Origin of the sequence: Nocardia sp. NPDC051052 (assembly GCF_044456045.1) — a bacterium.
Lineage (GTDB): Bacteria > Actinomycetota > Actinomycetes > Mycobacteriales > Mycobacteriaceae > Nocardia.
This window is the reverse complement of sequence record NZ_JBITFL010000013.1, coordinates 113,458-170,305: the sequence shown is the minus strand read 5'-3', so window position 1 is coordinate 170,305 and position 56,848 is coordinate 113,458. Positions and strand designations below refer to the sequence as shown.

Below are 56,848 nucleotides of genomic sequence, written 5' to 3'. Positions count from 1 at the left end.
CCGTGCGCGAAGCAGGCCAGATCGGGGTAGCGGAACTGGCCGAACGCACCGGCACCTCGGAGATGACCATCCGCCGCGATCTCGAGACCCTGGCCGGCCAGGGCGTGCTGGAGCGTTATCGCGGCGGCGCGCGCACCCTGCTGCTGCGCGGCGACGAACCACCGTTCGGCATGCGCGCCACCGAGGGACTGGAGATCAAGCGGCGCCTCGCCGCCGAGGTCGCCGGATTGATCGCCGATGGCGAATCGATCGTCCTCGACAGCGGCACCACCTGTCTCGAAGTGGCCCGCGCGCTCGAACACCGCCGCCTGACCGTGCTCGCCCTGTCACTGCACGCGGTGAACGCGCTCACCGGCGCACCGCTGCTCACCCTGTTGGTGCCCGGCGGCAACCCGCGCGCAGGTGAGCTGGCATTGACCGGTCCGCTCACCTTGGCCTCGCTGGCGGCCCTGCGTTTCGACACCGCGATCCTCGGCTGCTGCGGACTCACCGCTACCGACGGAATCACCGCCTACGACCTCGACGACGCCGCCGTCAAACGCGCCGCGATCGCCTCGTCCCGCCGAGTCATCGCCGTCACGGAAGCCACCAAACTCTCCCGCACCGCCCTCGCCTTCGTCGCCCCGGTCGCCGCTTTACACGTCGTCGTCACCGACGAGTCGGCCGCGCCCGACGACACCGCCGCGCTGGCGGCCGCGGGCGTCACCGTGCGACGCGCGTGAACAGGCCGGTGCCTCCTACTCCGCGACGACCTCAGACAACTTCGAGGTCATAGGTGACCTCGGTCCAGAACCCGCCCGGCTCGTACTCGCCGCCGAGGGTGAGGATGTAGTCGCCGCGGCTGAGATCGTCCAGGCCGCACCACAGGCCCCAGGCATTCGCTCGGTAGCGGCCCGGCGGGCCGAACGGTCCGTCTGGGTGCGCATCGATCAGGAACGGGCTGCGGTTGGCGACTTCGCGCAGCGGCAGGGATACGCCGTTGAGCTCCGCGTGCCCGCTCGCCGTGGGTACCACCGGAACGCGCCTGCCGAACAGTGACGACCGCTGGAGGAGATTGAAGGCGGGAAAGAAGACCGGGCGGCCGTGCGGCACGGCGCATTTTCTGCTGACCTTGCCACCGAACGTGCCCGCGAGGAACCAGACATCCGCGGCCTGCCCCTCGGCCGCGAACTTTCCGGTCTCGTCGCTGACCGGATTCCTGGCGGTGGGAATCGCCGAGGCCCACTGCCACCATCGAGCCGCCAGCTCAATGTCCCTACTCCGCATATCTACCCACCTTGATCATCAAGCCTTGAACCAGGTCAGGATAGCCATGCGCGGACGGCGGGGACCACAGGGAACGACCATCCCCAGTCGTCCCCAGTTGGGGCGAGCACGCGCTGCACGCCAGCATCGCCCCACCGCACAACCGCATTTCAGACACGAAGCCGGCACTTCGCGATACGTTTGACTTCAGGCACCTGGGCAGTCGATCGGGAGAACCGAGACGGACACCGAACAGCCTTCCACCGTCGTCGGGGCAGCACGACCGGCTCGCCGCAGGGCGCTCCTTACCGCTGGTAGAAGAGGAGAAACATGTCTGATCCGAACTACACCACCGACGACGCCGGAATCCCGGTGCCCAGCGACGAACACTCGCTGACCGTCGGCGCCGACGGCCCTATTCTGCTCAACGACGCGTATCTGATCGAGAAAATGGCGGCGTTCAACCGCGAACGCGTCCCGGAGCGGCAGCCGCACGCCAAAGGCGGCGGCGCGTTCGGCACCTTCGAGGTCACCAACGATGTGAGCGCCTACACCAGGGCCGCCGTCTTCCAGCCCGGCAAGAAAACCGAGATGCTCGCCCGCTTCTCCACCGTGGCCGGCGAGCGCGGCAGCCCGGACACCTGGCGTGATCCGCGCGGGTTCGCCCTGAAGTTCTATACCGAACAGGGCAACTTCGACATGGTCGGCAACAACACCCCGGTGTTCTTCGTGCGGGATCCGATGAAGTTCCAGGACTTCATCCGCTCGCAGAAGCGCAGGGCCGACAACAATCTGCGCGATCACGATATGCAGTGGGATTTCTGGACGCTGTCGCCGGAATCCGCGCATCAGGTCACCTGGTTGATGGGTGATCGCGGCATTCCGCGCACCTGGCGGCACATGAACGGCTACTCCAGCCACACCTACCTCTGGTACAACGCCGCGGGCGAAAGGTTCTGGGTCAAATACCATTTCAAGTGCGATCAGGGCGTCGAGTTCTTCACCCAGGACGAGGGTGACCAGATGGCCTCGATGGACACCGATTACCACACCAGGGACCTGTGGGAGGCGATCGACGGCGGCAACTTCCCGAGCTGGACGCTGCACATGCAGATCATGCCGTTCGAGCAGGCGAAGACCTACCGGTTCAATCCCTTCGATCTCACCAAGGTGTGGCCGCACGGCGACTATCCACTCATCGAGGTCGGCAGGATGACCTTGAATCGGAACCCCGCCGACTACCACACCGAGATCGAGCAGGCCGCGTTCGAGCCGAGCAGCTCGGTGCCGGGCACCGGCCCGAGCCCGGACAAGATGTTGCTCGGCCGGTGGTTCTCCTACCCCGACGCGCATCGCTACCGAATCGGCGTCAATTACAAAGAGCTGCCGGTCAATTCAGCCCACGCGAGCACGGTGCGGTCGTATTCCAAGGACGGCGCGATGCGCCACCACAACCCCGGCGATCCGGTCTACGTGCCGAATTCCAAGGGCGGCCCGCACGCCGACCCGTCGGTCTCCGGCCCGGTCGTCGGCTGGCATACCGACGGCGAAATGGTCCGCACCGCATACACATTGCGCAAGGACGACGACGACTGGGGCCAGGCGGGCACCATGGTCCGCGAGGTGCTCGACGACGCGGCCCGGGATCGGTTGGTGGACAACATCGTCGGGCATCTGCTCAACGGCGTCACACCGCCGGTGCTGGGCCGGGCGTTCGAGTACTGGCGCAATGTCGACAAGAGCCTGGGCGACCGCGTCGAGGCGGGCGTGCAAGCCAAAAAGGACGAACTCGATCCCAAGGCCGCGAAGCAGGCGAATCCCGCCCGCTCCTCGGCCCAAGACAAAGCCTGACAATTCCGGCAACCGCGGGGGCGCGCGACGGGCGCCCGCGGTTGTCCCGTTTGAGCGCGCTATCGCCGGGTAGCTCGGGCCCATGACTGCGAGAACACATCGCGCCCAGGAGTCGCGTTCGGAGCAGGACACCGCATTGTTCGGGTCGTCGCGAAGCGCGCTCACCACCGCCGGAGTTGTGCTCATCAACTCGGTCGCGGCGATCGCGACGGCGGGCCTCGGCATCATCTCGGCGCTGGTCCTCGTGCTATGAGCCGCTAGGCTCGCACCTTCGCGCCACCGGCGCGCGTTCACCGCGTCGCATGGCCATGTTCACATCGTGTTTACGATGGCCGAATGCTTATTCAGGACGCGCCGGGAAGCCCGCCCCCACCCGCCGAGCACCCGGGTGCCGCGCGGCCGCGGGATCGTCGCGTTCGACCGTCGGCCGTCTGGTGCGGCATCGGCGCCGCGGTACTCGTGCTCGTGGCCGGTGAACTCATGGCCGCGCATATCCACGCGCTCGGCCCGCTGACCAGCCTGTTCCGCGACTACGTCGGCAGGCCGAAGTCGGCGACCACCTCGTGGGCGGGCTTCCTGCTCGCGCTGGTCGGCGTCACCACTCGCGTCCGGGTGACCGCGCTGGCCGCGGCGATCGCCATCGACCTGATCTTCGTGGTGATCCGGGCGGTCGAGGGCAGGCTGTTCACCGTCGGCAACGGTCCGACCATCGTGCTCACCGCGCTCGCGGTGGTCGCCGCCTGGCGTTGGTCCGGCGAGCGACGCCGAACCGCGCTGCGCGCCATCACCTTCGGCGCGCTGCTGATCCTCGCGACCAAGATCGGTGAGATCTGGCTTGACGTCACCGCGTGGGCCCGCCCGACCGTCCTCGATCCGTACGCGGAAGTCGCCGACCACGCGCTCGGCAATCCCTCCTGGTTCATCGGTCACCTGCTCGACGTGGCGGGGCCGGTGCCGCTCGGCGTGGTGCGCTGGGTGTATTTCGAGCTCCCGGTCGCGGCCATCGTCGTCGCCGTCTGGCAGCTGCGCGGCGTGACCAGCGGCCGGTGGCCCCGCCACCATCTGGTGCGCACCTTCCTCACCCTCGGCCTGATCGGCCCGCTCTTCTACGTGGTCTTCCCGGTGGTCGGCCCGATCCTCGCCTTCGGACCGCAGGGACACGGTATGGAGCTCGCCGACGTCTGGCCGAATATCGTTCCGCCGCTGCCGTTCTCCGTCGAACCGATGGCGTTCGACGGCATCACCCCGCGCAACTGCATGCCGTCGCTGCACACCGCCTGGGCGCTGTCGCTGTTCATCCACTCCCGGCGCGGACCGATATGGCTGCGCGTGGGCGGTACGTTCTGGCTGGTCTGCACCCTCATCGCGACGCTTGGCCTCGGCGCACACTACGGCGTCGACCTGGTCGCCGGTGCCGCGCTGTGCCTGACCGTCGAATCCGCGCTGCGCGACCCGGACCGAGGCTGGGACCACTCCCGCATCCGTGTGGTCGCGTTGGGCGTGGTCACCTTCGCGACCACGCTGCTGTCCGTTCGCTACCTCGCTCCGACGATGGCCGACCACCCCTTCGTGTCCGGCCTCGGCCTGCTCGGTCTGCTTGCCGCCCTGGCCATCCTGTTCTACCTGACCTGGTTCGCGCCGACCCGCCCGCGGAAATCCGCGGCGCGGGCAACCGAACGCATCCCCCTCGACGATCGGATTGCTCGCTGACGAGTTCGTTTCGGAGACTGGGCGAACCGAAGGTGCGATGCTCAGATCCTCAGGAGCAACAGAGGATCAACGATGAAGCAGCTCTCCGGCCTCGACGCCGCGTTCTTGTCGCTCGAAACCCACAACTCCACCGGGCATGTCGGCGGATTGTGTGTGCTCGACCCGAGCGAATCACCGACCGTCCTCGACCTCGCTGCGCTGACCCGGCTGCTCAGCGAACGGGCTCCGTTGATCCCGCTGCTGCACCAGCGGCTGACCTATGTACCGCTCGGCCTGGATCAGCCCTATTGGATCGATGACGAGAATTTCGACATCGAGTATCACGTCCGCGAGATCTCGCTGCCGACACCGGGTTCGGACGCGCAGCTGACCGAACAGGTCAGCAGGTTGCACGCGCGGCCGCTCGATCGGCGCAGGCCGCTGTGGGAGGCGTATCTCATCTCCGGGATCGCCGACGGGCGACTCGCGGTGTACACCAAGATGCATCACGCGGCGATCGACGGCGTCTCCGGCGCGGAACTGATGACGATCCTGCTCGACCTGACGCCGGAGGGTCGGCTGTCGACTCTGCCCTCGGCCTTCCCGGCGGAGCCGAAGCCGAGCAGGCGAGCAATGCTCAGCCGTGCGGCGGTGTCGTTGGCAGGCAGGCCTTTACAGGCCGCGCGGATCGCCGGCGACCTCGGCCGTTCGCTGCCGCTGGTCGGCAGTTATGTGACGCCCTATATGGGGGCGATACTCGGCCGCGACCACGACGACGGCGCGGTGATCGCCAGCGCGGTCGGGCTAGCGCCGAAGACACCGTTCAATCGCGAGATCACCCCGCACCGCCGGTTCGCCTTCCGCAGCGTCGATCTCGACGAGGCGAAGACGGTCAAGAACGTCTTCGGCATGTCGGTCAACGATGTCGTGATGGCCATGTCGGCGGGGGCGTTGCGGCAGTGGCTGATCGACCATGACGCGTTGCCCTCGGTGCCGCTCGTCTCGATGATCCCGGTCTCGGTGCGCGACGAGGGCAGCCGGTCGAAGCTGGGCAACAAGGTGTCGGCGATGCTGGCCTCCCTGCCTACCCATCTCGACGATCCCGTCGAGCGGCTCATCGCCGTGCACCGGGCAACGAAGATCGCGAAGGCACAGCAGGCGGCGATCCCGCCCGGGCTCATCGAGAACGTCACCGACTTCGCACCCCCCGCACTGGTCGCCCGCGCGGCCCGGGTCGCCTTCGCGATGGGCCTGCCGCACCGGATCCCACCCTTCAACCTGGTGATCTCCAACGTGCCGGGACCGAACATCGATGTGTACCTCGGCGGCGCGAAACTGGTTGCCAGCTACCCACTTTCGGTCGTCATGGACGGCCAGGGCTTGAACATCACCGTCAGCAGCTCCGGCGGGCGGCTGCACTTCGGCCTGCTGGGTTGTCGCGAGCTGGTCCCCGATATCGATGTCATCGCGGGCTATCTCGTCACCGAACTGGCGGAGTTGCTCCGCGCGGCCGAGCGGGCGAATGACGACACCCGGTAATCAACCACCCGCCAACGGTGTCGCGGCCGCGGCCATCGTCTCGATCGTCGGGTGGTTGACCACCGCGCACGGCAATATCTTCAGACCGGCCTGTTCCCGCGCGAGTTTGATGAGGTCCATGGCGCGGATGCTGGTTCCGCCCAGTTCGTAGAAGTTGCTCTCCACGGTGATATCGGCGTCGTCGAACAACTCGCGGAATATCACGCACAACCATTCCTCGGCGGGTGTGCGCGGCGGTCGAACGGATCGTGCCGCGGCAACCGTCGGATCGGGCAGGGCGGCGCGGTCGGCCTTCCCGTTCGGGGTCAGCGGCACGGCATCGATCAGCGTGTAGGCCGAGGGCACCATGAAGCCGGGCAGGTGACGAACGGCGTGCTCGCGCAACTCGTTCGGCGTCGGTGCCGCGCCGTTCGCCGGTACCACGTAGGCCAGCAGCCGTGCGTCGGTGCCGTGCTCCGGGCGCACGACGGCCACCGCGTGGCTGACGTCCGGGTGCGCGCCGAGCACGGCCTCCACCTCGCCGAGCTCGATCCGGAACCCGCGCAACTTGACCTGGTTGTCCAGCCGACCGTGGAACCGAATGGTGCCGTCCGACCGCCATGCGGCGAGGTCGCCGGTCCGGTACATTCTGGCGCCGTCCCCGTCGAACGGGTTCGCGACGAACCGCTCCGCGGTACGGCCGGGCAGCCGCAGGTAACCGCGGGCCAACCCGACGGCGCCGATGTACATCTCGCCTGCCTCACCGCGCGGCACCGGACGCAGCTCGTCATCGAGGATGTACACCGAGACACCCGGTATCGGACGGCCGATGGTGACCTCCTCCTTGCCGTCGAGCGGTTCGCTCGTCGACGCGCAGACGGTGGCCTCGGTCGGGCCGTACGAATTGATCACCCTGCGCCCCCGCGCCCAGCGGGCGAGTAGGTCGGGTGGGCACGCTTCGCCGGCCAGCACCAGCGTCCGCAGCTCGGGCACGTTCGAGGGGGACAGCGTCGCGGCCGCGGCCGGTGGCAGCACCGCGTGGCTGATCGCGTTGTCCCGCAAGACATTGGTCAACTGTTCGCCGACCAGCGTGCCGCCGGAAGGCACCACCAGGGCCGCCCCGGCCGCGAAGGTCCCGAGGAGTTCGGTGAGGAACGCATCGAAGCTCGGCGACATGAACTGCAGCACCCGGCTGTCCGAATCGACCTGCAAAGACGCGACTTTCACCGAGGCGAGCCCCGACAGTCCGGCGTGGGTGACAGCGACGCCTTTCGGCCGACCGGTGGACCCGGACGTGTAGATCACGTACGCGAGGTTGGCCCTCGACGCCCGGCGGTCGGTGATGTCGGCGCCGTTCAGTGTGTCGAAGGCAATGGAGTCCAACAGGATCCGGGGGATCGGCGGGTCGTCGGGCAGGGTGGCGGCGGCGGTGGATGTGGTGCACAGCAGGGTCGGCGCGGCATCGGACAGCATCGCGTGCACCCGTTGGGCCGGATACCGGACATCGATCGGCAGGAAAGCCGCATCGGCCTTCGCGACGGCGAGCACGCCGACCACCATGTGGACCGAGCGGGGCAGCGCCAGCGCGACCAGGCGTTCCGGACCGGCGCCTCGCTCGATCAGCACTCGGGCGAGCCGATTCGCTCGCTCGTTCGCCTCCGTATAGGTGAGCGTTTCCTCCTCCGACACAATCGCGGTATCGCCGGGGTGCGCCCGAACCGTTCGCTCCCATATTTCGGCGAGGGTGCTGGCACCGTCAGATTTTTCCCGGCTTTCCTTCGCTTCCAGCGTGTCGACGTCATGTGTCATGACAGCCCCTTCCTGGCGAATTTCTGCACGTGGCAACGGTTTTGACAATCAGTATCGAAATCAAGACGGATCACCGCCGAGCTCCGGATCGAGGACCTGGGCCAGGATGCTCATGCGCGATCCGGGCACGCTCGAAGTCAGCAGCAGGTATTCGCCAGGCCGCACACCGTTCGCGCGCTGCCGGTCGACCAGGTTCACCAGCGGGTCCGCGCTGAAGCAATGTCCCCGATCGGCAATGTTGCGCAGGTATAGCTGATCGGGCCGGAATCCCGATCGCCCCTCGCTCATCCGGACGATCGGCATGAACACATTCGCGGGCAGCACCGCGGCGACCTCGTCCGGCCGCACACCGGACCGGCGGGTGATCGTGTCAGCCGTCGTACGGCCGAGCCGCCCGCTGAACGGCCCCGTCGCGTCGAGCGCGGCGAGATCGAGCGCCGACGCGGTGGCGATAATCGCGAGATCGCCGGGCCGTGACGTGACGAGGCAGCTGGCCGCCCCATCGCTGAAAAGCGCGAACTGCTGGAACCGCTGCTCCTCGTCCGTGATCCGGTCGCTCGCGATGACCAGCACGCAGTCATATGTCCGGGACGCCACCAACCGATCAGCGAGGTGCACCGCGGACAGCAGCGTGTTGCACCGCCCCAGCGTCACGCCGATCACGAACGCGTTCCCGAGGTCGAGCGCCTCGAGCACCTTCCGGCAGTAACGGGCATGACAATCGACGCCCGAGGGGAACTCCGCGGCGCACAGCACAACCGCGTCCACGTCCCCACCGGCGCATCCCGTCATCGACAGCGTGCGGCGCGCTGACGCCACCGCGAGTTCCGTGCGATCGCGTCCCGATGCGAAAAACCGGCCCCAGCCCCATATTTCGGCGTCGTCCAGCATCTCGTACCGGACGATCTTCTCCTCGAACCGATACGCCTCGTGGTAGCCGGCCTCGTGCTCGCCGAGCTCATAGGCCGCGCCCGCGAGCGAAACCCGGACGTTCACGACACCTCCAGCGTCGTCCGGAGCCACGCCACGACATCGGCCACCATGTCGGGGGTGATGTCGTGGCCGCCGCGATATTCGCGGTAGGTCAGACTCGCGCCCATGCCCTCGAGCGCGGCACGCGCACTCCTGCCACTGTCGATCTTGACCGTGGTGTCCGAGATGCCATGGCCCACGAATACGGGCAGGCAGGCCAAGTCGGGTCGATTCGGCAGCAGGGCCAACGTCTCAGGAAGGATGCGCCCGTTGAGCACCGCGCAGCCGGTGATCAGGTCGGCTCGCAGCAACGCGACGCTCAACGCCATCATTCCGCCCTGGCTGTGACCGAACAGGAAAAGTGGCCGGTCGGGCTCGTCCCGGTGGCGTTCGTCCAGGTAGGCGATCAGCGCGTCCCGGCTGCGCTGTTCCTCTCCCCTGGCTATCGCGACGCGGCCGCCCGGAAGATCCTCGTAGGCGAACCACCGGTAGACCGAGGGTCCCATCCGGAAACCGGCACGGATCGCCACCAGCGACCAGTCGATGCCGGTCGTCGGCCACAAGTCGAGAAGATGGCCGTGATACTTGCCGAAGCCGTGCAGGAGGACGAGAACGGGCGCGCTGCCGCCCACGTTCCGGTTGTCGGCGGGCTCGGCGACGGCGAGTCCGGTGTCCAGTCGCCGGAGATTGAGCAGCGTCATTCTCGCTGCTCCGTCAGCCCGCGTTCGACGAGATCCACCACGGTGCCCACCGAGTACAGCGCCGCATCGGCGACGGCTCGGTCATCGAAGACGATGCCGAGCTCGTCCTCGATCCGCACCAGCGCCTGCAGCAGGTTCAGCGAGCTGATGCCGAGGCCCGCGCCACCGATGGCCGTCTCGTCGTCGACGAGCGGCGGAGCGGCACGCCGATCGGGCTTGGTCGACAGCAGCGCCGTGACCACGGTGCCGCGAAGCTCGTCCCGGCTCGGCTGCCGCGGTTCCACTACCGCACCGCCTCTTCGTCCAGTTGCGGAAGCTGGGCCAGGGACCTGCGAATGTCGTCGTCGGACAACGGCATGTCCGCCATGGTTCCGTTCAGGTATGCCTCGTAGGAGGCGAGATCGAACAGGCCGTGGCCACTGAGACAGAACAAAATCACCGGGGCGGTGCCCTGCGCGTCCGCCTGTTTCGCCATGTCGATCGCGCAGTGGATGGCGTGCGCCGACTCCGGCGCGGGGAGAATGCCCTCGGTCCTGCTGAAGAGCACTCCGCTGGCGAAAACATCCGACTGGGGATAGGCGACCGCCTCCACGAGGCGATGGTGGTACAGCGCGCTGATGATCTTCGAGCAGGCGTGATAGCGGAGGCCGCCGGCATGGCCGCCCGCAGTCGTGAATCGCGACCCGAGCGTGTACATCTTCTGCAGCGGCGACACGCCGGATCCGTCGGTGTAGTCGTAGCAGTACCGGCCACGCGTGAGCTTCGGGCACCGCTGTGCCTCCACCGCGATGCAGCGCACATCGGACTCTCCGCGCAGCTTCCGACCGATGAACGGCATCGCGATACCGCCGAAATTACTTCCGGCGCCCAGCGAGCCGATCACGATGTCGGGCTGCTCCGCGGGCTCGAGTTGTTCGCGAGCCTCCAGACCGATCACCGTGGAATGCAGGATGGAATACGCCTCCCCGCTGCCAACGCTCAACTGCGTTCCCTCGTGTGCCAGCGCGTCCGCGAAAGCCTCGGTCACCGCGTAGGCGATGTTTCCCGGATGGATCTCGCCCCGGCCGGAAGTATGCCCAGCGCGCTCGGCCGCCGGGCCGGGGCTCGGGACGACCTCGGCGTCGTACAGCCGCATGACCGTCTGCCGGTAGGGCTTTTCGTGGAAGCTCTTCGCGACCATATAGACCTTGCAAGCCAGCCCGAACTCGTGGCAGGCAACCGCGAGCGCCGTGCCCCACTGGCCCGCGCCGGTCCCGGTCACCAGGCGCTCGGCCCCCGCCGCCGCGTAATAGTGCGCCTGGGCCGTTGCCGTGCAGAGCTTGTGGCTGCCGCTCGCGTTTCCGCCCTCGTACTTGTAGTAGATGCGAGCACGTGTGCCGAGGTACTGCTCCAGTGCCCGCGCGCGCCGCATCGGCGTCGGACGCCAGGACAGATACTTCTCGAGGACCGGCGCCGGAATCGGGACCAGCCGCTCGCGAGTCATGCTCTGCCGGACCAGCGCCATCGGAAGCTGCAGTTTCACCGCGTGCGGCTTATCGGAACGTGCGGGCGGCGGTATGTCCGGCGGCAGTTCGAACGGAATATCTGCGAGAATGTTGTACCAGTTTTTTTGCGCATGGCCCGTGCTTGCGGAAGCTCTTGTCATCTGCGCCTTCACAGGATTGATTCTTGCGGAACCTTATATATGCGCGTGCCCGCCCCTGATGTGGCTCGAGTGAAGCACACCGCCTTAGTGAAGCACATCGTGTCGGCACCATTCAAGCCCGTTACGGTAAGGTCGTGCGACTACTCCCAATATCAAGATCACGCATGGGCGCTTCGTTCGATGGTGGCGCTGACAGAGTTGGATGCTTTGTTTGTTTCTATTTCGGTTGTGGTCGATCGTGGTACCACTCCGGGGTCTCGACTAGGCCGGACCGGCAGCGTCGTGCCGGATCCGTCGGCACGGTCGCTGTTGCGTTGTATCTGGTCGAAAGATCCTTGACAGCTTAGGGATTCGATTCGGCCGCCGTGCACTTGCAGATGTCCGGCCTGCGCCAATGACACCTGATCGACACGGCCGCGTCGCATCGCGCACTATGCGGTGTCGGTAGCCGCATACCAGGCGAGAACCCCCTTGTTTTGGGGGCTGAATTTCTCGTTGCATCCTTCCAGATGGTTACATCCCGTGGTAGGCTGATCCCGTCACTCAGAAGGGTGGCCGTGGCGGGATTCAGTAACACTTTCTTTGCATTGGGGATGTCGAGATTTTAGTGAACAATAGTTGATTTCGGCGTGCTTCGCTGAATTATCCCGGTATTCACGCTGAAGCTCTCCGCTTATCAATGCCGCGAATATGGTTCCCGTCGATACCGCCAATACAGGTTGTAGCAGTACATTCGGCGACCGCATTTCATGCGGTCGTAGATCTTTGTTCGGATATTGCTCCGGCGGTGCTCGAAATGGCTATTGCCGACGCCTTGTGAAGGACACGACCGGCAGGAGGTCGATGATGCTCGGCACGCCGAAAGCGGAATCCGTCATCAACCGTATCGTCGCCGCACGGCCCGATCACGCGGGCGCCCTCACCGTGGCCTGCCTCGGCGGAACCCGGACGATGCCGCTCGCCGAATTCCACGACCGCGCCAGAGCCGTCGCGGGTGCGTTGCGGCGCAAGGGCATCCGCGCAGGTGAACGCATCGGGATTCGCGCCGGTAACTGCCTCGAATGGGCGCTGCTCGACCTGGCCGCCCTGATGCTCGGGGTGCAGACCGCGGGCTTCGAGCCAGGCAAGTTCACCGCGGACGCCGACCTGATCGACCGCTACGGTCTCGACCTGCTGTACTGCGACGGCGCGAACGCTGCCGGCACGCTACCGATCACAGAGATCTCCGCGTACGCCGACGAGCCGCCGCCCGAACTCGACCCGGTTGTATACGGGCCCACGGAATGTACGACTGTCAAGTTCACGTCCGGGCCGACCGGAGTTCCCAAGGGGCTGGCGGCCACCGTCGGCAGCATCGACTCCTCCCTCGCGGCCGTCCAGCTGATGTTCGACCACCGCCGCGGCGACAACCTCCTGGCCTTTCTCCCGCTCTCACTGCTCCAGCAACGCTATTGGCTGTATTCGGCACTGCGCTCGGGTCATGACATCACCATCACCAACTACCAGTCGGTGTTCGCGGTGCTGCCGACCGTGCGGCCGACCGTCGTCATGGGCGTGCCCGGGTTTTCCGAGGCCGCCAAGCGGCACATCGAGAGTCGTCTCGGCGATGGGCTCGACACGGCCGCGGCCGCCAGGACCCTGTCGACACCGCCTACGCATACGCCGCGCCCGGCGACAGCGCGCGCATCTTCAAGCCCGGCGGCGTGGTTCGCACCGGCGATCTCGGCCGACTCGTCGAGGACGGGTTTCTTTACATCCTCGGCCGAATCAGACCGAGCTGGTCGCGGTGGTCGCCCCCGGCTCCGGTCTGGTCGGCACCGCGGCGATCGCCGAAGCGCTGGCTCTGGTCAACGCCGGCGGCGTGCCCGACGAGCGCCTCGCCAGGGTCGTCGTCGCCGATGAGCCGTTCACCGTCGACAACGGACTCGTCACCGCGCAGTTCAAGCCGATCCGGAACCGGATCCGGGAGCGATACCGCCACCACCTCGACGACCCGAAGGAGGGCATCCATGCCGACCGACCTAGCCGCGCTGGCCCGCGATCAGCTCGCGAAGGTACTGCGTAACGGGCCGGAACCCGCCGCGCTCGACCCCGACAGCGACCTGGCCGATGACTACGGACTCACCTCGCTCAACAAGGTCTTGTTCTTGACCTCCCTGTGCCAGGCCGCCGAGATCGGCCTGGACCGCTTCACCGAAGACGACCTCGCTGGGATGCGCACCCTCGGCCACGTCATCGACGCCCTCCGATCGCATGCGCGAGCCGATGAGCCAGCGCAGGACCCTTCCGTCGAAAGGAACGCTATGTTCACTGGTCTCAGCGCGTTTCACCTCACGCCCACCGACAATGCCGATATCGACGAGAAGCGTCTCGCCCATCTCGTCACCCGACTGGTCGCGGCGGGCGTGGATCTGATCGGCACCCTCGGCTCGACCGGCAATTACGCGTACCTCGATCGTGCGCAACGCGATCGGGTGGCCAAAGTCGCCGTCGAAGCCGCGGGCGACATTCCTGTCATGATCGGCATCGGCGCCCTGTGCACCAGCGATGTCCTCGCCTTCGCCGAAGACGCCCAGCATGCCGGCGCAGCCGCGGTACTGCTCTCCCCCGTCTCCTACCAGGCGCTCACCGACGAGGAAGTATTCGGGCTCTACGAGGACGTCACCAAGGAACTGTCGGTCCCGCTGTGCGTGTACGAGAATCCGCGCACCACGAAGTTCACCTTCAGCGACGAGCTGCACGGTCGAGTCGCCGCACTGCCGAACGTCGGCGCGGTGAAGACCCCCGGCGTGCCCGCTGAGCTGGCACCCGCCAGAATCGCCGAGCTGCGCAGCAAGCTGCCCAGCGAGGTGGCAATCGGTTTCAGCCTCGACGAGTTCGGTGTCGGCGGCGTGATCGCCGGGGCCGATGTGTGGCTCAGCGTCATCGGCGGCCTGCTGCCCGAGGAATGCATGACGATCACCCGCGCCTTGGCGGTTGGCGACAACGAGCGGGCCATGGCACTGTCAAATCGCATGGAACCGTTTTGGGAGCTGTTCCGCCGCTACGGCAGCATGCGCGTCGTCACCGCCGCCGCCGAACAGCTCGGGCTCATCGGCTCGCCGAGCCTGCCACGACCCCTGCGCGGAATTCCGGAGTCCGCTCGCAAAGAGGTTGCCGCCGCACTCGAAGCGCTCGACGTCCGCGTATGACCGACGCGCGTACTCGTGCCTGCGGAGTTACCCCAGCACCGGCATGAACGGCAACCGGCAACTCCTTACGACGGGTGTGACGGCGCTGGCACCGGCGACCTGGGGAACCACCTATCTGGCGGCAACCGAGTGGTTGCCGCCGGACCGTCCGCTGCTGGCCGCCACCGTGCGGGCGCTACCGGCGGGGCTGATCCTGCTGGCTTTCGCTCCTGCGGTGCCACGCGGGATTTGGCTGTGGCGGACCTTGGTACTCGGAACGCTCAATATCGGCGCGTTCTTCTACTTGTTGTTCGTCGCGACCTTTCACCTGCCGGGCGGCATCATTGCCGTGATCATGTCGATGCAGCCGATGTTCGTATTGATATCGGCGGCAGTAGTTCTCAAGGACAAAATTCGGGTCACGCACGTGGTGGCTTGCGTTCTCGGCTCAGCAGGCGCCATGTTGCTGGTGTTCAAGGGGACGGTGGTACTGGATGCCGTCGGTGTTGTCGCGGCGCTGAGTGGGGCCATCTGCATGGCTGCCGGAATCACGCTGACCAAGCGGTGGGGACGCCCGGACGGCGTTGGGCTGATCACCTTCACCGGCTGGCAGCTCGTGGCAGGCGGACTCGTGTTGCTTCCTTTCCTGCTGTCCGTCGAAGGCCTGCCGGCCAGCGTCACCGGCATCAATATCATCGGGTTCGCCTATTTCATTTCCATGGGCGCGGTCATCAGCTACTCGATCTGGTTCCACGGCATCGCGCGATTGCCCGCGCTGTCGGTCGCCTTCCTTTCCCTGGGTAGTCCGATCGTCGCGACCATCCTCGGATATGTGTTTCTGCATCAGACATTGTCGGTTCTGCAACTCGTCGGCATCCTGGTGATCATCAGCGCCGCGCTTCTCGCGCAACCCCACACGATCAACCCGGGTCGGCGACGCGCCCGCGCTTCCCGTGCCGGCGACGACGCCCTGTCCGAACCGAATCCACCGACAACAGTGGAAGGGCGGCGCCGATAGGGCGACGAAGCCGAATTATCCAGGGGCAGGCGGACTCTCAGAGCGCGGAGAGTTCCGCGACGAGATCGTCCAGGCCGAGCGAGCCTTGCGACAGTGCGGCCATGTGCCATGCCTTCAGGTCGAAGGCTTCGCCGTGCGCGGCGGCCGCGGCGGCCCGGCCGCGCAGCCACGCGCGCTCGCCGAGCTTGTAGCCGATCGCCTGGCCGGGCCAGCCGAGATAGCGGACCAGCTCGCTGTCCAGGTGTTCGGGGGGCAGTCCGCAGTACAGGGCGAAGAACTCTCTGGCGTTGTCCGGTGCCAGCCGTTCGCCGGGCCGGTACGGCGAGTCGGACGGGTAGTCGAGTCCGACGTGCAGGCCGATATCGAGGATCACTCGGAGTACCCGCAGCATTTGCGCGTTGAGGTAGCCGAGCCGGTGGCCAGGATCGGTGAGGTAGCCGAGTTCGTCCATGAGGCGTTCGGCGTACAGCGCCCAGCCCTCCAGATTGGCGCTCACCCCGCCGAGGCTGACCTGATAGACCGATAGTTGGTCGGCCTGATAGATCCACTGCGCGAGCTGGAGGTGGTGGCCGGGGACACCCTCGTGATACCAGGTGGAGATCAAACTCCACACCGGAATTCGGGCCGGGTCGAGCACGGGCAGCCAGGTGCGGCCCGGACGGGTGAAGTCCAGCGAGGGCTCGGTGTAATAGGGCGCGGCCGCACTACCCGGCGGCGCGATCATCGATTCGACCTTCCGCAGCGGCTCGGCGAGATCGAAATGGGTGCCTTGCAGGTCGTTGATGGCTCGGTCCATCAGGTCCTGTAGGTAGCGGCGAGCGTCCTCCGGGCTGTCGAGCGCCGGGCCCTGCTGCTCCAACCACTCCATGGCCTGGATGGGTGTCGAACCCGGCAGCACCTTGTCGGCTTCGGCGCGCATCTGCGCGTCGACCTCGCGGAGCTGCTCCCACGCCCAGCTGTAAGCCTCGTCGAGGTCGAGGTCGGCACCGCTCCAATAGCGGACCCAGCGCAGGTAGCGCTCTCGGCCGACCGTGTCGGGCGTATCGATTGTCTTCGGGCCGTAGCTATCTCGTAGCCATTCGCGCAGTTCCGCCAAGGCCGCTGTGGCGCTGATGGCAGCCGAATCCAGTTCGGCGCGAACCGGTTCCGGAGCCGGGGCGACGAAATCGCCGAACCAGCCGGCGGGATTATCGCCCGCGATCCATTCGTCCAATTGCTGTACGACGGCGTCGACTTGCCGAGGGCCGGCCAGCAGGCCGCGATCGACGCCCTCGGCCAGCGTGGACCGGTACTGGGCGAGCGCGACGGGCACCCGGTTCAGTCGGCGGCCGATCGCCTGCCAGTGTGCCTCGGTATCGGTTGGCAGCAGGGTGAACACGTCGCGGACGAAGTGCAGCGGGGAGTTCAGGTTGCGGAGCGCGCGGAACGGTTCACCGGCGTCGTGCACGGCCAGTTCGGCCGTCAGTCGCTCGCGCAGCAGCCTGGCACAGCGCCGTTCGGGTTCGTCCGGATAGCCGCCGGTGGGCTCGGCGGCGTCCAGCTCCGCGAGGGTGGCGCGAGCCAGTGCGGCCGTCGCTTCGAGACCGGCCGGAGACAGGTCGGGAAGCCGGTCGTCATCGAGGTTGCGTCCGAGTCCGACCGCGATCAGCGGGTCGAGCTCGACCAGGGCGTCGACATACGCGTCCGCGATGCCGCGCGCCGTCCGCACAGGAGTCGAATCGGTTGTGGTCTCATCCATTTCGTCGACTCTGCTGGAAGTCACCGCCGGTGGCAAGGGCAGCCGCGAGAGGCTTACCCGCAGACGGCACCGTAGGACGCCGACCCGACCAGCTTCGAATACTTCGCGAGCACGCCGCGGGTGTAGCGGGGCGGCAGCGGCGCCCAGCCGTCGGCACGGCGGGCGAGCTCCCCCGCGTCGATCAGCAGGTCGAGGGTGCCCTTGCCGACATCGAGCCGGATCTGGTCGCCGTCGCGCACGAACGCGATCGGGCCGCCGTCGACCGCCTCCGGCGCGACGTGCCCCACGCACAGTCCGGTGGTGCCGCCGGAGAACCGTCCGTCGGTGAGCAGCAAGACGTCCTTGCCGAGTCCGGCGCCCTTGATGGCCGCGGTGATCGCGAGCATCTCGCGCATCCCCGGTCCGCCCTTGGGTCCCTCGTAGCGGATCACCACCACGTCGCCCGCCGCGATGGTGCCGTCCTCCAGCGCGTCCATCGCCGCCCGCTCGCGATCGAAAACCCTTGCCGTGCCGGTGAATATGTCGGAGTCGAAGCCCGCCGACTTGACCACCGCGCCGCCGGGGGCGAGGGTGCCCTCCAGAATGGTGATGCCGCCGGTCGGATGGATCGGCGAGGTCATCGCCCGGACCACCTTGCCGTCCGGGTCCGGCGGCGCGATCTGGGCCAGGTTCTCCGCCACCGTCCGGCCCGTCACGGTCAGGCAATCCCCGTGCAGCAGACCGGCATCGAGCAATGCCTTCATCATCACGGGCACGCCGCCGACCCGGTCGACGTCCGTCATCACATGCTGCCCAAAGGGTTTCACGTCGGCGAGGTGCGGCACCGTGCGACCGATGCGCGCGAAATCGGCCAGCTTCAGGTCGACGTTCGCCTCGTGCGCGATGGCGAGCAGGTGCAGCACGGCGTTGGTGGAGCCGCCGAACGCCATCACCACGGCGATGGCGTTCTCGAAGGCTTCTTTGGTCAGAATGTCGGAGGTGGTGATGCCGCGGCGGAGCAGTTTCACCACCGCTTCACCGCTGTGCCTGGCGTAACCGTCGCGGCGACGGTCGGTCGCGGGCGGTGCCGCGCTGCCTGGCAGCGACATGCCCATCGCCTCGGCGGCGCTGGCCATGGTGTTGGCGGTGTACATGCCGCCGCAGGCACCCTCGCCGGGACAGATGGCCCGTTCGATGGCGTCCACGTCCGCGCGGCTCATCAGCCCGCGGGAGCACGCGCCGACCGCCTCGAACGCGTCGATAATCGTCACCTCGCGTTCGCTGCCGTCGGACATCTTCGCGATGCCGGGCAGGATCGAACCGGCATAAAGGAAGACACTTGCCAGGTTCAGCCTGGCGGCCGCCATCAGCATGCCGGGCAGCGACTTGTCGCAGCCCGCGAGCAGTACCGAGCCGTCGAGCCGCTCGGCCTGCATCACCGTCTCGACACTGTCGGCGATCACCTCGCGCGACACCAGCGAGAAGTGCATGCCCTCGTGGCCCATGGAGATGCCGTCGGACACCGAGATGGTGCCGAACTGCATCGGGAACCCGCCGCCGGCGAAAACGCCGTCCTTCGAGGCCCTGGCCAGCCGGTCGAGGGAGAGGTTGCACGGGGTGATCTCGTTCCACGAGGAAGCCACCCCGATCTGCGGCTTCTCCCAGTCGTCGTCGCCCATGCCGACCGCGCGCAGCATCCCGCGGGCGGCGGTTTTCTCCAGGCCGTCGGTGACGTCGCGGCTGCGGGGCTTGATATCGGTGACGTTCGGATCAGTGGGCACGATTGCCCATCATCCTCTTGTCGGATCCGAAACCCGCGGCGCCCACGTCCGTCGGAGGTTCGACCGATCGGTGCCGGATCTCTCGGCACCTGCACCGCGCAGGACAGGTCCGCCTCAGCAGCACTCGCAGTCGGGTCCGGCGACTTCGGATCGACCCGCCGCGATCGGTGTGGCGCAGCACGCGTCGCCCCGCCACGCATCGCGGCCCTCCTTGACCGCGATGACCGCGATGACCAGCGCCGCGATCGGGTCCGCCCAGGACAAGCCGAACAAGCTGTTCAGCAACAGCCCGACCAGCAGAACGGCCGAGAGGTACGTGCACAGCAGGGTCTGCTTCGAATCGGCGACCGCCGTCAGCGAACCGAGTTCACGCCCCGCCCGTCGTTGCGCAAACGACAACACCGGCATAACAGCCAAACTTACTGCGGCCAAGGCAATTCCGATCGGCGAATGCCGCGCCTCGCCGACCCCGAGCAACGAGCTGATCGCGTCGACGGTGACATACAGCGCGAGCGCGAAGAACGAGAACGCGATGATTCGCAGCGTCACCCTTTCGCGCGCCTCGGGATCCTTGCCGGAGAACTGCCACGCCACCGCCGCCGCGGAGGACACCTCGATCACCGAGTCCAGTCCGAAGCCGATCAACGCCGTCGAGGACACCCGGGCGCCTTCGGTCAACGCGATCACCGCTTCGATCACGTTGTAGGCGATCGTCGCCGCGACGAACAATCGGATCCGCCGCGAAAGTACTTGCCGCCGTGCCGAAGCCGGAGCGCCGAGCACAAGGTCCGGGGCCATCAGCAGCACCCGTGCGCGTCGGCGTCAGGACAGCAGGCCGGATCGACCGCCAGCACCAGGCCGACCAGGTCATCGAGCGCGCGACCGATCCGGGCGTCAGCCAGCTCATACCGACTCCGCCTTCCTTCGGGAACCGCGACGACCAGCCCGCAGCCGCGCAGGCAGGCGAGGTGGTTGGACAGGATCTGCCGCGAAACACCGATCCGATCGGCAAGCTCCGACGGATAACTCGGCGCCGTCCGCAACGCCAGCAGGATCTGCGATCGCGTCGAGTCCGACAGCGCGTATCCGAAGCGGGACAGCGCGTCACTGTGTACCAACGTGGCCATACCTGGACGGTACAGATTTTTCTGTATTCATGTCAATCTGTACAACAGCGACCGCGCGAGAAGGATCGGGACGACCGCGGAGTGCGCTACGCTGCCAAACTAGAACGTGTTCCATGGGGAGAGGGGCTTATGCGATGCGGGCAGTGTGGATCGGACTGTTGCGGGCCGCGGTCACCGTCGCGGCCTTCGGGCTGGTGACGACCTGTGCCTGCTGGGCAACGGCAGTGCCGCTGCCGGACCAGGACTCGTTCTACGCCACACCTCCCGGCATCGCGGACCTGCCCAACGGCACCGCGCTCGCGTCCCGGCCGATCGAGGCGCAGTCCTTCCTGCAGCGACTGCCCGCGGACGCGTGGCAGGTGCAGTACAAGACGATCGACAATCACGGCCGGCCCAGTGCCTACGTCGCGACAATTCTTGTGCCGCAGCAGGAATGGACGGGTACCGGCCCGCGGCCCCTGGTGTCGTATCAGGTCGCCGAAGACGGTGTCGGCGCGAAATGCGCGCCCTCCTACGCGCTGCGCGGTGGGCTCGGCGGCGGTCCGAGTAACGCGTTCTCCGAGACCGGCGTGATTCGTCTTGCGCTCCAACAAGGTTGGGCCATGGTGGTGCCGGATTATCAAGGACCCGACTCCGACTTCTCCGGCGCCGACGGTTACGCCCACGGCGTCCTGGATGGTATTCGCGCCGCCAGAGCGTTCGCACCGGCGGCTGTCGAACCCGCCGCGCCGATCGGCCTGTGGGGATACTCCGGTGGTGCGCAGGCCACCGCTGTCGCGGCCCAAATGCACCGCGCCTACGCCCCGGAACTGCCCTTGACCGGTGCGGCACTCGGCGGTGTGGTGGCCGACCTAGGGGCGACATTGTCGGGCTTCAGTGGCGGAATCGCAGGCGGCGCGGTCGTTGTCGGCCTAGCCGGCCTGAACCGGTCCTATCCCGAGGCCGACGTGCTTCAGTACCTCAACGAATCCGGCCGCACGATGCTGGCCGCCGGGCAGACGGATTGCCTGCACGACGCAGCACTCGCGCACCCCTTCCTCCGTGCGGCGGAACTCGAGGCGTGGCCCGGTTCGATCACCAACAACGCCGCACTGAGCAGGTTCGTCGACATGGCAAGCCCCCTCTTCCGCGAAGGGGCGCCCAGCGCACCGGTATTGCTCTACCACGCGATCGCCGACGAATTCGCACCCATCGGCGCCGCGCGAGCACTCGCCGAGAAGTATTGCGCCGCAGGAACTCCGGTGCAACGAACAGAGAATCCGATCGGCGAGCACGGCAGCGAGGCCGCGGCCGGCCTACCCACTGCCCTGACCTACCTCGCCGACCGCTTCGCCGGAAAGCCCGCCCCCAGCACCTGCTGACGATGGCGTGCCTTCGATGAAATGCTCACTCACACAGCGCGTGCGTGAGCAGGGCACCAATGTCCGTGTCAGCCACGGTGCCGGTGTAGGAGAAGGTGACCGCCTGTCCGGATGAGGTGGCGCCGGAGACGGCGGCGAAGCCTTGGACACCACCTACGTGACCGACAAACTTTGTGCCGCAGGGTAGTTGGGTGTATCCGATGCCGAGCCCGTAGGACATGCCGTCACCGCTGCCCATGTCGACACCGTCGAGCATCTGACCCAGTTGGGCCTGCGGCAGCACCTGCCCGGCCAGCAGCGCGGTGAAGAAGCGGTTCAGGTCGGCACCGGTACTGACCAGCGCACCCGAAGTCCAAGGCAGCGACGGTTCCATCAGCGTCTGGTCGGCCAGCACGCCGTCGACCGTGGCGTACCCGGTCAGATGCGGGTCGCGCATACCGGTTTCGCCGGTGGCAGGGAGGTACGTGTCCGACAGGCTCAGCGGAGTGAGGATTCGGTCGCGCAGTTCATCGGCGTACCGGTGCCCGGTCACCGCCTCGATCAACATGCCCGCGACGAGGTAATTGGTGTTGGCGTACGCGAAGCCGGTGCCGGGAGCGAACTGTGCCGGATGCTGTAGGGCGAGGGCGATCTCCTGCGCGGGGGTGTAGGTGCGGCCGACGCGCGCCGCCTCGTGCTCGTTCAACCCCGCGGGTTCGACCGGCTCAGACAGCCCGCTTCGATGTCCCAGTATCTGGCGGACGGTGATAACCCGCCCATCGATGCCGTCGCCGACGAGCAGACCCGGCAGATACCTTTCGATCGGCTGGTCGAGGTCGATCCGCTGCTCGGCCGCCAGTTGCAGCACGATCGCGGCGGTGAAGGTCTTGGTGATGCTGCCGACCCGGACATGTTCGCCGCGATCGGTAAGGATCGGGGTTCGAGCGGCGACATCGGCGAGACCGGCGGTCAGGACCGTCGTAACACCGTTGTCGGTGAGCGTGGCGAGGGCGCCGACAGCACCGGACCGGGTCAACGCGTCGAGATCGCGACTGACCGTGTCCACCCGGGCACCGCCCAACGGCCGGGCGGCGGCCTCGACCGGGTCCGCCGCACAGCTGGCCAACACCACGGCCACCATGCAGATCGAGAGAGCAAAAGCTGGAATACGCATGACCCAACGGTAAAAACCCCAGTACCGCAGCCACATTGGACTGCGGTACTACAGCACATCGGTCTGGAGTACCAGAGTCCGAGCCGAGCCGCTGACCGTCGAAACCCCTCCTAGCGTTCGGGCTGGTCCGCGGTACCAGCCCGCGGACCGGTGCCACGCTCATCTGCGAGGAGCGCGGCGAGGGCTTGGCGGTCGAGTTTTCCGCGAGGGGTGCGCGGGAGGGCGGGCAGGGTGCGGAGCTGGACCGGGATGCTCGGGCTCGGCAGGGTGGCGCGGAGGTGGCGCCAGATTTCGTCGGTGGTGGGGGCGGTTTCGTCGACCACGATGGCCGCGGCGGGGGCTTGGCCCATGCGGGGGTCGGGGATGGCGATGCAGGCGGCCTCGGCGACGCCGGGGATCGCGGTGAGGGCGGCTTCGATGGCGGCGGGCTCTACGTTCAGCCCGGCGCGGATGAGCATTTCGCTGTCGCGGCCGAAGAGTTGGAGCCGGTTGCCGAGTGTTCGGCCCCTGTCCCCCACCGACATCCAGCCCTCGACGGGTCCGTCCGCGATGCCGTGGTCGGTGAGGTAGCCGTCGAAGAGCATGCTGCTGCGGACGAAGACCAGGCCGTCTCGGATGTCCACCTCGACGCCGTCGAACAGTTCGCCTGCCGCGTTCTCGTCGGTGTCGCCGAGCCCTCGGTCGAAGGAGACGAAGCTCAGTTCGGAGGCGCCGTAGAAATGCACGAGCGAGGCGTTCGGCAGCATCGCTTGCAGCGCTTGCCTTCCCGTGCGCGGCCAGCGGGCCGCCGAGGAGAGCACCTCGCGGACAGCGGGAAACGGTCCGGTACCGGACCGGACTATGTCCCAGGCGACGGTCGGCACCGAATACAGGTGGGTCGCACCGGCTTCGAGTGACTCGACGACCGGGCGCAGGTCCACGGTCGCGCCTCGGGTCAGCGCATGCAGTGCGCCGTACAGGAAATGGGTGTGGTCGAGTACGCCGGGGGTCGAGACGCGGTCGCGAGTGCGGATATCGAAGGTGGCATCGGAACGGTCGAGGGTGGTGGCCCAGGATTGCTGGTTGCGTACGAACAGCTTTGGTTCGCCGGTGGTACCGGAGGTGATGCCGACCAGCAGCTCGGTCTCGGGCAGAGCCCGAGCGGGTGAACCGTCCGATTCCAGCACGGCGGCAGTGTGAATCGCCCCGTCGTATCCGATCTTCCGCAGTCGCCGGTGCTGCTGCGGCGAGGCGACGACGGCACCTGGTTTCGCGAGTTCGAGGACGCGGGTCAGTTGCTCCGGCATGAGGTGCCGATGCAGCAGCACGATGCTGACACCGGCATACATGGCCGCCGTGACGACGACCAATGATTCGATGTCCGAAGTCGGCAACACCGCAACGCGATTCATGCCGTCGAGTCCGGCCGCGGTGCGGGTGACGCGCGACCAGAAGTCGCGATAGTCGACGTGCTCGCGAGTGGACAGGACGGCGGTTGTGTCCGGATACTCGGCGACGCGCCGGGCGATGCGCTCGGCCAGCAACTCACTCATCGTCGACTCCTCTCGCGGCGAGGGCGTCACCCATCGCGTCCGCGGTGCGCAACGCGCGCACCAGCACCGGTGTCGCCAGCGCCGTCATCGACCATTGCAGGCCGCGGGCCCGGCGCGCCTCCGCGACATCGTGCACGATGCCGGCCAGCAACGGAACACACCGAATGGCAAGCGCCAGTAGCAAACCGACGCGATCCGGATCGACGCCGAACCTGCGCAACGGCCCGAGCGCGCGGGTCACCGTGTCGAGCAGGTCGGTGACCCGGGTGGTCAACGTGACCAATGCCGCGAGCGCCACCGAGATCAACAGCACGCCGCACACGACAACCGCTCGCGCGGGCGTGGTAATCAGTACCTGGAACACGGCGATGATCAGTAACATCCACACCATCGGACGCAGTTGCGCCACAGCGACTTCGAATGGAATGCGGGCAAGCGCGAACAATCCCGCCACGGCGACAGCCACAATCCCGACCTCGATCGGGCTGCGCACGAACACCGTTGCCGCCACGATCGATACGATCAGCAGCAACAGCTTCGCTCCGGCAGGTGTCCGATGCAGCAGCGAATCGCCGGGGCGGTACAGCCCGATCATTCGACCAGTTCCCGGTAGGCGGGTACGGCGGCGTCCGGGGTTCCGTCGAATGCCACCAGACCGTCATCGATCACGATGACCCGCTCGAAACTGTCCAGCAGCGCCAGCTGATGCGTCACGACGATCACCTGCTGATCCATCGCGTCCAACGCGTCGGCGACGACGCGGGCGTTGCGCAGATCCAGCAGGGTGGTCGGCTCGTCGGCGATGATCACCTCGGGCCTGCGGATGAGGACCGCGCCGATGGCTAGCAATTGTTTCTGCCCGCCGGACAACAGATGCGAGGGATGGTCGCCGTGCTCGTGCAGCCGGAACCGGAGCAGCATCTCCTCGACCCGCGCCGCGACCTCTTGCTTACTCAACCCGGTTCGACGCAGCGAGAAGGCGAGATCCTCTGCGACCGTTGGCATCACGATCTGGGTATCGGGGTCGGTGAACACGAACCCGACCTTGCGCCGCACCTGCCCACCCTTGCGCGCCGCGTCGATGCCGTCCACCGTGACAGTGCCCGAGGTCGGCGCCAGCAAGCCGTTGATCATGCGCGCGAGGGTCGACTTCCCGGACCCGTTGGCCCCGATGATGCCGACGCGCCGCTCGGTGATCCGAAGATCGATGCCGCGCAATACCTTTCGCTCGCCGAAGCGATGGCTGACCGAAGAAAAAACGATATCACTCACGAAATACGCTCCACGAGCACGGCAATACCTTGCCCGCCACCGATGGCACACGCCGCGAGCCCGAGCGCGGGCCCGTCCTCGCGCAGCATCTGACTTGCCAACCGCACCAGCAAGATAGCTCCCGAAGCACCCCATGGATGACCCATCGCGATCGCCCCGCCCTGCGGGCAGATCGTGGATTCGTCCAGGCCCAGCTCATCCGACACCGCCAACACCACGGACGCGAAAGCCTCGGTGATCTCGACGATCCCCAGCTCCGCTACCTCAACACCCGTGCGCCGCAGCAGCTTCCGTATCGCCGGAACCGGCCCGAGCCCGGGGTACGCGGGATCCGATCCGGCCACCGCCGACCCGAGTATCCGCAACGCGGGCAGTCCCGCGGCCAACGACTCGCTCGTCACCGCGACCACCGCGGCCCCGTCGGAGATGCCACACGAATTACCCGCGGTCGCCGTCCCGTCGACACCGAAACTGGGCCGCAGCCGGGCGAGGCGCGCCTCGGTCATGCCGGAACGAATGCGTTCGTCGCGACGGACCTCCCCGATCGGCACGATCTCCGCGGCGAAGTCGGCCGCGGCGGCGAGCGTGTGTGAACGCGCCGCGTAGGCGTCCTGCCGCTCCCGGCTGATCCCGCGCGCCCGCGCCAGATCGTCGGCCGCCACCCCCATGTCGGGGTCCGGAAAGCCGTGCGGCGCAAAGGGAGCGCGCGTGTACCGCACCGGCTCGGCCCCCGCGACCGGCGGCCAGAACCGCCACGGCGCGGTACTCGCCGACTCGACACCGCCCGCCAGAATGAGCTCATCGGCCCCGCTGCGCACCCGCAACGCCGCCTGCATCACCGCGTCCAGCCCGGACCCGCATTGCCGATCGACCGTGACACCGGGAACTTCCACGCCGAAACCGGCCCGCAACGCCGCGATCCGCGCCGGATCCCCACCCGGCCCCAAGCAGTTACCGAGGACGACATCGTCTACTTCGGCGGCGACGCCCGCATCGCGCACCGTCGACAGCACCTCGCGCAGCACCGGCGCGGCCAGGTCGGTGGTCGTCAGCTCCGCGAACCCGTGCCCGGCATTGCCGATCGGCGTTCGACGCGGCGCTACCAGCACGGGGACCGAGTTCATGCCAGCAAGTCTTTCAGCTGACCTCTGGCCACCTTCCCGCTGGCGGTCCGTGGCAGCGTCGGCAGCGGGACCCAGCGCCGCGGCATGGCCTCTTTCCGCAGCAGCCCGCGGGCCTGCGCACGGACCGCGCCGATCCCGACGCCGTCGAGTTGCACTGCGGCCGTGATGATCTCACCGAACACCGCGTGCGGCGAGCCGACCACCGCGACCGCCGCGACACCGTCGAGGGTGCCGAGGACGCGTTCGACGTCCTCGGCGACGACCGTCGTGCCGCCGACATTGATGGCGGATTCACCCCGGCCCCGGACCGTGAGCTCACGGTTCGCCCCGAGCTCGGCGAGGTCACCGACGCCGAACCATTCGGGGGCACCGAGCACGCTGTACGGGGTCCGGACGTACAGCAGCCCATCGCGAATCTCGGCCTCGACCTCGTCCAGCAGGCGAAGCGGCTCGGGCACCCGCCGTGCCGCGACAAGCGAGACCTCCGCGGACCCGTAGTACTCGACGACCTCGAGATCGTCCGCCGCCGCACGGGCGCCGTCGTCCAGGGCAATGCCCGCGACGATCGCTGTCCGCAGCTTCGGCGCCTTACGCACCACGTCGCGCAGCACGGCGGGTACCGCGTGCACGACAGTCGCTCGGGTCGGATCGTCGGTGACGCACGCACCGCGCCACAGTGCGTGCAGCGCACCGAAAAGGTGCATCGTCGCGTGCAAGGGGCCGGTGATGAGCACCCGGTCCGTCGCCTCGACACCGGTGATGGCGGTGAAGGCCGGGAAGCTGTCGAACCAGGAGGCCGCGGTGCGCGCGAGCGGTCGTGGGCGACCGGTGGAGCCCGAGGTCGTCACCAACAGGAACGCCGAAGGTGGAATGCCCGGGCGATCTGGACGCGCCGCGGGATTCTCGACGAGCACCGGCACCCCCCGGCGTGCGGCGGCGCAGACGCAGATCAACGCGTCGGGAACCGACAGCGTCGAGGCATCGTAGACAGGCGCGGCGTCCCGTGCGATCCATTGCTCGATCGCCTGGTCGAGTTGGCCGTAAGTGTAAGCGCGACCGTCGAATTCGATGGCGAGCTGATCACCGGAGCCGCCCAGCTCCGGACTACGCACGAATCAAACCGGGGTACGCGCGGTGCACACCTTTGGCGACCACCGTCGCGACGACAACCTTCGCCAAGTCGCCGGGGATGAACGCGAAGTTGGTGCTGATCGCATGCGCGATGTCCAGATCGGTGCGCAGCAGCAGCCCGAGCGTGCCGAAGAGATAGATGACGACGAGCCCGCCGAGCGCGTTGATCAGCAGACCGAGAACCAGCGAATACTTGGGCAGAATCAGGGCGGTCAGCAGGCCGATGACCAGCGCCGCGGGCACCCACCCGACCAGGTATCCAGCACTCGGCCCGGCCATCGCCGTCAGTCCGGTTCGACCGCCCGACAGCAGCGGCAACCCGATCAACGTCAACGCGAGGAACACCAGCACCGCGGCCGTCCCTTTGCGGGCACCCAGGATCGCCCCGGCCAGAATGACGCCGAGCGTCTGCACCGTGATCGGCACACCACTGAAACCGACCGTGATGGCACCGGGCAGCCCCATCGCCGCGATCAGCGCGGCGAACACCGCGACCTGCGCGATATCCCGCGCGGAAAAGGCGACTCTCGACCCCCGAGAGTTCTCGACACCGTCCACGACGACTTCCTCCAACTACCAGCTTGAACGACGTTCAAGATAGCAGGCACCTGGTCGCCGACCTCAGCCGCGCACAGCGGCCGAGGATCAGTCGTGCGAGTGGGCCCTGGCCTGGATCCGCGCCTGCACCTCGGGCCTGCGCAGCGGCGGCACCGACTTCGGCGGAACCTTCCGATCCGGCAGTTGGTCCAACAGCCGGGTGGTGATCGCCGCGATGTCCGCGACGGCGGCATCGACGGCGGGCTGGGTCGCGGCCGAGATGCTGGACAGCCCGCCCACTTTGCGTACGTACTGCAGCGCGGCGGCCTGGATCTCTTCCGGCGTCGCCGCGGGCTCTAGCCCGCGCAGGGCAGTGATGTTTCGACACATACTGCGAGGCTAATCCCCCGGTACGACAAGCGCCCGAGTCCGGGACAACAGGACTGTGGCCGCCGCGGTCGGAAGATAGCTACACATCGGCGATCTGTCCGGACTTTCACGATTCGCGCGAAAGCGTAATCCGCTGGTGTCCCAATCGAACACGTGTCGTAACCATCCGAATAATAACGACTAAAATTCGAAGTTTGCGTGCGCCCAACAGGTTCCGCGACTTAAGATCAACCTCGTTGAAATGCACTGTCATATACCAACATTCACTCCAGCGTTCTGTTCTCGCGGGCAACTCGGCGCCTGTCGATCTGCTGTGCACAACCATCGAATCTGAACGATCACCTATTCGGACATTCCGTGACACGTAGTCCGAGGTGACCATTTCGAGGTGAGGATCAAATATGACAATCGAAATGCCAGTTTCTACCGAGACCAATGGCAACGGCAATGGCAACGGTAATGGCCGCAAGAGTCTCAGTACCGTAGCCGCTCACCAGTTGGCGACCACCACCAAATCCGAACCCCAGATGCAGGGCATCAGCTCACGCTGGCTGACCCGCATGCTGCCATGGACGCAGGTCAACGGCGGTGTCTACCGGGTGAACCGCCGCCTCACCCATACGCTGGGCAACGGCGAGATCGAGTTCGTCATCGACGGCTCGCACGCCCAGGTCATCCCCGAGGAGCTGCGCGAGCTGCGCGCGCTGCACGACGTCGACGACGAGGAAGTGCTGCAGGCACTCGCGCAACGATTCGAACAGCGCGACCTCGAGCCGGGCACCGTCGTCGCCGAATTCGGCAACCCGATGAACCAGATCATGCTCATCGTGCACGGAAAATTGGCCAAGATAGGTTCCGGTGAATACGGCGAGCAGACCAAGCTCGGCATGCTCGCCGGCGGCAACTTCTTCGGCGACGAATGCATCACCGACGACTCCGCCATTTGGCCGGTCACCGTCAAGGCGGTCACCAAGACCACCATGCTGGTGATGTCCCGGCAGGCGTTCGAGGAAGTGCTCGACAACGCTCCGGCGCTGCGGGAACAACTCTCCCAGGTGGCGGCCGCCGCCGCGCAACCACAGAACAAGCAGGGCGAGGCGGCGATCCAGATCCATTCCGGCCACGAGGGTGAACCCCTCTTGGACGGCACTTTCGTCGACTACGACGCCAGCCCACGCGAATACGAACTCAGCCTGGCGCAGAGCGTCCTTCGGGTGCACACCCGCGTCGCCGACCTGTTCAACGATCCGATGAACCAGACCCAGCAGCAGTTGCGGCTGACCATCGAGGCGCTCTACGAACGTCGCGAGTACGACCTGGTCAACAGCCCCGAGTTCGGACTGCTGAACAACTGTGATCTGAAGCAGCGCATCTACACCGAGTCCGGCCCGCCGACCCCGGACGACATGGACGAACTGCTCAGCATGCGGCGCAGCACCAATCTCTTTCTGGCACACCCGAAAGCGATCGCCGCGTTCGGTCGCGAGTGCAGCAGGCGCGGCCTGTATCCGGATCCCGTCGACGTCGACGGCCACCGGGTGCCCGCGTGGCGCGGGGTACCGATCTTCCCCTGCGCCAAGATCGCGGTCAGCGGCACCCAGACCACGTCCATTCTCGCCATGCGCCTCGGCGAGAAGGATCAGGGCGTCATCGGCCTGCACACGGTCGGGCTCCCCGACGAATACGAGCCGAGTCTCAACGTCCGCTTCAAGGGCATCGATGACCAGTCGATCATCTCCTACCTGGTGAGCTGTTATTACTCGGCGGCGATCCTCGTCCCCGACGCGCTCGGCATCCTCGACAACGTCCTCGTCGCACGCCAGACCGACTGACGAGACGATCAGCGACCTCGATGTCTTCGACGCCGCGGCGGCCCCGAAACACCAAGCAGCCGCGGCGTTCCCAGGTCGTCGGCGGCCGGATTCCGGCGCAGGCGACACCGCGAGGGAAGGTGTACGTGCTGATGGTCGAGAGCACCTCGGCGGCGACGAGCCACCGAGCCAGCGAGATCCTGTCCAGCGCCCGCACGATGTGCGATCCACTGCTGCGCGAGGCGGTTTCGTCATTACCCGAACCGCTGTGCCGGATGGGCGGCTACCACTTCGGCTGGTGGGATGCCGAAGGCACCGCGACACTACAACCGGGCGGGAAGGCGCTGCGGCCCGCGCTGACCATCTGCGCGGCCGTCGCGTGCGGCGCCACCCCGCGGGTCGCGCTCGCCGCGGCGGCCGCGGTGGAGCTGATACACAATTTCACGCTCTTGCACGACGACATCATGGATGTCGATCAGATCAGGCGGGGCAGGCCCGCCGTCTGGACGATCTGGGGTGTGCCCGACGCGATGCTGCTCGGGGACGCGCTGCACAGCCTGGCGGCCCGAGTACTGGTGACCGGCCTACCCGGCCGGACCGCCACCGCGGCGATCGCCAAGCTCGAATCGGCGGTCATCGAGATGTGCCACGGTCAGCACAAGGACTGCCGATCCCGGTCGGCCGGCCCGATCGATGTCGAGGAATACGCGCGGATGGCCATGGGCAAGACCGGCGCGTTGATGGGCTGTGCCTGCGCGCTCGGGGCGGTGTGCGCGCAGGCGGAGCGGCCCACCGTGACGGCGATGGACACGTTCGGGCGTGAACTGGGCATGGCCTTTCAGTTCGTCGATGATCTGATCGGGATCTGGGGGGACCCGAAGGTCAGCGGCAAACCGGCGAGTGACCTTGCCCGCCACACGATGTCGCTGCCGGTGGTGTCGGCTCTCGGCTCCGGCACCGCGGCGGCCGCGGAGCTGGCGACGATGTACCGCCGCGATCCGGACTCGATGGATACCGCTCGGGCCACGGCCCTTGTCGAGTCGGCGGGCGGGCGCGAGAGCACCGAGCGGCTCGCCGACGGCCGGGTGCGCGCGGCCATCGCGGCACTGGCCGATCCCGTCGCAGCCGCGGATCTTGTGGTGCTGGCAGGCATGGTTTCGCGCCGGAATCACTGAGCCGCGAGTGTCGACCGTAAGGAGATGACATGCAGCCCTTCGAACTTCCCGATTTCTACATGCCTTACCCGGCCAGGCTCAATCCGCACGTGGACAGCGCACGGGCGCACACCAGGATCTGGGCCGACGAGATGGGTTTCTTCGAACCGGAACAGGGCCACCATATTTGGGACGAGGCCGATCTCGAAAAGCACGATTACGGCCTACTGTGCGCGTACACCCATCCCGAATGTGACAGCGCGGAACTGTCTCTCATTACCGACTGGTATGTGTGGGTGTTCTATTTCGACGATCACTTCCTCGAATTGTTCAAGCGCACCAGGGACACCGAGGGCGCGCGGATATATCTGGAGCGGCTGCGGGATTTCATGCCGCTGGCCGGCGGGCCGCTGCCGGAGCCGACGAATCCGGTCGAGCGCGGTCTCGCCGATCTGTGGGTCCGGACCGTGCCGTCGATGCCGATGGACTGGCGGCAGCGCTTTGTCGCGACAACCACTGCGCTGCTGGAGGAGTCGCGGTGGGAGCTGGCCAACATCACCGAGGGCCGGATCGCGAATCCGATCGAGTACATCGAGATGCGGCGCAAGGTCGGCGGCGCACCGTGGTCGGCCAACCTGGTCGAACACGCCGTCGGCGCCGCGATACCGGCCGGCCTCGCCGCGACCAGGCCGCTGGAGGTGCTGCGCGACACCTTCGCCGACGCGGTGCACCTGCGCAACGACATCTTCTCCTACGAGCGCGAGGTGCGTCAGGAGGGTGAGAACGCCAACGGAATCCTGGTGGTGGAACAGTTTTTCGGCTACGAGACCCAGCGTGCCGCCGACGTCGTCAACGACCTGCTCACCTCACGTCTGCAGCAGTTCGAGCACACCGCGCTCACCGAGCTGCCGATGTTGTTCGCCGAATACGCGGCAAGCCCGCAGGATCAGGCCGCCGTGGTCGCCTACGCAAAGGGATTGCAGGACTGGCAATCCGGCGGTCACGAATGGCACATGCGCTCCAGCAGATACATGAACAAGGGCGGCGCGACCGCGAGCGATCCGTTGCCACGATTGTTCAAACCCGTCGGCCTCGGCAGTTCCGCGGTGTATCTGTTCGCCCCCAACGCGGCGCTCGGAACGAGCAGGCTGAAGAGTTTCCTGCGGCCCCGCTTCGAGGAGGTCGGTCCGACGGCGTTGCCGGATCTCTATCTGCCCTACCAGCTTCAATTGAGTCCGTTCGTCGACGCCGCCCGGACGAATCTCCTCGCCTGGGGCAAGGAAATGGGCTTCCATGGCCCGGTACCGGAACTGGGCGGCCGCGCGCTGTGGCGGCCGGTCGATCTCGCCGAGTTCGACTTCGCGCTGTGCTCAGCGGGTTTGGATCCCGACGCCACCCTCACCGAATTGGATCTCTCGGCCAATTGGCTGGCCTGGGGCACCTACGTCGACGACTACTACCCCCAGGTATTCGGGCTGCACAAGGACATCGTCGCGGCCAAGCTGCAGGGCAAACGCCTCTCGGCGTTCATGCCGGTGGCGTCCGAGGTGGTTCCGCCCGCGACCAATGCGATGGAGCGTGGCCTCGCCGACCTCTGGCGTCGCACCACCGCCGTCCTCGACGACGAACAGAAGCGCGAATTCCGCCGCGCCGTCGTGGCTTTCCTGGACAGCTGCGAATGGGAGGTGGCCAACGACATCGCCAATCGCATTCCCGATCCGGTCGACTATGTCGAAATGCGCCGCCGCACTTTTGGTTCGGATCTCACCATGGCGTTGTCGCGTTTTTCGCACGGCCATCTGGTTCCGCCGGACGTCTATCGAACCCAGACGATCTTGGACCTGGAGCACACCGCGAGCGACTACGCCACGATGGTGAACGACCTGTTCTCGTATCAGAAAGAGACACAGTACGAAGGGGACTTCCACAACGCGGTCCGCGTCATGCAGAACTTCTTCGACTGCGGGCCCGAGGACGGCGTCGCCATTGTCAACGACCTGCTGACCGCCCGGATGCAACAGTTCGAACGCATCGTCGGCCACGAATTGCCCGCCCTCTACGAGGAATACGAGCTCGGTCAGGAGGTGCGTGATTCGCTGGACCGGCGCGCCGCCGAACTCCAGGACTGGATGGCCGGAATCGTCAACTGGCACATATCGTGTGGCCGCTACAAGGAGGCACAGCTCGAGGAACGCTATCGGAGCGTGCCCGAGGACCTGGTCACCGAGCCGCCGATCGAGGCAGGCCAGGTGCCGCCGTTCGCCCAACCGAGTGGCCTCGGCACCGGAGCGGTCCGCATCGACGGACTGTGCCGCTCGCTGAAGGCGAATATCGCTGCCCCGCAATCGGTGTCGCCATGACAACCGGCCCCGCGATAACGGTATTACTCGCCGCCCCTCGCTCGTTCTGCGCCGGCGTCGAGCGGGCGATCGACACCGTGGAACGATTACTGGCCGCGCCGGATCGTCGGGAGCCGGTCTACGTCCGCAAGCAGATCGTGCACAACACCCACGTGGTCGCCGGCCTGGCCGCACGCGGCGCGGTGTTCGTGGAGGAGCTCGACGAGGTTCCGGCGGGCGCGACGGTCGTCTTCTCCGCGCACGGCGTCTCCCCCGCCGTGCACGCACAGGCCAAAGCGCGCGGGCTGAGGGTGATCGACGCCACCTGCCCGCTGGTCACCAAAGTGCATGCCGAGGCACGGCGTTTCGCGGCACGCGGCGACACCATCGTGCTGGTCGGGCACGCCGGGCACGAGGAGGTCGAGGGCACCGCGGGCGAGGCACCCGAGGTGACCCTGGTGATCGACAGTCCGGCCGAGGCCGCCACGCTCCAGGTCCCCGACGAAAACCGGGTCGCCTATCTGACCCAGACCACCCTGTCGGTCGACGAGGCCGAGGAAACCATTCAGGCACTGCGCCAACGCTTTCCGCAGCTACACGGGCCGAGCAGCGCCGATATCTGCTATGCCAGCACCAACCGGCAGCAGGCCGTCGAGGCGGTGGCGCGGCAGAGCGACCTCATGCTCGTCATCGGCTCGCGGAATTCCTCCAACTCCCAGCGGCTGGTGGAAGTCGCTCAGCGCCAAGGCGTTCCGGCCTATCTCATCGACGACGCGTCGGCGATCTCGCCCGAGTGGCTGGCGTCCGCGACCACCATCGGCCTGTCCGCGGGCGCCTCCGCACCGGCGGCGCTGGTCGATGCGGTCATCGAGGCGCTGCTGGCCCGTGGTCCGGTCACGGTTCGCGAACACGTCACGACCGTCGAGGACATCGCGTTCGCCCTGCCGCCCGACGTGAGGCACCTCCATGACCAGCAGTGATCTCGGCCTGCCGACCGCACTCCCGCGCCACCGCACCCGCAGGCTGAACATCGGCGGGGTCCCGGTGGGCGGCGGCGCGCCGATCTCCGTACAGACCATGACGACTACCCGCACCGCCGATGTCGACGGCACGCTGCAGCAGATCGCCGCGGTGACCGCGGCGGGCTGCGACATCATCCGGGTCGCGGTGCCGACCACCGAAGACGCGGCCGCGTTGCCGACCATCGTGGCCCGATCCCCGCTTCCGGTGATCGCCGACATCCATTTCCAGCCACGTTACGTTTTCGCCGCGATCGACGCGGGCTGCGCGGCGGTGCGGGTAAACCCGGGCAACATCAAGCAGTTCGACGATCGCGTCGGCGACATCGCGAAAGCGGCGGCGGCAGCGGGCATTCCGATCCGGGTCGGCGTCAACGCGGGTTCGCTCGATCCACGCGTGCTCGCCAAGCACGGGTCGGCCACCGCCGCTGCCCTCGTCGAATCGGCGCTCTGGGAGGCCGCGCTGTTCGAAGAGCACGGCTTCACCGACCTCAAGATCGCGGTCAAGCATCACGACCCGCGCACCATGATCGCGGCCAATCGCCTACTCGCCCAACGCTGCGACTACCCGCTGCACCTCGGCGTCACCGAGGCGGGGCCGATGTTCCAGGGCACCGTCAAATCGGCGGTCGCCTTCGCCATCCTGCTCGGCGAGGGGATCGGCGACACCATTCGCGTCTCCATCTCGGCGCCGCCGGTCGACCAGGTCAAGGCGGGCTGTCACATTCTGCAGTCACTCGGCCTGCGCCCGCGCAAGCTCGAGATCGTCTCCTGCCCCGGCTGCGGCCGCCTGCAGGTCGATATCCATCGGCTGGCCGGTCAGGTGGAGGCGGCGTTCGAGGGGTTCCCGCATCCGCTGCGGGTCGCGGTGATGGGTTGTGTCGTCAACGGTCCCGGCGAGGCCCGCGAGGCCGACCTCGGGGTCTCCTCGGGCAACGGCAAGGGGCAGATCTTCGTCCGGGGCAAGGTGATTCGCACCGTGCCCGAACACCTCATCGTGGAAACGCTGGTGGCCGAGGCCATCGCCCTCACCAGCCACCCCGAAGACGCACCAGCAGAGGGGATCTCATGACGACCGCGCACGCCGAACCCGCGACGCCTGCGCCGGTGGATCTGGCCGCGATCCGGACCAGGGTGGACGGCGAACTCGACCAGTTCCTGCGCGACAAGGCCACCGCCACCGAACCGGCGCTGCCCGACGAGCTCACCGACATCGTGCGTGACTTTCTTTTCGCAGGCGGCAAGCGGATTCGCCCGCTGCTGTGCGTGCTCGGCTGGCACGCCGCGGGCGGGCGGATGCCCGTGCCGCAACCGATCGTGCGCGCCGCGGCCTCGGTCGAGCTGTTCCACGCGGCCGTGCTCATCCACGACGACATCATCGACAACAGCGACACCCGCCGCGACCACCCCACCGTGCACCGCGCGCTGGCGGCGCGGCATCGGGATCGCCGCGACCCCGACCGGTTCGGCGCACACGCCGCCATCGTCCTCGGCGACCTGGCGATGGTCTGGTCGGCCGAATTGCTGCACACCGCACAGCTGACCGCCACGCAGCTGACCGAGGCGCTCACGGTGCTCGACGGCATGCGTGCCGACGTCATGTACGGCCAGTACCTGGACCTGATCACCACCGCACGACCGTCGCGCGATCTCGGCCGTGCGATGCAGATCATCAGGTACAAGACGGTGGCCTACACCTGCGAGCGGCCGCTCCAACTCGGTGCCGCTTTGGCCGGTGCCCACCCCGCGGTCCGCGAGGCGCTCACCGCCTACGCCAGGCCGATCGGCGAGGCGTTCCAGTTGCAGGACGATCTGCTCGGCGTCTACGGCGATCCGGCGCGCACCGGCAAGTCCGACCTGGAGGATCTGCGCGACGGCAAGCACACCGTGCTGGTCGCGCTCGCCCTCGAACACGCGGACCCGGCGCAAGCCGCACAGCTGCGCACCCTGCTGGGCAATCCGGAATTGGACAGCGGACAGGCCGACACCTGTCGCGAAATCCTCACCGCCACCGCACGTTTCCGCGTCGAGGCGATGATCCGCACCCGCTGGGCGCAGGCGAACCGCGCCCTCGACGACGCGCCATTCCCAGCCGCGGTCGGCCAGGCACTGCGCCATGTCGCCGATGTAGTCGTCTCGAGGAACACCTAGGAAAGGCCGCGTCATGGATAGTGAGCTCGTTCAACAGTTGCTCGTGCCCGTCGCCGTCGCGATCGTGGCCGTCATCGTGTTCGTGGTCGGAGACCGGCTGCGGCCCGCCTCGTGGCGCGAGACCGACGCCGAGGCCTCGGGCACCCAGGTCATCGACTTGATCAACACGCTTTTCATGGCCGTGGCCGCCTTCGTGGTGGTGATCTGCTGGCAGCAGTACGACAACGCGCACAATCACACGATCGCCGAGTCCAAGGCGCTCATCGACGTCTACTGGGCCGCCCACTCGTTGCCCGATCCCGAACACCAGCAGGTGCAGAAGCTGGTGCACGACTACACCGCGCAGGTGGTGAACGTGGAGTGGCCGGAGATGGACAACGAAGGCCGGATGAGCCAGTCCACCCAGGACACCCTGGATACGTTGCGGGACACCGTGCTGGCGATCCAGTCGCCGGACTCCACCGTCACCGACGTTCGAGCCAGTGCCGTCGCCGCCCTCGAAGCGGTCGCGCAGGCGCGCCACGACCGCTCGATGGACGCGGACCTCGGCATGCCCGGATTCCTGTACACCGCTTTGTGGTTCACCACGATTTTGCTGTTGTGCACCGCCGTGTTCTCCGGTATCGAGGTCTCCAGGCGCAGCATTTTGATGACCGCGCTGCTCGGCATCGTGGTCGGCGCGGCGATCGTCGCGATCTACGGCCTCGATCGGCCGTTCTCCGGCGGGAACATCGTGCCGAAGGATGCCTTCACCTCGGCGCTGTCCCGGTTCCAGCACATCACCTAGCGGAATTCGTTGCCTGAACACCACTTACGGATAGGGATGTGCGCACATGGCACACACCAGAGGACTCGTCATCGCGTCGGCACTCCCGCTGGCCGCGGCATTGCTGGCCGTTCAGACTGCGGTCGCGGCCGCTGATCTGTTGCCGCCGGACTGGCCGCCGATCGGCGAAATCATCAGTGGCAGTGCGTCTCCGGGGACCGTCGATACCGGAAGCGCGTCCGTCGGGGCGGATCTCGGCCTCGGACCGAGCACACCTGCGGGGCACGGTCATCCCGGAACCGGCAGGGCGGGCACCGCCGCCGGGCCAGCCAGCGACCCCGCACCGCCCCCGGCCGACGAGCCCGTCGCCGCGCAGCCGCTGCCCGGTGGCTCTGCCGAAGTGCCCGATCTCGACTCCGACGACGTCCGAACCGCCTGTACCGGCAGCGTCGCCGTCGGCGGCGCGCTGATCCTGCTCGGCCTCGTCACCGGCAGCTCGCACGGCATCCTCGGCTCCAGCGGCTCCGCACTCGGCAGCGTCGTGGTCGGCAGCGCCGCCACCGGCAGCGGGCTGGCGTGCCTGCTGTGGCCGCGCGACTTGCCGCCCTTTCCCGGTGCGCCGCTCTTGCTCTTCCCACCGGCCCCTGCGTTGCCGGTCGTCGCGCCGCCCCCGGTCGAGGCACCACCACCGCCCGCACCCGAGCCGACAGCACCGGTACCGAACCTGCCGGTCGTCGAAAGCCGGCCGCAGCCAATGCATCTGGCGGAAGCCGAACCGACACCCGACCGCGTCGCCTGGAACATCATGCAGCTGCTGACGATCATGGTGGTCGCGGTCCTCACCACGGTCCGTGGCGTAACCGTCGTCAGACGCAGAAAGCACGCGGACTAACTACAGCGTCGCCACCATTCGAGGAAATGCGCGAGCGCGGGAGCTTCCGAGCCGCGCATCCAGGCGATCTGGATAGCGATTTGCGGTGCGTTGGTGCCGAACGGAATGACGACGATGTTCTCGTGCGCGATGCGGGTCGCGCGCTTTCGGTCGAGCACGCTGATTCCGGTACCGCTGGATACCAGGTCGAGTACTTGTTCGGCGTCGGATTCCTCGGCGACCAGGTTCGGTGCCCCGTCGCCCCAGATATGGCTGACCAGTTCGTCGTAAAAGTCCGGTCCGGTCTGGCGTGACCAGAGCACGATCGGCTCGTCGACAATGTCGCCGATTTCGACGCTGTCCTTTTCGGCAAGCGGATGCCCTTTGGAGACCACCACCGCGGCTTCCTGCAGCCCGATCAGGTGCGTTTGTACCCGCGGATGGGCGATATTTCCGCGCACGAAAGCGACGTCTACCTCACCCGATTCCAGCAGGTCCAGATTCCACGACGTCCAGCCCGTGATCGTCGACACATCGATGTCCGGAAATTCCTTACGGAAGGACCTGATGCGCTGCGAAATATCGCTGTCGGAGCCCGATCGAGTGAAGGCGACCTTCAACTCCCCGGCCGTGCCCGAAGCCCGAGCACGGACGGTGCGTTCCAGGTCGGCGGCGGCCGACAGCAGTTGCTGGGCACCCGCCTGCAACGCCAGACCCGCCGGTGTCATGACGAAGCCGCGGCCGGTGCGCGCGAGCAGCTCGACGCCCAGCTCCTTCTCCAGCGCTTTGACCTGCTGAGACAACGCGGGCTGGGTGATGTGCAGCGCTTCGGCCGCGCGACCGAAATGCCGATGCTCGGCTACCGCTAGGAAGTAACGAACGCGACGCAGGTCGTCCACGCGGTCAGCCTAGCCAGATAAGAGTTTCTTATCAACGGGAAGTAAATACGTATTGGACCTGGGGTTCTCCGCGGGCTGAGACTGTAGCTACCGATCCAGTCCACGTCCGCTACCGCGAGAAGGTGTTCCGATGCCGACAGTCGCCGCCGCCATAGCCGAGAATCTTCGAGCCAGGCAGATAACCGAATTCTTCGGCCAGAGCCTGCCGTCGCTGCTGGTATTGGCGGCCGAGGATCTCGGCATCCGCCAGATCGTTTACCGCACCGAAAACGCGGGCGGCACCATGGCCGACGGCTTTGCCAGGGTCTCCGGACGCTGTTCGGTGGTGGTGGCGCAAAACGGTCCAGCGGCGACGCTGCTCGTTCCGCCGCTCACCGAGGCGGCGAAGGTCTCGATTCCGGTGGTCGCCCTTATTCAGGACGTACCGAGCCCGATTCGCAACAAAAACGCGTTTCAGGAGATCGATCACCAGAGTCTGTTCTCCGGATGCACGAAATGGTTCGACCGCCTCGACGATCCGGACCGGGTGCACGACTATATCGACGCGGCATTCCGGGCGGCGACCAGCGGACGGCCGGGCCCCGCGGTCTTGATGCTGCCGAAGGATGTCCTCGAGCTCGCCGCACCGCTCCTGCCCAAGCACCTGGGTCCAACGATGTTTCCGCTCGATCGGATCCGGCCGCCCGAGGCCGCTGTCCGCACCGCGGCGAAACTGCTGGCCAACGCCAAGCGGCCGCTCGTCGTCGCCGGCGGCGGGGCGGTCTCCTCCGACGCGGGTGCCGCGCTGGCCCGGTTGAGCGACCTGGCGTCGCTGCCGGTCGCGACCACGCCCATGGGCAAGGGTGTGGTGCCCGACACCGCCGACCTGAGCGTCGGGGTCATCGGCAATTACATGGGCCCGCACGGGGTTTCGCACGGCATGCGGGAATGGATCGCCGGGGTGGACGCCGTCCTGCTCGCCGGTTCCCGTACCAACGAGAACGGCACCGACGGCTGGAGCCTGTTCCCCCGCGACGCCACCTTCATCCACCTCGACATCGATCCCACCGAGATCGGCCGCAACTATCCGGCGCTGCGACTGGTCGGCGACGTCCGGACCGGCATCGACGACCTCGCGGCCGCACTGCGCGAACTCGACCTGAGCGAGCGCGGCGCCGACCGGGCCGCGATCACCGCACAGATCGCCCGATCCCGCGCCGAATTCGAGACGACGACGGCCGCGGTGCGGACCTCCACGCGGCAGCCGCTGCGCCCCGAACGGGTCGCCGACGAGATCAGCACCCTGCTGCCCGATGACGCGATCGTCGTCGCGGACGCCAGCTATTCCTCGATCTGGGTGGCCAACTACATCCGCGCCACCACCAACCGCCAGCGCTTCCTGCTGCCGCGCGGCATGGCCGGGCTCGGCTGGGGGCTCCCGCTGGCGCTCGGGGCGAAGGCGGCGCGACCTAACGCGCCGGTCATCTGCCTCGTCGGTGACGGCGGCTTCGCGCACTGCTGGGCGGAGATCGAGACCGCCGTGCGGGAAAACCTGAATGTCGTGGTGATCGTGCTGAACAACGCCATCCTCGGCTACCAGAAGCACGCCGAAATCGTCCAGTTCGGCAGGCCGACCTCGGCCGTCGAACTCGGTCACGTCGATCACGCGCAGATCGCCACCGCCTGCGGCGCCCACGGGCACACCATCCACACCGATGTGGAACTGCGCGAAGCCCTTTCGAAGGCGATCGTCGATCCGGCCACCACCGTGCTCGACGTCGTCACCGACTCCGATGCCTACCCACCCATCACCGGTTGGGATACCAACCGCGCGCTCACCGATCATCTCGCCGACCAGAAGTTGAACTGACCGAACAGCTCACCCCTTCGAGAAAACGGAGACTCCCATGACCTTCGACTACACGGCCTTCTTCGAAAGACGAATCGACGACATCCGCGCTTCGGGTCAGTACCGAACATTCGTCGAAATCGAGCGCCTGGCAGGCAGATTCCCGCACGCGATACATCACCACCGGGAGGGGCTGCGCGAGATCACGGTGTGGTGCAGCAACGACCACCTCGGCATGGGCCAGTTCCCCACCGTCGTGGAGGCCATGCACCGGTCGGTGAATCGCTCGGGTGTCGCGGCGGGCGGGTCACGCAACATCTCCGGCAACAACCACACCCACATCCTGCTCGAACGCGAAGTGGCGCAACTACATCGGAAGGAAGCGGGCCTGACATTCATCACCGGTTACGCGGTGAACGACGCGGTGCTCGGCGTGCTCGGCAAGGAATTGCCCGGCGCCATCTTCTTCTCCGACGAACAGAACCACGCGTCGATGATCCTCGGCATGCGCGCCTCGCGCGCCGAGCGGCGCATCTTCCGGCACAACGATCCGGCCCATCTCGACGAGCTGCTCGCGGCCACCGACCCCGACCGGCCGAAAATCGTTGCCTTCGAATCGATCTACTCGATGGACGGCGATGTCGCGCCGATGCCCGAATTGTGTGCCGTGGCAAAGAAACACGGCGCGCTCGTCTACGTCGACGAGGCACACTCGGTCGGCATGTACGGCCCGGAGGGGTCCGGTATGGCCGCGCACCTTGGGTGCGCGGATCAGGTCGACTTGCTGATGGGCACCTTCGCCAAGGGCTACGGCACCCTCGGCGGCTACCTGACCGGACCCGCGCCGATTCTCGACGCCGTGCGCAGTTTCGCGCCCGCGTTCATCTTCACCCTCGCGATGCCGCCCGCCCTCGCGGCGGCGGCGCTGGCCAGCGTGCGGCACCTGCGGGAATCGGACAACGAGCGCATCCTGCTGCACCACCGGGCGCGGCTACTCCAGGACCTGCTCACCGACGCCGGAATCCCGTTGGTGTCCACCGAAAGTCACATCGTTCCCGTTCTCGTAGGTGACCCGTACAAATGCAAAGAACTGGCCGACATCCTGCTCGAGGAATACCGCCAATACGCCCAGCCGATCAACTTCCCGTCCGTCGCGCGGGGCACCGAGCGCCTCCGGATCAATCCGTCGCCGGTGCACAGTCCCGCGGCCGTGCACCGATTCGCCGAGATCATCGACTCCGTCTGGTCACGCCTGAACCTGCCGCGCCGTCCGGTCCTCCCGATCGCCACCCACGAAGCGCTGGAGAAGGTTTCGGTATGAGTATCGAGACGCGGCCCAAGCCACCCCGGAGCCTGCATCCGGTGGCGGAGGCTGAGCCCCCAACGCCGTGGGCTCAGCACATACTTCTCTACGCCGCGTTCTTCCTCATGGGCGCCGAAATGTACTTGGTGGCACCGATGCTGCCGGGTATCGCCCAGTCGTTGCACGCGTCGGTGGCCGCCTCGGCCACTATCGTCACCGCCTACGTGCTCGTCTACGCGGTCGCCGGGCCGCCGTTCGGCATCCTCGCCGACCGGTATCCGCGGCGGTGGTCGATCCTGCTCGGCTCGCTCGTCTTCATGCTCGGCAACCTGGCCTGCGCGGCGTCGAGCTCGCTGGTGATGCTGGTGGCGGGCCGCGGCATCACCGGGCTCGGCGCGGCGATCGCGGCACCCGCGATCTGGGCATATCTCGCCGAACGCACACCGCAGCACAAGCGCGGCCGGGTGATCTCGCTCGGCGCCAGCGTCTATTCGCTCGGCCAGGTGCTCGGCGTGCCGCTTGGCGCGGGACTTGCCTCGCTGACCAGTTGGCGATGGCCGTTCCTCGCCGTCGGCGTGCTGATGATCGCGACCTCGGCGGTGCTGTACCTGCGACTCGATCACATACCGGCCACCGGAACCTCACGTGGCTTCAAGGCACTACTGGCACCGTGGGCGCAACCACGAATCAGCCTGGGCCTCATCGCGACGCTGTTCCTGCAGGCGGGCCGTCTCGGCGCCTACACCTTCGTCGGAGTGATCTTCGCGCAGCGATTCGGGTTCAGCCTCAACTCCCTTGGTCTCGTCGGGCTGCTCGTCGGCGCGGGCTCGCTGATCGGCTCGCTGAGCACCGGCACCATCCTCGACCACCTGCACCGGCGCAAGGTGAGCGGCGTATGGGTCTCGGTCGTCGCCGCGGCGGCGTTCGCGCCTTGTGCCGCAGTGGCTTTGAGCACGCAGAACATGATCCTCGCGCTGGCGGCACTGACCCTGTGGTGCGTCTTCGGCGGGGCGTTCTACTCCAGCCAGCAGGCCTACCTGTCGTCGGCCGATCCCACCCAGCGCGCGTCCGTCGTCGCCTGGAACAACTCGATGATGAACGCGGGCATCGCGATCGGCACCACGCTGCTCGGCACGCTCACCGTCGGCAGCGCGGCCTTCGCCGGCCTGACCGGCCTCCTCGGCATCGCGGCGGCCCTGGTCGCGGCCGCGCTGCTCGTCCTCCTTCGAAAGGACCGTCAGCCAGCATGATTCCCGCTCCGGCCACGGCGCCAAGCCGCACCGCCCTCCCCGTCGCCGCGTGGGCCAAGGGCCCCTACATTTACGACGCCGACGGAAACGACTATCTCGACGGGTCTTCCGGCGTGCTCAATGTGAATGTCGGACACGCGCATCCGAAGGTCTTGCAGGCCATCGAAGCTCAGCTCGGACAGCTGACTTTCGTGCACCGCACGCAATTCCGGAACGATCCGGCGGCGCGGCTCACCGAACGACTGCTGGCGATCGCACCCGCCAAGACAGCGGCGATCGAATACAGCAACTCCGGGTCCGAGGCCAACGAATGCGCCCTGCGGCTGGCCTTCGCCTACCAGCACCGCCGCGGCAAGGCGCAGCGCACCGTCATTCTGTCCGAAGAGCCCAGCTACCACGGGATGACGGCGGGGGCGCTCTCCATCACCGGCAGCCCCAACAAACGGGATCCGTCGGTGGAACCGTTGCTCGGTCAGTCGAGCGGGAATCGAGTGCTGGTGCGGCCCAAGCCCGGTCGGCGGCGCGCCACCCACGAGGAGTGGGCGCAGGCGCTACTCGGCGTCGGTCCGTCGAAGGTGGCGGCGATCGTCATCGAGCCGCTCGGCGGTGCGTCTTCCGGTGCCGCGCCGATCGATATCGACACGATGCACTGGCTGCGCCGGGAGACGAGGAACAACGGGATCGTGCTCATCGCCGACGAGGTCATGTCCGGCTTCGGGCGCACCGGAAAGTGGTGGGCCTGCGACCATTCCAGCATCGCGCCCGACATCCTGACGTCGGGTAAGGGTGTCACGGGTGGCTACACCAGCCTCGCGGTAACTTTCGTCGCCGAGACCATCACCGCCGCGATCGCGGAGCCGCTCGGCCCGATTGCGCTGGGGCACACCATGTCCGCGAATCCGCTTGCCTGCGCCGCCGCGAACGCGGTACTGAGCGTCCTCGAAGACGAAGGGCTGCTGAGTAATGCGGCCAGGACAGGCGGGCTGCTCGCGGAAGCGCTGACGACGCTGTGCCACCGCTACCCGGCGCTGCTGTCGGATCAGTCAGGTATGGGCTTGATGCGGGCATTGCACATCAACGCCGACCAGGCCGCGGACACCAACAAGCGAATTATCGCCGCTGCGAAGGAGAATGGGCTCGTGTTGTGCACGGCGGGCATCAACAAGGCGACCAATTCGGTGCTCGTGGCACCGCCGCTGAACAGCACGCCGGAGCTCATCGACGAGCTCGCCGAGCGGCTCGATCAGACCCTGGCCGCGGTCTCCGAGATCGGAGCCGACCATGCGTGAGGTGGCCGACCTGCTCGCCGCCCTGCCCACCGATCTGTGGATCGGCGGCAAGCAGGTGCCTGCGCGACGTACCTTCCCCGTGGACAACCCCGCGACGGGCGAGGTCCTGATCGAGGTCGCCGACGCATCCGCCGACGATGGCGCCCGCACGCTCGACGCCGCCGCCGGGGCACAAGCCGCCTGGGCCGCGACACCGTCGCGCGAACGCGCGGAAATCCTGCGCCGCGCTTGGGAACTGGTGATCGCGCGACGCGACGACTTCGCGTTGCTGATGACCCTCGAGATGGGCAAGCCGCTGGCCGAGAGCCACGGCGAGGTCACCTACGGCGCGGAGTTCCTGCGCTGGTTCGCCGAGGAGGCGGTCCGCGTGCACGGCCGCTATACGCACGCACCGTCGGGCACCGGCCGCATCCTCGTCACCAAACAGCCCGTCGGACCGACGCTGGCCATCACGCCGTGGAACTTCCCGCTCGCCATGGGCACCCGCAAGATCGCCCCCGCCCTCGCGGCCGGTTGCACCATGGTGGTCAAACCCGCCGCCGAGACGCCGCTGACCATGCTGCTGCTCGGCCAGGTCTTCGCCGACGCGGGACTGCCGCCCGGCGTGCTGTCGATCCTGCCGACCTCCGAGGCCGCGCAGCTCACCGACCCGATGTTCACCGACGATCGGTTGCGCAAAGTCACCTTCACCGGTTCGACCGCCGTCGGCAAAACCCTGCTCGCGCAAGCGGCTACCCGCGTGCTGCGCGCCTCGATGGAGCTCGGCGGCAACGCCCCGTTCGTCGTCTTCGCCGACGCCGACCTCGATGCCGCGGTCGACGGCGCCATGGCCGCCAAGATGCGCAACACCGGGGAGGCCTGCACCGCGGCGAATCGATTCCACGTCGACAACGCCGTCCGCGCGGAATTCACCACCAGGCTGACCGACCGGATGCGCGCACTGAAGATCGGTCCCGGCCACCTCGACGGGGTGCAGGTAGGGCCGCTGATCAGCGCGAAGCAACGCCGCGCGGTCGCCGAATTGGTCAGGGACGCAACAGAAAAGGGCGCGCGCGTCAGCACCGGCGGCGCGAGCGCCGGGGACGAGGGCTATTTCTACGAGCCGACCGTCCTGGCGGATGTCCCCGCCGACGCCCGCATCCTGCGCGAGGAAGTGTTCGGCCCGGTAGCCGCGATCACCGGCTTCGACGGCGAGACGGAGGGGATCATCGCCGCCAACAACACCGAATTCGGCCTAGCCGCCTACATTTACACCACCGACCTGGACCGCGCCCTGCGCGTCGCAGAGGCCATCGAATCCGGCATGGTCGGCATCAACCGAGGCGTGATCTCCGACGTCGCCGCCCCGTTCGGCGGCATCAAGGAATCCGGCCTCGGCCGCGAAGCAGGCACCGAAGGCATCGAGGAATACCTCGAAACCAAATACATCGCCCTGCCTTAGCCGGTATCTCGGGTAGCTGATTCGCCGGTTACCGGTGGCGGTTCAGTGCTCGGCCGAGGGAGCGGCGACAGGCTCGCCGATGCTTTGCGGGAAGGTGTAGAACCGGACGGTGATCCGCTCGAGGTCCTTGGGTTCCCGGAATCGACCGGATTGGCCGCCCCCAGCCTGGTCACGCAGCGCACCGTACCGGAGGAGCAGTTCCAGGTACTCGTCGAAGAACCGCGTGAGTTCTTCGGGTGTGAGCAGCAGTCCGCCACGCGACCACTTCGTCCACGGTCCGTAGCGCTCGGCATGCCGAGCGACGTTCTCGAGCATTTCCAGGTCCTGCGCCAATTTCTGGTCCTGCCATGCCGCGAAGTTGGCCAGATCCTCCGTGCTGATCTGGGCTGGTACCGGCCAGCGCAGGTCGAGCGGACGCTTGCGCCACCGGTCCTCGTCGCCGTGGACGAAGCCCGCGACTTCCAATGTGCGTAGTTCGGTGGCAACCTCGGCCGGATCGGCGTGCAGCCGCGCCGCGAGGGACCGCACCGTCGTCGGTTCCGCCGTAAGCGCGTGCATGATCTGTTGCCGAACGGGATTGGTGAAGATTTCGCGAACTTCCCGCGCGGTGACGACCCGCGGTGGCTCATCCGCGGCGAGTATATGGCGGGCGCGCAGTATCAGGAACAACCCGAGCGGAATCTCCGCGCCGACGGCCATCAGCAGGCTGCTCCATCGGTCACCGCTCGACCAATCAAGGACAACGTCGAACCATGCGTCGCAGAAGAGTAACGCCGCGGTGGCGATCAACACCGGCACCGCGGCGCGCCGCCGCCGGAACCCCAACCAGGCGCTGGCGCCGAGACCCGTCAGCAGCAGCACGTCGAAGCCAACCCAGGCAAGCCGCCATTGGTCTGTGGTGTAGCCATCCGGGAGGGCCCGGACGACGAACACGATCCACGGCACCAACACGACCGCGCCGCCGGCGGTGATAAGCAGCAGAACTCGTCGGTTCACACCATCGAGCCTATTGATCGAGGGGCGCCGCCACCACGGGACTCGCTCCCCCGCCAGCGCCGTCAGGCTGGATCTGCCAGGTCATCGAGCACCTGCTGGCCGATCGCGAATGCGGCGTTCGCGGCGGGCACCCCGGCGTAAACGCCGGTGTGCAGCAGGATTTCGGCGATCTCGGCGGTGGTGACGCCGTTGCCGATGGCGGCGCGAACGTGCATCGCGATCTCTTCGTGCCGACCGAGGGCGGTGAGCACCGCGAGGGTTACGCAGCTTCGGGTGCGGCGGTCCAGGCCGGGGCGGGTCCAGACCGAGCCCCAGACCGATTCGGTGATGTAGTCCTGGAAGGGGCGGGTGAAGTCGGTGGTGCCGGCTTCGGCGCGGTCGACGTGGGCGTCGCCGAGGACCTCGCGGCGGACCTCGGCGCCCTGCTGTGCGCGCTCGTTCACGGATTCTCCTTCAGGTGGCCGAGGATCAGTTCGTTGATGGTGCCGGGTAGTTCGGCGTTGGCGAGATGTGCTGCTGGGCTGATGGTTTCGAACAGTGCCAGCGGGATCGCGTCGGCTATTCGCTGCCCGTGCGGCGGTGGGGTCGCCGGGTCGTCCGCGCCCGAGATGACCAGTGTTGGTGCGCAGATTCTAGATAGGCGGGCGGCGATATCCATTGTTTCGATTGCCGCGCAACAGGATGCGTAGCCCTCGGCGGAGGTAGCGGCGACCATGCTCTCGTAGTCGCGGGTCCGTCCGGGATGGGCGGCGCGCCACTGCGGGGTGAACCAGCGTTGCACGGCTGCGACCGCGACCGCCTGGGTTCCCTCGGCTCGGACGAGGGCGGCGCGGTCGGCCCAGCCGCTGGGCGGGCCGAGTTCGGCTGAGGTGCAGGCCAGTGTGAGGGTGTGTAGTCGGTGCGGTGCGTCCTGAGCCACCCGCATGCCGACCATGCCGCCGAGGGACAGACCGACGAAATGGGATCGGCGGATGTCCAGCCGGTCGAGCAGCGCGAGCACGTCGGCGCCGAGATCGGCTAACGAGTACCGACCGGGCGGCACGGGCGAACGACCGTGTCCGCGATGGTCGTAGCGCACGACCCGATAGCCCGCCGAGGTGAGCGCGGCGACCTGCGGTTGCCACATGCGCAGATCGCTGCCGAGCGAGCCGCTGAGCACAACGGGTGGACCATCGGCTGGCCCGTCCACGACATAGTCGACCTCGACGGCGGTCACCACTCCCCCTCGCTCATAGGCGCGACTGCCAATCGCGCAGCGCGCGTCGAATGAATTCGTTCGCGGAGCCCAGATAGCCGGTCGGCTCCAGTAGTTCGCTGATTCGCTTGCGGTCCAGAAACTTTCCGATCACGGCATCAGCCGCGAGTGCATCAGCAAGATCGTCTGGCCCAGCCTGGCGGCAGCAGGCTGCCACGAGGTCGCCCGCTTCTTGCCTGCCCACCGCGCCGTGCGAGACCGACATCAACTCGATCGAGACGTGCTCGGCCAGCAAGGGACCGCCGGTGCGGTCGAGATTGGCGCGCATGCGCTGCGGGTCGGCTCGCAGGCGATCCAGGCATACGCGGAGCCAGTGCACCGCGGACCCGGTGCTGCGCAGCAATTCGACCAGCGGCCGCCACTCGGCATGCCATGATCCGGCGGCCCGCTGATGTTCGTGCGCCGCGGCGCTCAGCAAGGTGGCGACCAGCCCGGGCGCGTGGGCCGCCGACCCGGCGGCGAGGACCGCGGCGACGGGATTTCGCTTGTGCGGCATCGTCGATGAGCCACCGCTGCCCGGCGGGCCCTGCTCGGACACCTCGGCGATCTCGGTCTGCGCGAGCAAGGTGATATCTCGGGCGATCTTCGCGACCGCACCGCAGGTCTGTCCGAGCGCCCCGGCGACCTCGGCGATCCTGCTGCGCTCGGTGTGCCATGGCAGCACCGGCTCGGCAAGTCCGAGGTGCCGGGCAAGCTCGCTCAACACGGGAATGCCGTTGCCGCGCAACGCCGCCAGCGTTCCTACCGCGCCGCCGAACTGCACGGCCAAGCGTTCGCCGCGGATCAGGTCGATGCGGTCCAGCGCCGCGACGACGCCGCCGAGCCAACCGGCCGCGGTGAGCCCGAATGTCACCGGCGGTGCCTGCTGAAGCAGGCTCCGCCCGGCCATCACCGTGCCCGCGTACTCCTCGGCCAGCTGCGCGAGGCGCGTCGCGCACGCGTGCAGATCGGCGCGCAGCGCGGCCAGCGCCCGCGAGGTCACCAGCATCGCGGCGGTGTCGATGACGTCTTGGCTGGTCGCGCCCAGATGAACATAACCGGCGGCCTGCGGCATGACCCGCGCGGTCAATTCGCGGACGAGCGGACCGGCCGGATTGCCGATCCCCGCCGCGTCCGCGCCCAGCGCGGCGATGTCGTAATCCTCAGCACGGCAGCATCGTTCGATGGCCACCGCCGCCTCGTCCGGAATCACTCCGGCCGCGGCAGAAGCCAGCGCGAGGGCAGCCTCGAAATCGAGCATCGCCTGGACCCAAGCCCGATCGCCGACCAGCTCGGCAACGGGCCCCGCCGCGAGCACACCGTCGAACAGACCGTCAGACATCGAAGAACACCGTCTCGTCGTCGCCTTGCAGGCGCACGTCGAAAACGTATCCGTCACCGTCGCGTACGGCGATCAGCGTGTCGCGACGCGCCGGCGGCACCGTTGCCAGCACCGGGTCGACCGAATGCTGGTCGGCGTGCTCCGGAAAGTAGACCCGGGTGACCACCCGATGCAGCAGCCCGCGGGAGAACACCGACATGTCGAGGTGCGGAGCCTGCCGTCCGCCCGCGCCGTCACACACCGGACCTGGGACGACGGTATAGACCGCGAACCGCCCGATCCGGGTATCGCTGCGCGCGAAACCTCGCCGATCGCTGGGGATCTCATCGTCGGCCGCCAGTCCGGCGAGGTCGGCCTGCCACGTCTCGACCATGGCGTCATCGATGGCCGTGCCCGCGCCGTCGAACACCCGCCCCGTGATCCACACCGCGCCCGGCGTCCCCAACGGCACGGCGAACGCGCTGTCCTCCTGTATCAGGCCGATGTGTAGAAAGGGGCCGACGGTCTGAGACGGGGTGCTGCGCAACCTAGTCATCGTCGTCCTCCTCGTGTTCGAAAGGTGTTGCGTCGCGGCCACGGAGCACGATGTCGAACTCGAAGGCCAGCGCCCGCTGCGGCTCGCTACGCGCGTAATCGAAACGGCTGACCAGTAATTCGCGCGCGTGCTCGGGTACCGAGTTGAAGACCGGGTCCTGGAAGAACAGCGGATCGTCCGGGAAGTACATCTGCGTCACCAGCCGCTGCGCGAACGCCTGCCCGAACAGCGAGAAGTGGATGTGCGCGGGCCGCCACGCGTTGTGGTGATTACGCCACGGGTAGGCGCCGGGCTTGATGGTGGTGAATTCGTAGCGCCCGGCGCTGTCGGTATGGGTGCGCCCAGCACCGTCGAAGTTGGGGTCCAGCGCGGAGTTCCAGCGATCGCGGTCGTGTCGATAACGGCCGCCCGCGTTGGCCTGCCAGATCTCGATGAGCGAGTGCGGGATCGGTTTGCCGTCGCCGTCGAGCAGCCGTCCGTGCACGATGACGCGCTGACCGATCGGTTCGCCCGCGTGCTGGGCGGTCAGGTCATTGTCCTTGGCGCCCAGCCGATCCGAACCGAACACCGGACCGGTGAGCTCGGTCAGCCGGTGCGGCAACAGGATCAGCGATTCGCGCGGATGGCGCAGCACAGTGGAGGCGTAGTCGGGAAAGTCGAGCGGCGGATGGCTGTCGCCGGGGTCGCGACGGACGCTTGCCGGATCGGGTCGAGTCTTCATGACGCCACCTGCAAGGTATGCAGGGCCGCGAGTTCGGCGGCGGTCGGCGACTCGGTGACCGCCACGTCGGCGGCGACCTTCAGTTCCCAGCCCGTGGCCGCGCGCACCTGCTCGACCGTCACCCCCGGATGTACGGCGGTCAGTACCAGCTCGCCGTTCTCGTTCGGCCGCATGATGCCCAGATCGGTGATCACCTGGGTCGGTCCCGCACCGCGCAACCCGAGCCGCGCACGCTCGCCACCGCCACGCCCGTGCCCGAACGAGGTGACGAAATCGACTCGCTCGACGAAGGATTGGCGAGACTGACGGACGACGACAAACACCTCACCGCAGGACGCGGCGATCTCCGGCGCACCGCCCGCCCCGGGCAGCCGCACCTTGGGATGGCGATAGTCGCCGATGACCGTGGTGTTGATATTGCCGAACCGATCCAGCTGCGCGGCACCGAGAAACCCGACATCGATGCGTCCCGGCTGCAGCCAGTAGTTGAACACCTCCGGCACGCTGATCACGGCGTCGGCGGTCTCCGCGAGAATGCCGTCGCCGATCGAGGCGGGCAGCCTGCCCGGCTTGGACCCCAGCGTGCCGGACTCATAGATCAGCACCAGGTCCGGCGCGTGCGTGGTGCGTGCCAGATTCGCCGCGGTGGAAGGTAACCCGATGCCGACGAAGCACCGCTTGCCGCCGCTCAACGCCCGCGCTGCCGCGACGGTCATCGTCTCGTCGGAGGTCGACTCGGTCATGCCACGCTCCCTGCGAACACGTACTCCTGGAGCCAGTCGGTGAAGCGTGCTCGATCACGACTGATCGCGTCCCAGGCCGCGTAATAGGCGTTGTCACGTTCGGAATACCCATGGGCGTACGAAGGATTCGCGCCGCCCGGCACCTCGGCGACCACGGTCACCGCCCAGGCGGGTAAGACGATCGCGCCGGGCACCGGCGTGAGCTCGGCGACGACCTCCTCGACGGTGACCAGGCTGCGCCGCGCGGCGAGCACGGCCTCCTTCTGCACCCCGAGCAGTCCCCACAGCTGCACATTCCCGGCCCGGTCCGCCCGCTGCGCGTGAATCACCGTGACGTCCGGATTGAGCGCGGGCACCGCGGTCAACCGCTCACCGGTGAAGGGGCAGGTGATCGGCTTGATCGTCTCGGTCACCGTCGGCAGGTCCGTGCCGACGTAACCGCGCAGCACCGCGAACGGCAGCCCGGAGGCACCCGCCACATACCGGTTGGCCATGCCCGCGTGGCTGTGCTCTTCGATCGCCAACTCCCTCGGCCAAGCGTGCTCGACCGCGTCCCGAAACCGGTGCAGCGAACCGACACCGGGGTTGCCGCCCCAGGAGAACACCAGCTCGGCCGCGCATCCGGCACCGATCAGCTGGTCGTACACGATGTCCGGGGTCATCCGGACCAGGGTCAGCTCGCGCCTGCGCTGCCGGATGATCTCCTGCCCGGCCGCGACCGGGATCAGGTGCGTGAAACCCTCGAGTGCGACGACGTCGCCGTCGTGCACGAGCTCAGCCACCGCGTCCGCCAGGGACGAAATCCGGGCCACAATCACTCCTTACCTTCGTAGGGGTCTATTTCTGCTGCCAGCCGGTGTATGCCTCGGCGAAATACGCTGCGCCGTACCGTGAACCGGTGACCATCGACAATTCGCCGCGCTGTCGCCGCACATCGAAGGGCGACGCGTCGCCGACCGCGTGCAGCATGGTGGTCGCCCAATAGGAGAAGTGCTGGGCCCGCCAGACGCGATCCAGGGCTCGCTCGGTGTATCGGTCGAGTACGTCGGCGTCGCCGGTGCGGTAGAAGTCGGCGATCACCTCCGCCAGCACCGTCACGTCGGCGAGCGCGAGGTTCAGGCCCTTCGCCCCGGTCGGCGGGACGGTGTGCGCGGCGTCGCCCGCGAGCAACAGCGTGCCGTGCCGCATCGGCGCGGTGACGTAGGAGCGGAACGGCAGCACCGTCTTCGCGCTGATCGGACCTTCGTTCAATGCGAACCCGTTGCCATTGACCCGTTTTCGCATCTCGGTCCAGATCCGGTCGTCGTCCCACTCCTGCGGGCGCTCCCCGGGATCGCACTGGAAGTACATCCGCTGCACCGTCGGTGTGCGCTGACTGATCAGCGCGAATCCGTAATCCGAACGGGTGTAGATCAATTCGTGGTGCGAGGGGGGTGCCTCGGTCAGGAATCCGAACCAGGCGAACGGGTATTCGCGGAACCATTCGTCGCGAGTGCCGTCGGGAAAGGCGTGGCGGCAGATCGAACGGGAGCCGTCCGCACCCACGAGCAGGTCGGCCTCCACGCGCACCCTGCTGCCGTCCGGTTCGGCGAACGTCATCGCCGGACGGCGACCGGAGACGTCGACGACGGTATCGGCGATGCCGTAGCGCACGTCGCCGCCGTCGACCGTGCGCCGCACCGACAGGTCCATGAACACCTCGGTTTGCGGGTACAGCCACACGGATTCGCCGACCAACTCCTGGAAGTCGATCCGATGGTTCTCCCCGTCGAAGCGCAACACCACACCGTCGTGCCGCTGCCCCTCGGTGAGCACGCGACCGGACACCCCCGAATCCACCAGCAGCCGAACCGAACCCGCCTCCAGAATCCCCGCCCGGATCGTGCCCGCGATCTGCTCATACCCGCGATGGTCGATGACGACACTGTGCACGCCCGCGCGGTGCAACAGATGCGAGAGCATCAGACCGGCCGGACCGGCGCCGACGATCGCTACCTGAGTGCGGGTGGTTTTCATGCCGCGCGCGCTCCCCGGTCGTCTGACGCAGTGGGCTCTATCGGCGCGAGTCCATCGACGGTGGTCCGCGGTACGGCGGCCATGGCGAGTAATCCGATGCCCGCGACCGCGGCGAAAAGATAGAAGCCCCAAGGGTTTGCGGAGCCGACGACGATGAGCCAGCCGGTGATCGTCGGGCCGAAGATCGCGCCGAGCCGCCCGACGCCCGCCGCGAACCCCATTGCGGTGGCGCGGATTTCAGCGGGGTACGCCTGGGTGACGTAGGCGTAGATGAGCACCTGGGCGGAGAAGACGAAGACACCCGTGACCAATACCAGCGCGTTGAGCAGCACGGTGCTCGACATCTTGACGCTGAGCAGCGCGAGGAATACCGCCGCCGCGCCGAACCACACCAGCACCGTCGGCTTGATACCGCGCCGGTCGGCGAGCGTTCCGGCCGTAAGCAGGCCGATCACCGCGCCGATGTTCAACATCAGCAGCACGGTCAGCGAGGTAGACATGTTGTATCCGGCGTCGCGCATCAGCTTCGGCAACCAGGTGTTCAAGCCGTAGACAAGCAGCAGCCCCATGAACGACCCGACCCAAACCCCCAGCGTCGCACGCAGATACACCGGTTGCAGCAACACGGTGGGCCGCACTCGGGCCGGCGCGTCCTTCGCCGCGAGATACGCCGCGGATTCGGGCAGCTTGGCCCAGATCACCGGCAGCAGCAGGAACCCGGCCACCCCACCGGCATAGAACAGCGGCTGCCAATGCGGGATGACGCGCAGCGCCACCAGCGCGGTGAGCACCGCGCCGGTGTGATAGCCGGTCATGGTGATCGTGCTCGCGAAGGCCCGGCGCGCGGGCGGCATGAACTCGGCCATCAGGGTCAATGCGGTCGGCAGGCACGCGCCGAGCCCCAACCCGGCGATCAGCCGGAACGCGGCGAACACGCTCACCGATCCGGCCAGCGGCACCGCGGCGGTGAACAGCGAGAAGAGGGCGACGGAGCAGAGCAGCATCCGGCGGCGGCCGAAGCGATCGGCGATCGGTCCCGAGGCCGTCGCGCCGATGGCGACGCCGACAAGCGAGATGGTCGCCGCGAAAGTCGCACTGGCGGCGGTGAATCCGATGTGCCGCTGATCGATGAGCGTGGGAATGACGGCGCCGAGAACGACGAGGTCATAGCCCTCCAGCAGGACGGTCAGCCAGCAGAGCGCGGCGGACCAGGACAACAACTTCTTCATATGGAGTTCGTTTCTGGAGAGCAATCGTGATTGCCATCACGCTACGAGCGACCAAATCAGAAATCCAATAGATGTTTTTGGGTATCTATATAGAGGGCATCTATGACCTCGGCGACTAGACCACGTCGCGCTGAGCGGCGATCGCGGAGCCCATCCAGCGACGCAGGTAGGCGCGTAGTTCGTCCTCGGTGCGCGGCGGGTTGCCCGGGGAGACGAAAAACGAGTGCATCGTCCGCAGTACGTATTCGACCAGTTCGCCGAGGGCCGCTTCGTCGTAACCGTGCCGGTCCCACTCGACATCGAAGCGATGGATCATCGTCATGCCGAAGGCCTTGGCCTGTGCCGAGGTGAGGCTGTCCGGCGCGAGATTCGAGTACGAGCTGGACAGCAGGATGCCGAGGTGTGGGGTGCGGCGGACCTCGGCGAGGGTGTAGATCACGCCCTCGGTCATCGCCTCGACCGGATCCGCGAGGCCCGCCACGTGCGCGGTCAATCGATCGAGAAACCCGTCGACCGAGGCGATCGCGGTCGCCGCCAGCAGCGCCTCGGCGCTGGGAAAGTAGCGGTACACGGTCTGGCGGATGACGCCGAGCGCGTCCGCGACGTCGGCGATGCTGATCGCCTTGCCGGTCTGGGCGATCAAGTCGACGGCGGTGGCGACGATGCGCCGATGCGCTTCGTCGTCGTCCTTCGGCGGACTGCCGCCCCACCCGCGTCTGCGCGCCACTGGCCGGACGTTACCACTGCGCCTTCGGTGTCCGGGACGGACGGAGGCGAGCTCCATGAAAGTAATCATACACATCGACATACTTGTGTATGGTGACATCGAGTGTGCTTCTCCCGCACAGCACATGGACGACTCTCCCCAACGCGAGGTAACGCACCGTGACCAATTTGCAGCCCCGAAAGATGGATTTCGGATTCGACGACGCCGACGTCCCGTTCCTGTGGAACCCGCGGAACCCCGCGTGGTCGAGCATGTCCAACGCGGTGTCTTTTCTGGCGGTCGGCTTCGAGAAGATGATCGTGAAGCTGATCATGCAGCTCAAGCCGGTGCTCACCGATCCGGAAGTCGCCCAGGAAGCCATCGCGTTCATGCGCCAGGAAGGACACCACTCCACCGCGCACCGCCAGCACGTCAAGGCGCTGATCAAACAGTATCCGGGAC

The 56,848-nt window shown here is 67.3% G+C and carries 53 protein-coding genes (2 of these 53 running past the window's edge); 23 read left to right on the top strand and 30 right to left on the bottom strand.

Going from position 1 to position 56,848, the window contains the following annotated elements; translation table 11 throughout:
* On the top strand, positions 1-722 hold the 3' portion of the coding sequence (locus ACIBCN_RS35650; RefSeq protein WP_396996212.1) for a DeoR/GlpR family DNA-binding transcription regulator. Its footprint begins 37 nt before the window's first position; the window shows 722 of its 759 coding nt (coding positions 38-759); the start codon falls outside the window, past its left edge; it ends in the stop codon at positions 720-722.
* A gap of 31 nt (positions 723-753) precedes the next feature.
* Here the strand turns inward: ACIBCN_RS35650 and ACIBCN_RS35645 are convergent, their stop codons facing one another.
* Positions 754-1,266, bottom strand: coding sequence for a hypothetical protein (locus tag ACIBCN_RS35645; protein WP_396996210.1), 513 nt, complete (start codon positions 1,264-1,266; stop codon positions 754-756).
* Positions 1,267-1,575: 309 nt separating this feature from the next.
* Between ACIBCN_RS35645 and ACIBCN_RS35640 the strand changes: the two genes are divergently transcribed.
* The 4 genes from ACIBCN_RS35640 (at position 1,576) to ACIBCN_RS35625 (ending at position 6,324) form a co-directional block, all read left to right on the top strand.
* Complete coding sequence (locus tag ACIBCN_RS35640; RefSeq protein WP_396996208.1) at positions 1,576-3,096, top strand: catalase; 1,521 nt, start codon at positions 1,576-1,578, stop codon at positions 3,094-3,096.
* A gap of 82 nt (positions 3,097-3,178) precedes the next feature.
* Positions 3,179-3,349 carry a hypothetical protein gene (locus ACIBCN_RS35635; RefSeq protein ID WP_396996206.1) on the top strand — a complete coding sequence of 57 codons (171 nt, stop codon included), beginning with the start codon at positions 3,179-3,181 and terminating at the stop codon, positions 3,347-3,349.
* 83 nt (positions 3,350-3,432) lie between these two features.
* Entirely contained in the window at positions 3,433-4,806 is a 1,374-nt protein-coding gene (locus ACIBCN_RS35630) for a DUF5933 domain-containing protein (RefSeq protein WP_396996204.1), read from the top strand.
* Between the two features lie 72 nt (positions 4,807-4,878).
* Positions 4,879-6,324, top strand: coding sequence for a wax ester/triacylglycerol synthase family O-acyltransferase (locus tag ACIBCN_RS35625; RefSeq protein ID WP_396996202.1), 1,446 nt, complete (start codon positions 4,879-4,881; stop codon positions 6,322-6,324).
* On the opposite strand, the gene ACIBCN_RS35620 is transcribed toward ACIBCN_RS35625, so the two are convergent.
* Genes ACIBCN_RS35620 through ACIBCN_RS35600 form a run of 5 tightly spaced genes read right to left on the bottom strand, consistent with a single transcriptional unit; the run spans position 6,325 to position 11,430 of the window.
* Complete coding sequence (locus ACIBCN_RS35620) at positions 6,325-8,112, bottom strand: amino acid adenylation domain-containing protein (protein WP_396996200.1); 1,788 nt, start codon at positions 8,110-8,112, stop codon at positions 6,325-6,327.
* 60 nt (positions 8,113-8,172) lie between these two features.
* Positions 8,173-9,108, bottom strand: coding sequence for a hypothetical protein (locus ACIBCN_RS35615; protein WP_396996198.1), 936 nt, complete (start codon positions 9,106-9,108; stop codon positions 8,173-8,175).
* A complete protein-coding gene (locus ACIBCN_RS35610; protein ID WP_396996196.1) occupies positions 9,105-9,785 on the bottom strand; it encodes an alpha/beta hydrolase in 681 nt (226 codons plus the stop codon). The genes ACIBCN_RS35615 and ACIBCN_RS35610 overlap by 4 nt, the downstream gene beginning before the upstream one ends.
* Complete coding sequence (locus ACIBCN_RS35605; RefSeq protein ID WP_396996195.1) at positions 9,782-10,069, bottom strand: hypothetical protein; 288 nt, start codon at positions 10,067-10,069, stop codon at positions 9,782-9,784. The genes ACIBCN_RS35610 and ACIBCN_RS35605 overlap by 4 nt, the downstream gene beginning before the upstream one ends.
* The gene (locus ACIBCN_RS35600) at positions 10,069-11,430 is read right to left on the bottom strand and encodes a TrpB-like pyridoxal phosphate-dependent enzyme (protein ID WP_396996193.1); all 1,362 of its coding nucleotides are present in this window, start codon (positions 11,428-11,430) and stop codon (positions 10,069-10,071) included. The genes ACIBCN_RS35605 and ACIBCN_RS35600 overlap by 1 nt, the downstream gene beginning before the upstream one ends.
* A gap of 843 nt (positions 11,431-12,273) precedes the next feature.
* Here ACIBCN_RS35600 and ACIBCN_RS35595 point away from each other — a divergent pair.
* The 3 genes from ACIBCN_RS35595 to ACIBCN_RS35585 all read left to right on the top strand — a co-directional run bounded on the left by ACIBCN_RS35595 (position 12,274) and on the right by ACIBCN_RS35585 (position 15,618).
* Entirely contained in the window at positions 12,274-13,332 is a 1,059-nt protein-coding gene (locus ACIBCN_RS35595; protein WP_396996192.1) for an AMP-binding protein, read from the top strand.
* Positions 13,333-13,439: 107 nt separating this feature from the next.
* Positions 13,440-14,621, top strand: coding sequence for a dihydrodipicolinate synthase family protein (locus ACIBCN_RS35590; RefSeq protein WP_396996190.1), 1,182 nt, complete (start codon positions 13,440-13,442; stop codon positions 14,619-14,621).
* Positions 14,622-14,664: 43 nt separating this feature from the next.
* A complete protein-coding gene (locus ACIBCN_RS35585) occupies positions 14,665-15,618 on the top strand; it encodes an EamA family transporter (protein WP_396996189.1) in 954 nt (317 codons plus the stop codon).
* A gap of 37 nt (positions 15,619-15,655) precedes the next feature.
* On the opposite strand, the gene ACIBCN_RS35580 is transcribed toward ACIBCN_RS35585, so the two are convergent.
* The 4 genes from ACIBCN_RS35580 to ACIBCN_RS35565 all read right to left on the bottom strand — a co-directional run bounded on the left by ACIBCN_RS35580 (position 15,656) and on the right by ACIBCN_RS35565 (position 20,243).
* Complete coding sequence (locus ACIBCN_RS35580; protein ID WP_396996188.1) at positions 15,656-17,356, bottom strand: DUF885 domain-containing protein; 1,701 nt, start codon at positions 17,354-17,356, stop codon at positions 15,656-15,658.
* Between the two features lie 53 nt (positions 17,357-17,409).
* A complete protein-coding gene (gene ilvD / locus ACIBCN_RS35575) occupies positions 17,410-19,116 on the bottom strand; it encodes a dihydroxy-acid dehydratase (protein WP_396996186.1) in 1,707 nt (568 codons plus the stop codon).
* 114 nt (positions 19,117-19,230) lie between these two features.
* A complete protein-coding gene (locus ACIBCN_RS35570; protein ID WP_396996185.1) occupies positions 19,231-19,914 on the bottom strand; it encodes a cation transporter in 684 nt (227 codons plus the stop codon).
* Complete coding sequence (locus ACIBCN_RS35565; protein ID WP_396996184.1) at positions 19,914-20,243, bottom strand: ArsR/SmtB family transcription factor; 330 nt, start codon at positions 20,241-20,243, stop codon at positions 19,914-19,916. The genes ACIBCN_RS35570 and ACIBCN_RS35565 overlap by 1 nt, the downstream gene beginning before the upstream one ends.
* 134 nt (positions 20,244-20,377) lie before the next feature.
* Between ACIBCN_RS35565 and ACIBCN_RS35560 the strand changes: the two genes are divergently transcribed.
* Positions 20,378-21,604, top strand: coding sequence for a lipase family protein (locus ACIBCN_RS35560; protein WP_396996182.1), 1,227 nt, complete (start codon positions 20,378-20,380; stop codon positions 21,602-21,604).
* Positions 21,605-21,629: 25 nt separating this feature from the next.
* On the opposite strand, the gene ACIBCN_RS35555 is transcribed toward ACIBCN_RS35560, so the two are convergent.
* The 8 genes from ACIBCN_RS35555 to ACIBCN_RS35520 all read right to left on the bottom strand — a co-directional run bounded on the left by ACIBCN_RS35555 (position 21,630) and on the right by ACIBCN_RS35520 (position 28,743).
* Positions 21,630-22,757 carry a serine hydrolase domain-containing protein gene (locus ACIBCN_RS35555; RefSeq protein WP_396996180.1) on the bottom strand — a complete coding sequence of 376 codons (1,128 nt, stop codon included), beginning with the start codon at positions 22,755-22,757 and terminating at the stop codon, positions 21,630-21,632.
* Positions 22,758-22,867: 110 nt separating this feature from the next.
* Positions 22,868-24,289: an AMP-binding protein gene (locus ACIBCN_RS35550; RefSeq protein ID WP_396996178.1), complete on the bottom strand. Its 1,422-nt coding sequence runs from the start codon at positions 24,287-24,289 to the stop codon at positions 22,868-22,870.
* Entirely contained in the window at positions 24,282-24,884 is a 603-nt protein-coding gene (locus ACIBCN_RS35545) for an energy-coupling factor transporter transmembrane component T family protein (protein ID WP_396996176.1), read from the bottom strand. Before ACIBCN_RS35545 ends, ACIBCN_RS35550 begins: the two co-directional genes overlap by 8 nt.
* Complete coding sequence (locus ACIBCN_RS35540) at positions 24,881-25,561, bottom strand: energy-coupling factor ABC transporter ATP-binding protein (protein WP_396996175.1); 681 nt, start codon at positions 25,559-25,561, stop codon at positions 24,881-24,883. Before ACIBCN_RS35540 ends, ACIBCN_RS35545 begins: the two co-directional genes overlap by 4 nt.
* Positions 25,558-26,685 carry a thiolase family protein gene (locus ACIBCN_RS35535; protein WP_396996173.1) on the bottom strand — a complete coding sequence of 376 codons (1,128 nt, stop codon included), beginning with the start codon at positions 26,683-26,685 and terminating at the stop codon, positions 25,558-25,560. Before ACIBCN_RS35535 ends, ACIBCN_RS35540 begins: the two co-directional genes overlap by 4 nt.
* Positions 26,682-27,797: a class I adenylate-forming enzyme family protein gene (locus ACIBCN_RS35530; protein ID WP_396996171.1), complete on the bottom strand. Its 1,116-nt coding sequence runs from the start codon at positions 27,795-27,797 to the stop codon at positions 26,682-26,684. The genes ACIBCN_RS35535 and ACIBCN_RS35530 overlap by 4 nt, the downstream gene beginning before the upstream one ends.
* The gene (locus ACIBCN_RS35525) at positions 27,790-28,374 is read right to left on the bottom strand and encodes a biotin transporter BioY (protein WP_396996169.1); all 585 of its coding nucleotides are present in this window, start codon (positions 28,372-28,374) and stop codon (positions 27,790-27,792) included. The genes ACIBCN_RS35530 and ACIBCN_RS35525 overlap by 8 nt, the downstream gene beginning before the upstream one ends.
* A gap of 87 nt (positions 28,375-28,461) precedes the next feature.
* Positions 28,462-28,743: a DUF2277 domain-containing protein gene (locus ACIBCN_RS35520; protein ID WP_150407324.1), complete on the bottom strand. Its 282-nt coding sequence runs from the start codon at positions 28,741-28,743 to the stop codon at positions 28,462-28,464.
* A gap of 413 nt (positions 28,744-29,156) precedes the next feature.
* On the opposite strand from ACIBCN_RS35520, the gene ACIBCN_RS35515 reads away from it, so the two are divergent.
* The 8 genes from ACIBCN_RS35515 to ACIBCN_RS35480 all read left to right on the top strand — a co-directional run bounded on the left by ACIBCN_RS35515 (position 29,157) and on the right by ACIBCN_RS35480 (position 38,875).
* The gene (locus ACIBCN_RS35515) at positions 29,157-30,575 is read left to right on the top strand and encodes a family 2B encapsulin nanocompartment shell protein (protein WP_396996167.1); all 1,419 of its coding nucleotides are present in this window, start codon (positions 29,157-29,159) and stop codon (positions 30,573-30,575) included.
* A gap of 131 nt (positions 30,576-30,706) precedes the next feature.
* Positions 30,707-31,729 (top strand): polyprenyl synthetase family protein, encoded by a 1,023-nt coding sequence (locus ACIBCN_RS35510; protein WP_396996357.1) that lies wholly within the window; start codon positions 30,707-30,709, stop codon positions 31,727-31,729.
* Between the two features lie 29 nt (positions 31,730-31,758).
* Positions 31,759-34,068, top strand: coding sequence for a germacradienol/geosmin synthase (locus tag ACIBCN_RS35505; protein WP_396996165.1), 2,310 nt, complete (start codon positions 31,759-31,761; stop codon positions 34,066-34,068).
* Positions 34,065-35,027: a 4-hydroxy-3-methylbut-2-enyl diphosphate reductase gene (ispH, locus tag ACIBCN_RS35500; RefSeq protein ID WP_396996164.1), complete on the top strand. Its 963-nt coding sequence runs from the start codon at positions 34,065-34,067 to the stop codon at positions 35,025-35,027. Before ACIBCN_RS35505 ends, ispH begins: the two co-directional genes overlap by 4 nt.
* A complete protein-coding gene (ispG, locus tag ACIBCN_RS35495) occupies positions 35,014-36,138 on the top strand; it encodes a flavodoxin-dependent (E)-4-hydroxy-3-methylbut-2-enyl-diphosphate synthase (RefSeq protein WP_396996163.1) in 1,125 nt (374 codons plus the stop codon). The genes ispH and ispG overlap by 14 nt, the downstream gene beginning before the upstream one ends.
* Positions 36,135-37,217, top strand: a complete 1,083-nt coding sequence (locus ACIBCN_RS35490; RefSeq protein ID WP_396996161.1) for a polyprenyl synthetase family protein — start codon at positions 36,135-36,137, stop codon at positions 37,215-37,217. Before ispG ends, ACIBCN_RS35490 begins: the two co-directional genes overlap by 4 nt.
* A 13-nt stretch (positions 37,218-37,230) precedes the next feature.
* Complete coding sequence (locus ACIBCN_RS35485) at positions 37,231-38,004, top strand: DUF4239 domain-containing protein (RefSeq protein WP_396996160.1); 774 nt, start codon at positions 37,231-37,233, stop codon at positions 38,002-38,004.
* Positions 38,005-38,050: 46 nt separating this feature from the next.
* Positions 38,051-38,875 carry a hypothetical protein gene (locus tag ACIBCN_RS35480; RefSeq protein WP_396996159.1) on the top strand — a complete coding sequence of 275 codons (825 nt, stop codon included), beginning with the start codon at positions 38,051-38,053 and terminating at the stop codon, positions 38,873-38,875.
* On the opposite strand, the gene ACIBCN_RS35475 is transcribed toward ACIBCN_RS35480, so the two are convergent.
* Complete coding sequence (locus ACIBCN_RS35475; protein WP_396996158.1) at positions 38,872-39,753, bottom strand: LysR family transcriptional regulator; 882 nt, start codon at positions 39,751-39,753, stop codon at positions 38,872-38,874. The two genes, ACIBCN_RS35480 and ACIBCN_RS35475, sit on opposite strands and share 4 nt — an antisense overlap.
* Before the next feature lie 130 nt (positions 39,754-39,883).
* Between ACIBCN_RS35475 and ACIBCN_RS35470 the strand changes: the two genes are divergently transcribed.
* The 5 genes from ACIBCN_RS35470 to ACIBCN_RS35450 are packed head-to-tail and all read left to right on the top strand — an operon-like array spanning position 39,884 to position 46,864.
* Positions 39,884-41,602, top strand: a complete 1,719-nt coding sequence (locus ACIBCN_RS35470; protein WP_396996157.1) for an acetolactate synthase catalytic subunit — start codon at positions 39,884-39,886, stop codon at positions 41,600-41,602.
* 37 nt (positions 41,603-41,639) lie between these two features.
* Positions 41,640-42,902, top strand: coding sequence for a 5-aminolevulinate synthase (hemA, locus tag ACIBCN_RS35465; RefSeq protein WP_396996155.1), 1,263 nt, complete (start codon positions 41,640-41,642; stop codon positions 42,900-42,902).
* Entirely contained in the window at positions 42,899-44,134 is a 1,236-nt protein-coding gene (locus tag ACIBCN_RS35460; RefSeq protein ID WP_396996153.1) for an MFS transporter, read from the top strand. Before hemA ends, ACIBCN_RS35460 begins: the two co-directional genes overlap by 4 nt.
* Positions 44,131-45,423: an aspartate aminotransferase family protein gene (locus ACIBCN_RS35455; RefSeq protein ID WP_396996152.1), complete on the top strand. Its 1,293-nt coding sequence runs from the start codon at positions 44,131-44,133 to the stop codon at positions 45,421-45,423. The genes ACIBCN_RS35460 and ACIBCN_RS35455 overlap by 4 nt, the downstream gene beginning before the upstream one ends.
* Positions 45,416-46,864, top strand: a complete 1,449-nt coding sequence (locus tag ACIBCN_RS35450) for an NAD-dependent succinate-semialdehyde dehydrogenase (protein ID WP_396996151.1) — start codon at positions 45,416-45,418, stop codon at positions 46,862-46,864. The genes ACIBCN_RS35455 and ACIBCN_RS35450 overlap by 8 nt, the downstream gene beginning before the upstream one ends.
* A gap of 42 nt (positions 46,865-46,906) precedes the next feature.
* Here the strand turns inward: ACIBCN_RS35450 and ACIBCN_RS35445 are convergent, their stop codons facing one another.
* The 11 genes from ACIBCN_RS35445 to ACIBCN_RS35395 all read right to left on the bottom strand — a co-directional run bounded on the left by ACIBCN_RS35445 (position 46,907) and on the right by ACIBCN_RS35395 (position 56,407).
* Positions 46,907-47,860, bottom strand: coding sequence for a hypothetical protein (locus ACIBCN_RS35445; RefSeq protein WP_396996149.1), 954 nt, complete (start codon positions 47,858-47,860; stop codon positions 46,907-46,909).
* 62 nt (positions 47,861-47,922) lie between these two features.
* A complete protein-coding gene (pcaC, locus tag ACIBCN_RS35440) occupies positions 47,923-48,303 on the bottom strand; it encodes a 4-carboxymuconolactone decarboxylase (RefSeq protein WP_396996148.1) in 381 nt (126 codons plus the stop codon).
* Positions 48,300-49,076, bottom strand: coding sequence for a 3-oxoadipate enol-lactonase (gene pcaD, locus ACIBCN_RS35435; RefSeq protein ID WP_396996146.1), 777 nt, complete (start codon positions 49,074-49,076; stop codon positions 48,300-48,302). The genes pcaC and pcaD overlap by 4 nt, the downstream gene beginning before the upstream one ends.
* Before the next feature lie 13 nt (positions 49,077-49,089).
* Positions 49,090-50,436, bottom strand: coding sequence for a 3-carboxy-cis,cis-muconate cycloisomerase (pcaB, locus tag ACIBCN_RS35430; protein ID WP_396996144.1), 1,347 nt, complete (start codon positions 50,434-50,436; stop codon positions 49,090-49,092).
* The gene (pcaG, locus tag ACIBCN_RS35425) at positions 50,429-50,971 is read right to left on the bottom strand and encodes a protocatechuate 3,4-dioxygenase subunit alpha (RefSeq protein ID WP_396996142.1); all 543 of its coding nucleotides are present in this window, start codon (positions 50,969-50,971) and stop codon (positions 50,429-50,431) included. Before pcaG ends, pcaB begins: the two co-directional genes overlap by 8 nt.
* On the bottom strand, positions 50,964-51,692 hold the full coding sequence (pcaH, locus tag ACIBCN_RS35420) for a protocatechuate 3,4-dioxygenase subunit beta (RefSeq protein ID WP_396996140.1): 729 nt from the start codon (positions 51,690-51,692) through the stop codon (positions 50,964-50,966). The genes pcaG and pcaH overlap by 8 nt, the downstream gene beginning before the upstream one ends.
* The gene (locus ACIBCN_RS35415) at positions 51,689-52,435 is read right to left on the bottom strand and encodes a CoA-transferase subunit beta (protein WP_396996139.1); all 747 of its coding nucleotides are present in this window, start codon (positions 52,433-52,435) and stop codon (positions 51,689-51,691) included. Before ACIBCN_RS35415 ends, pcaH begins: the two co-directional genes overlap by 4 nt.
* Complete coding sequence (locus ACIBCN_RS35410; protein ID WP_396996138.1) at positions 52,432-53,247, bottom strand: CoA transferase subunit A; 816 nt, start codon at positions 53,245-53,247, stop codon at positions 52,432-52,434. The genes ACIBCN_RS35415 and ACIBCN_RS35410 overlap by 4 nt, the downstream gene beginning before the upstream one ends.
* A gap of 25 nt (positions 53,248-53,272) precedes the next feature.
* Complete coding sequence (locus ACIBCN_RS35405) at positions 53,273-54,451, bottom strand: 4-hydroxybenzoate 3-monooxygenase (protein WP_396996136.1); 1,179 nt, start codon at positions 54,449-54,451, stop codon at positions 53,273-53,275.
* Entirely contained in the window at positions 54,448-55,680 is a 1,233-nt protein-coding gene (locus ACIBCN_RS35400; RefSeq protein ID WP_396996135.1) for an MFS transporter, read from the bottom strand. The genes ACIBCN_RS35405 and ACIBCN_RS35400 overlap by 4 nt, the downstream gene beginning before the upstream one ends.
* Before the next feature lie 115 nt (positions 55,681-55,795).
* The gene (locus ACIBCN_RS35395) at positions 55,796-56,407 is read right to left on the bottom strand and encodes a TetR/AcrR family transcriptional regulator (RefSeq protein WP_396996133.1); all 612 of its coding nucleotides are present in this window, start codon (positions 56,405-56,407) and stop codon (positions 55,796-55,798) included.
* Between the two features lie 158 nt (positions 56,408-56,565).
* Here ACIBCN_RS35395 and ACIBCN_RS35390 point away from each other — a divergent pair, with 158 nt between their 5' ends.
* Positions 56,566-56,848, top strand: the start of a protein-coding gene (locus tag ACIBCN_RS35390) for a metal-dependent hydrolase (protein ID WP_396996132.1). It continues 659 nt past the right edge of the window; the window shows 283 of its 942 coding nt (coding positions 1-283); its start codon is at positions 56,566-56,568; its stop codon lies off the right edge, out of view.

What these genes read in the sequence shown, in the direction of transcription:
- ACIBCN_RS35645 (WP_396996210.1), bottom strand. Translation starts at nt 1,266, where the DNA reads ATGCGGAGTAGGGACATTGAGCTGGCGGCTCGATGGTGGCAGTGGGCC.
- ACIBCN_RS35640 (WP_396996208.1), top strand. Translation starts at nt 1,576, where the DNA reads ATGTCTGATCCGAACTACACCACCGACGACGCCGGAATCCCGGTGCCC.
- ACIBCN_RS35635 (WP_396996206.1), top strand. Translation starts at nt 3,179, where the DNA reads ATGACTGCGAGAACACATCGCGCCCAGGAGTCGCGTTCGGAGCAGGAC.
- ACIBCN_RS35630 (WP_396996204.1), top strand. Translation starts at nt 3,433, where the DNA reads ATGCTTATTCAGGACGCGCCGGGAAGCCCGCCCCCACCCGCCGAGCAC.
- ACIBCN_RS35625 (WP_396996202.1), top strand. Translation starts at nt 4,879, where the DNA reads ATGAAGCAGCTCTCCGGCCTCGACGCCGCGTTCTTGTCGCTCGAAACC.
- ACIBCN_RS35620 (WP_396996200.1), bottom strand. Translation starts at nt 8,112, where the DNA reads ATGACACATGACGTCGACACGCTGGAAGCGAAGGAAAGCCGGGAAAAA.
- ACIBCN_RS35610 (WP_396996196.1), bottom strand. Translation starts at nt 9,785, where the DNA reads ATGACGCTGCTCAATCTCCGGCGACTGGACACCGGACTCGCCGTCGCC.
- ACIBCN_RS35600 (WP_396996193.1), bottom strand. Translation starts at nt 11,430, where the DNA reads ATGACAAGAGCTTCCGCAAGCACGGGCCATGCGCAAAAAAACTGGTAC.
- ACIBCN_RS35595 (WP_396996192.1), top strand. Translation starts at nt 12,274, where the DNA reads ATGATGCTCGGCACGCCGAAAGCGGAATCCGTCATCAACCGTATCGTC.
- ACIBCN_RS35590 (WP_396996190.1), top strand. Translation starts at nt 13,440, where the DNA reads ATGCCGACCGACCTAGCCGCGCTGGCCCGCGATCAGCTCGCGAAGGTA.
- ACIBCN_RS35585 (WP_396996189.1), top strand. Translation starts at nt 14,665, where the DNA reads ATGAACGGCAACCGGCAACTCCTTACGACGGGTGTGACGGCGCTGGCA.
- ACIBCN_RS35580 (WP_396996188.1), bottom strand. Translation starts at nt 17,356, where the DNA reads ATGGATGAGACCACAACCGATTCGACTCCTGTGCGGACGGCGCGCGGC.
- ACIBCN_RS35570 (WP_396996185.1), bottom strand. Translation starts at nt 19,914, where the DNA reads ATGGCCCCGGACCTTGTGCTCGGCGCTCCGGCTTCGGCACGGCGGCAA.
- ACIBCN_RS35565 (WP_396996184.1), bottom strand. Translation starts at nt 20,243, where the DNA reads ATGGCCACGTTGGTACACAGTGACGCGCTGTCCCGCTTCGGATACGCG.
- ACIBCN_RS35560 (WP_396996182.1), top strand. Translation starts at nt 20,378, where the DNA reads ATGCGGGCAGTGTGGATCGGACTGTTGCGGGCCGCGGTCACCGTCGCG.
- ACIBCN_RS35555 (WP_396996180.1), bottom strand. Translation starts at nt 22,757, where the DNA reads ATGCGTATTCCAGCTTTTGCTCTCTCGATCTGCATGGTGGCCGTGGTG.
- ACIBCN_RS35550 (WP_396996178.1), bottom strand. Translation starts at nt 24,289, where the DNA reads ATGAGTGAGTTGCTGGCCGAGCGCATCGCCCGGCGCGTCGCCGAGTAT.
- ACIBCN_RS35545 (WP_396996176.1), bottom strand. Translation starts at nt 24,884, where the DNA reads ATGATCGGGCTGTACCGCCCCGGCGATTCGCTGCTGCATCGGACACCT.
- ACIBCN_RS35535 (WP_396996173.1), bottom strand. Translation starts at nt 26,685, where the DNA reads ATGAACTCGGTCCCCGTGCTGGTAGCGCCGCGTCGAACGCCGATCGGC.
- ACIBCN_RS35520 (WP_150407324.1), bottom strand. Translation starts at nt 28,743, where the DNA reads ATGTGTCGAAACATCACTGCCCTGCGCGGGCTAGAGCCCGCGGCGACG.
- ACIBCN_RS35515 (WP_396996167.1), top strand. Translation starts at nt 29,157, where the DNA reads ATGCCAGTTTCTACCGAGACCAATGGCAACGGCAATGGCAACGGTAAT.
- ACIBCN_RS35510 (WP_396996357.1), top strand. Translation starts at nt 30,707, where the DNA reads ATGGTCGAGAGCACCTCGGCGGCGACGAGCCACCGAGCCAGCGAGATC.
- ACIBCN_RS35505 (WP_396996165.1), top strand. Translation starts at nt 31,759, where the DNA reads ATGCAGCCCTTCGAACTTCCCGATTTCTACATGCCTTACCCGGCCAGG.
- ispH (WP_396996164.1), top strand. Translation starts at nt 34,065, where the DNA reads ATGACAACCGGCCCCGCGATAACGGTATTACTCGCCGCCCCTCGCTCG.
- ispG (WP_396996163.1), top strand. Translation starts at nt 35,014, where the DNA reads ATGACCAGCAGTGATCTCGGCCTGCCGACCGCACTCCCGCGCCACCGC.
- ACIBCN_RS35490 (WP_396996161.1), top strand. Translation starts at nt 36,135, where the DNA reads ATGACGACCGCGCACGCCGAACCCGCGACGCCTGCGCCGGTGGATCTG.
- ACIBCN_RS35485 (WP_396996160.1), top strand. Translation starts at nt 37,231, where the DNA reads ATGGATAGTGAGCTCGTTCAACAGTTGCTCGTGCCCGTCGCCGTCGCG.
- ACIBCN_RS35480 (WP_396996159.1), top strand. Translation starts at nt 38,051, where the DNA reads ATGGCACACACCAGAGGACTCGTCATCGCGTCGGCACTCCCGCTGGCC.
- ACIBCN_RS35470 (WP_396996157.1), top strand. Translation starts at nt 39,884, where the DNA reads ATGCCGACAGTCGCCGCCGCCATAGCCGAGAATCTTCGAGCCAGGCAG.
- hemA (WP_396996155.1), top strand. Translation starts at nt 41,640, where the DNA reads ATGACCTTCGACTACACGGCCTTCTTCGAAAGACGAATCGACGACATC.
- ACIBCN_RS35460 (WP_396996153.1), top strand. Translation starts at nt 42,899, where the DNA reads ATGAGTATCGAGACGCGGCCCAAGCCACCCCGGAGCCTGCATCCGGTG.
- ACIBCN_RS35455 (WP_396996152.1), top strand. Translation starts at nt 44,131, where the DNA reads ATGATTCCCGCTCCGGCCACGGCGCCAAGCCGCACCGCCCTCCCCGTC.
- ACIBCN_RS35450 (WP_396996151.1), top strand. Translation starts at nt 45,416, where the DNA reads ATGCGTGAGGTGGCCGACCTGCTCGCCGCCCTGCCCACCGATCTGTGG.
- pcaB (WP_396996144.1), bottom strand. Translation starts at nt 50,436, where the DNA reads ATGTCTGACGGTCTGTTCGACGGTGTGCTCGCGGCGGGGCCCGTTGCC.
- pcaG (WP_396996142.1), bottom strand. Translation starts at nt 50,971, where the DNA reads ATGACTAGGTTGCGCAGCACCCCGTCTCAGACCGTCGGCCCCTTTCTA.
- pcaH (WP_396996140.1), bottom strand. Translation starts at nt 51,692, where the DNA reads ATGAAGACTCGACCCGATCCGGCAAGCGTCCGTCGCGACCCCGGCGAC.
- ACIBCN_RS35415 (WP_396996139.1), bottom strand. Translation starts at nt 52,435, where the DNA reads ATGACCGAGTCGACCTCCGACGAGACGATGACCGTCGCGGCAGCGCGG.
- ACIBCN_RS35405 (WP_396996136.1), bottom strand. Translation starts at nt 54,451, where the DNA reads ATGAAAACCACCCGCACTCAGGTAGCGATCGTCGGCGCCGGTCCGGCC.
- ACIBCN_RS35400 (WP_396996135.1), bottom strand. Translation starts at nt 55,680, where the DNA reads ATGAAGAAGTTGTTGTCCTGGTCCGCCGCGCTCTGCTGGCTGACCGTC.